The organism is Streptomyces litchfieldiae (genome assembly GCF_031845365.1).
In the GTDB taxonomy this organism is placed as follows: Bacteria; Actinomycetota; Actinomycetes; order Streptomycetales; family Streptomycetaceae; genus Streptomyces; species Streptomyces litchfieldiae.
Genome location: NZ_JAVREL010000020.1, coordinates 1 through 56094, shown reverse-complemented (window position 1 = coordinate 56094; position 56094 = coordinate 1). Strand labels below are relative to the sequence as shown.

Here is a 56094-nt window from a genome sequence, read left to right as displayed (position 1 = left end):
CGGGGAGTGCACCTCGTTGTTGAGCGGGCTGTAGGCGAACCAGCCGAAGCTGGCGGCGCCGGCGGGCGTGAGCAGCGAGCCGACGACCAGCAGCCCGCCGAACAGGAAGAACCAGTACGCCAGCGCGTTCAGCCGGGGGAACGCCACGTCGGGGGCGCCGATCTGCAGCGGCATGATCCAGTTGGCGAACCCGGCGAACAGCGGCGTCGCGAACAGCAGCATCATGATGCTGCCGTGCATCGTGAACGACTGGTTGAACTGCTCGGCCGACACGATCTGGAGCCCGGGCCGGGCGAGTTCGGCCCGCATCACCATCGCCAGCGAGCCGGCGATCAGGAAGAAGAAGAACGAGGTGATGAGGTACAGGGTGCCGATCTGCTTGTGGTCGGTCGTGGTCAGCCAGCCCACCACAACCCGGCCGGGGCTCTTCGGCCGCGGCTCCCGCGGTGCGGCGCGGGTGTCGGTGAGCGTCGCCATGGACACCAGTGGTACCCCCGGCCGGGGCGCCGCCCCCGGCTGGCGCGCCGCTCAGTCGCCGGATGGCGCAGCCGCGCGGGAGGACTCGACGACGTGGGCCAGGCGGCGCAGCATGAGCCGGTGGCGCAGTTGCAGCAGGAAGTCGGAGGCCACGTTGTGCAGCCGGCCGCCGGGGCCCGTGAGCGGGTGCTCGTCGATGGTGACCAGGGAGTATTCGCCCCAGGGGCGGACCTCGATGCCGATGCGGGCGGTGCCCACCAGGCGGCTCCTGGCCTCCAGTTCGAGCCGGCGGCCGGGCTCGTGGTCGCGTACGACGGTGCGTCCGCTCAGCCGCCGGGGGCCGACCTTGACGGTGTAGCGGATGGCGGAGCCCACCTCGGGCCAGTCGGCGTCCAGGGGGACGGACTCGGCGGTGCCCACGACCCACTCCGCGTACCGGCGGCCGTCACGGAGGACCGCCCACACCGCGTCGGGCGGGCGCTTGATCAGGATGGGGCGGATGGCCATGCCGGTCTCCTCTCATGGGACAGCCGCGTGCGGGACAGCCGCGCGGCGCGCAGGGCGGCGCGGGCGGCGTTGGCGCCCGGGGCGCCGTGGACTCCCCCGCCGGGGTGGGCGGAGGCGGAGGCGAGATACAGACCGGCGACGGGGGTGCGCGGGCGGGCCGCGCCCGGCACGGGCCGGAAGGCGAGCTGCTGGTGAACGGCCGCGGTGCCGCCGTTGAGCGCGCCCAGCACGAGGTTCGCGTTGAGCCGCTGGAGGTCGGCCGGGGCCAGGACGCGCCGCCCGACGATGGTGTCCCGGAAGCCGGGCGCGAACCGTTCGACGACCGCCTCCAGCCGTTCGGTCATCGTCTCGCGCAGCCCGTCGTCCGCCATGCCGCGGGGCAGGTGGGTGTAGACCCACGCCGCCTCGGTGCCGGCCGGGGAGCGGCCGGGGTCGGCGGTCGTCATCTGGCCGAGCACGGCGGAGGGGCGCGCGGGCAGGGTGCCGGTGGCCAGGTCGGCGGAGTGCCGGGTCAAGTGGTCGACGCCGTCGGCGAGATGGACGGTGCCGGCGGTGCCGGCGGCCGGGGCGGTCCAGGGGATGGGCCGGGACAGCGCCCAGTCGACCTTGAACGTCGGGTAGTCCCACTCGAAGCGGCGCATGTCGGCGCGCAGCCGCGCGGGCAGGTCCTGCCAGCCGACCAGCCCGCCATACAGCGCGGGCGCGGGGACGTCGGCGAGCACGGCGCGGCGGGCGGGGACCGGTTCGCCGTCGGCGGTGCGGACGCCCACGGCCCGGCCGTGCCGCACGACGACGCGTGCCACGGGCGTGCCGCAGCGCACGTCGCCGCCGCGCGCGGTCAGCCGGCGGACCAGGGCGTCGGTGAGCCGCCCGGCGCCCCCGGCGGGCACCGGCCAGCCGTGGCGCTGGCCGAGCATGACCAGCAGCCAGCCGAACGCCCCGCTGCCCGGCGTCTCGGGGAAGAGGTCGGCGTGCAGGCCGCAGCCGGTGAGCAGCAGCGGGCCGCCGGGGCCGGTGAACTCCTCCTCGCCCAGCCGCCGGGCGGGCAGCGTGAGCATGCGCAGCAGCCGCAGTCCCCCGGCCGACCGGAGCCTGGCGAGCAGCGGCACGCCGTGCCGCAGCGGCGGGAACGGCGTGAGCAGGGCCCCGAGCAGGTCGGGTGCCAGCCGGTCCCAGCGGGCCAGCAGCCGCAGATACGCCTCGCCGTCGCCGGGGGCGAGGGCGTCCAGGCTCGCGGCGGTCCGGTCCTGGTCGCGGTGGAGCACGGCGCAGCGGCCGTCGGGCAGCGGGTGGGCCAGCACGGCCGGCGCGTGGCTCCAGGTCAGGCCGAAGCGTTCCAGGTCCAACGCGCGCAGCACCGGGGAGGCGGCGGCCAGCGGATAGAACGAGCTGAACAGGTCGTTGACATAGTCCGGGTGGACGCCGCGGTCGCTGCGCACGGCGCCGCCCGGGTGGTCGGCGGCCTCCAGCACCAGGACCCGCCAGCCCGCGTCGGCCAGCACGTTGGCGGCGACCAGCCCGTTGGGGCCGGCGCCGATGACGACGGCGTCCGGGGCGGCCCGCTCCGTCATGGCCGGTCCCCCAGGGTTCTGGCCACCTCCCGCAGCCGCCCGCCGCCGGACAGCCGGTGGCGCAGCGGCGGGGTGCCCGCGCCGCCGCCGTGCCGCAGTCCGTCCAGGAAGCCCGCGATGGCGTCGGCCGCAGAGTGGCGTGGCCGCCAGCCCAGTTCACGGCGGGCGCGGCCGGTGTCCATGAGCGGGAACGCCAGCACGTCGTCGAACATGGCGGCGGAGGTGGGCAGCAGCCGCAGATGCCAGGCCGCGTCCACGGCGGCCCGGACCGGGCGGTAGGGCAGCCGGACCAGGTGGGCGTCGTTGAGCTCCGCGAGCAGGCGCACGTCGACGACGGGCTCCGCGGCGACGTTGAACGGGCCGCGCACGGGCCGCAGCGCGGCGCGGCAGAACGCGTCGGCCGCGTCGTCGGTGTGCAGCGCCTGGAAGCGCAGCCGGGGCAGGTCGGGGACGGCGCGCAGCGGGCGGGGCGGGCGCCCTCGGGGGAAGAACGGGCCGCCGAACAGCCGCCGTTGCTGGGCGGCGGTGCGGGCGGCCACCACGACGCCGGGCCGCAGCCGGGCCACGCGCACGTCCGGGTGCCGGTGCTCGAAGGCGTCGAGGAGCCGTTCCGCGTACGCCTTCTCGCGGGGGTAGGGCGCGGTCGGCCAGCCGTCGGTGGGCCAGTTCTCGTCCACCCGGCGGTCCTTGGGGCCGGGGGCGTAGGCGACCACGGAGGAGGCGTGCACCAGCGCGGGCACGCCCGCCCGGGCGGTGGCCTCGAACACCCGCTGGCTGCCGAGGACGTTGGTGCGCCAGGTCACCTCGGGGCGGTGGGCGGGCTGGAACAGGCAGGCCAGATGGATCACGGCGCCGGCACCGGCGAACAGCCGCTCCAGGTCCGGCTCGGTGGCGATGTCGGCGCTCACGAACGTCACGCCGGGCGGGAGCCGGTCCGGTCGGCGGCGGGCCACGGCCACGACCGGGCCGGCCCCCGGGTGGGCGGCCAGCCGCCGCACCACGCCGGTGCCGATGTTCCCCGTCGCGCCCACGACCACCACGCGGGGCGCGGCCGGGGCCGCGGTCAGGCCAGCTCCGAATAGCCGAAGAGCTCGGCATAGCCGGTGGGAAGCTGACTGAGCAGCTTGTTCATCTCGCCACCGGTTACCTGCTCGGAAATAACGGAGAAAACCACACGGGTATCCGTCTCGGCGGTTTCCTCATCTTCGTCGGCACGTTGGGCGACATGCGTGATGAACTCCTCCACGCCCCAGCTTCGGCCGGCACCGTCCGCATTCTCCAGAATTTGCGCGAGCGGGGTGGGGAGTTGATCGGCGAGATGTTCCGCGGAGTGCGACGGCAGGCGCTCCCCCAGGGTGGTCAAGACCGCCTCGACGGCCCGTTCGGCCTCGTCACCGGGGTATTCGCCGCGGTCGCGCACGGTGGAGAGAAAAGAACCGTAGGACACGATGGCACTCTTTTCCGATCGATCGGTTTCGGTATTGGGTATGGGCCCGTCCCGGGTATCCGGCGGGGGCCGGGAGAAACCTGCGGCGGGCGGCGGGCGCCCGCCGAGATGTGCGTCGGGGCGAATGGCGGCAGACTTGTCGGGAACGGCCTCTTCCCGTGGCGAGCAGAGCGGAATCGCACGCCCACCCTCACCTGGGAGAGCAACGAATGAACACACCCGCACATCCCCGTAAGAAGCGTCACCCGCACGACGACGCGCCGGATACCACCAGGCAATTCGAGCGGATCGCCGAGTTGCCGCCGTGCCCGGAACGGGACGAGCTGTGCCGCGACGTGATCTGCGCCTGGATTCCCATGGCGGACCGGCTCGCCCGCACCTTCCGCGACCGCGGCGAGGCGCTGGAGGACCTGGAGCAGGTCGCCGCCCTCGGCCTGGTGAAGGCCGTGCACCGGTACGACCCGAGCCGGGGCCGGCCCTTCGAGAGCTACGCCGTGCCGACGATCGTCGGCGAGGTGAAGCGGCACTTCCGCGACCACATGTGGGGGCTGCACGTGCCCCGGCGCACCCAGGAACTGCGCAACCGGGTCCGGGCCGCCGCCCGCCAGCTCACGTTCCGGCTGGACGAGCGCGGTCCCAGCGTGGAGCAGATCGCCCAGCACAGCGGACTGACCGAGGACGAGGTCAGGACCGGCATGGAGGCGCTGGAGAGCTTCAGCACCCTGTCGTTGAACGCGGAACTTCCGGGCGCGGACGGTGACTACTCACTGCTGGACACCCTGGGCACGCACGAGCCCGGCTTCGACCGGGTGGTGGACCGGGAGGCGGTGAAGAGCCCGTTGCAGGCCCTGCCCGAGCGCGAGCGGGAAATCCTCTACCTGCGGTTCTTCCACGGCATGACGCAGAGCCGCATCGCCCGGCAGCTCGGCATCTCGCAGATGCACGTGTCGCGTCTGCTGAGCCGGGCGTGCGAACGCATCCGCGCCGAGGTGGAGGGCACCGACGGCGGCCGGGAGCACGAGCGGGAGCGCCCGGACCCGGCACCGGCGGCAAGACGGCCGGCGGCCTGAGGGACGCCAGGCCCCGGCACGCTGCCGCGTGCCGGGGCCGTTCCCTGGGGCGGGGTGTGCGCGGGAGAACGTCGTGCCGCTCACCGCGCGCGGCCTCCGCGCGTTTCGCGGCACGGGAATCGGAACACCCGGCAGCACGGACGGCACAGGAACGGACAGCACAGGAGACGGCAGAAGGAGACGGCACACCATGACGATGACGCAGCAGAACGCCGCCAACATCATCGGCGGCCGGCCGGACGCCTCCCGCGAGGCGGCGCAGTTGGTCCTCGACACCTACGGACCGCCGCAGGAGGCCACCGACACCCGGCCGACCTGGCACCGGCCCGGCCCCTGGAAGCGGCTGGTCGCCTCCCGGACGTACTACGAGCACCACTTCCCGGCGCCGCACATCGACTCGGCGGAGTCGTTCATCGACTACCAGGTGCCGCCCGAGAAGTTCACCCCGCTGGCGCGGTTCGACGGCAGCGTCATCGCCGAGCGGACGGCGGTCGAGGTCTCCGCGCGTTGCCACGACGAGCAGGCGAACTTCCTCGCGCTCAACCTGATGCACGACATCGTCACCGGCGAGAAGCCCCCCGAGGAGGCGCGCGACCACTACGCCAAGGAGTTCGCGGACCACCGGCGCGGCCGGTCCACGCCGTACATGGAACGGCTCCGCTTCGCACCCGGCCACGACACGGCCGCCCCCGACCGGCGGCTGCTGTCGGACGAGGATCTGGCGCGGGCCGCCGCGGAAGGCGGCGGTTGAGATGCGGCTGGGACCGCTACGGCGTCCGCTCGTTGCCCTTGGGCTTGCCCGACTGGTGTGGCGTGCCGTGCGGCGGCGCCGAGAAAGGCTGCGGGGACGTGGCCGGATCGACCGGTGAGGTGCCGCGGGTGGGGCCGCCCGGCGCGGGCGGCACCTCGCCGCCCGGTGACGGCGTGCTGCCGGCGTCGAGTTCGGCCTGCCGGGCCGTGATGAGCTGGATCACCCCGGCGCGGTTGGCGTGGCGGCGCTCGTAGTCCAGGAGCGCGGTCAGCTCCGCCGGGCCGAGCGACCGGATGCGGTGTTCGATGTCGCCGGCGGTGAGGCCGTCGTAGCCGGGGACCGGCGCTTCGTCGTGGTGGGTCATGGCGCCCGAGTACCCGCCGGGCCGATGGCCTATCAGGGCAGCGGCGAGCCGCCCGTGGCGTTGACGACCTCCGCGGTGACATAGCCCGCGTCCGCCGAGGCCAGGAAGACGTAGGCGGGCGCCATCTCGGCCGGCTGGGCCGGCCTGCCGAGCGGCGACTTGGCGCCGAAGCCGGTGGTGTCCGGCATGGTCGAGGGGATCAGCGGCGTCCACACCGGGCCGGGCGCGACCGCGTTGACGCGGATGCCGCGCGGGGCGAGGTGCGCGGCCAGGCCCTGGGTGAACGTGACGATGGCGCCCTTGGTCATGGCGTAGTCCAGCAGGTGTGGGCTGGGCTGATATCCCTGTACGGACGTGGTGTTGATGATGCTGCCGCCGGCCGGGATGTGATGCACGCACATCCGGCTCAGCCAGAACATGCCGTACAGGTTGGTCCGCATGACCCGGTCGAACTGCTCGGTGGTGATCTGCTCGATGCCGTCCGGCTGGGCCATCTGGTAGGCAGCGTTGTTGACCAGGATGTCGACGCCGCCGAACTCGTCGACGGCCCGGTCCGTCAGCGCCCGGCACGCGTCCTCCTCGCGGATGTCGCAGGGCACGGCGACCGCGCGGCGGCCGGCATCGGTAATCAGGCGGGTGGTCTCCGCGGCCTCGGCCGCTTCCTCCGGGAGGTGGCTGAAGATCACGTCGGCGCCCTCGCGGGCGAAGGCCAGCGCGACCGCGCGGCCGATGCCGGAGTCGCCGCCGGTGATGATCGCGCGGCGCTCCCGCAGCCGGCCGCAGCCGCGGTAGGAGTCCTCGCCGTGGTCGGGGCGCGGCCTCATCTCGCCGGTGCTGCCCGGGGGTTCCTGGGACTGCGGGGGGAACTCCGGGCGGGGGTGGCGCCGGGTGGGGTCCGGCTGCCGGGGACGGTCGGTCATGGGTCGCCCTTCGGGGGGTCGGGGTCAGTCCTCGTCCTTCTTGTCGCCGCCGGCCAAGTACTCCTGGAGCTTGGCCTTCAGGCCCTTCTTCACCACGCCCCCGCGGTCCACGTCGCCCTTCAGCAGCGCCTTGGCGGTGGACTCGATCTGGTCCCAGGTCGCGGACGGCGGGATCGGCGGCACGTCCGGGTCGGTCAGGAACTCCACCACCGCGGGCCCGGGCGCGGCCAGCGCCTCGCGCCAGGCGTCCTCGACGTCGTCCGGTTTCTCCACCCGCACGCCGGACAGGCCGAGGGAGCGGGCGAACGCGGCGGTGGAGACGTCGGGGAGCTCCTGGGAGGGCAGGAACTGCGGGGAGCCGGACATCGCGCGCATCTCCCAGGTCACCTGGTTGAGGTCGCGGTTGTTCCACACGCCGACCACCAGGTGCGGATTCTCCCAGGCGTGCCGGTACTTGGCGGCGGTGATCAGCTCGTTCATGCCGTTCATCTGCATGGCGCCGTCGCCGACCAGCGCCACCACCGGGCGGTCGGGGTGGGCGAACTTGGCGCCGATCGCGTACGGCACCGCGCAGCCCATGGTGGCCAGCGTGCCGGACAGGGAGCCGCGCATGGTGCCGCGCATCGTGATGTGCCGGGCGTACCAGTTGGTCACCGAGGCGGAGTCGACGGTGAGGATGGCGTCCTCGGGCAGCAGCGGGTCCAGGCAGTGCGCGACGTACTGCGGGTTGATGGGGTCGGCGTCGACCAGTTCCGCCTGGCGGGCCAGCGCGTCGCGCCAGCGTTCGGTGGAGGCGGCGATGCGCTCGTGACGGCCGGCCGCGTCCGCCTTGGCGTGCAGCAGCGGCAGCAGCCGGCGCAGCGTGGCGCGGGCGTCGCCCACGAGGTTGACCTCGTAGGGGTAGCGCATCCCGACCATGCCGGGGTCGATGTCGATCTGCACGCCCCTGGCCTGGCCGAACTCGGGCAGGAACTGGCTGTAGGGGAAGCTGGACCCAATGGCGATCAGCGTGTCGCAGTCCCGCATCAGGTCCCAGGACGGGCGGGTGCCGAGCAGGCCGATGGTGCCGGTGACATAGGGCAGCGTGTCGGGCAGCGCGTCCTTGCCGAGCAGGGCCTTGGCGATGCCGGCGCCCAGCTTCTCGGCCAGCTCCTGGACCTCGGCGCGGGCGCGGACGGCGCCCTGGCCGACGAGGACGGCCACGTTCTCCCCGGCGTTGACGACCTCGGCGGCGCGGGCCAGCGCGTCGTCCGTGGGCACCGTGGTCCAGGCGCTGAAGTCCTGGCTGGAGGGCACCATCTTGAACGCGTGGCCGGGCTCGCTGTACTCCAGCGTCTGCACGTCCGCGGGCAGGATGACGACGGCGGGCGCGCGGCGGGCGTAGGCGGTGCGCAGCGCGCGGTCCAGCACGTTGGGCAGTTGCTCGGGGACGTTGACGGTCTCCAGGAAGGCGGCGACGTCCTTGAACAGGGCGTGCAGGTCCACCTCCTGCTGGTAGGAGCCGCCCATCGCGCTGCGGCTGGTCTGGCCGACGAGGGCGACCACCGGGACATGGTCCAGGGCGGCGTCGTAGAGGCCGTTGAGCAGGTGGATGGCGCCGGGGCCCGAGGTGGCCGCGCACACGCCCGCGCGGCCGCTGAACTTGGCGTAGCCGACGGCCTGGAACGCGGCCATCTCCTCGTGCCGGGCCTGCACGAAGCGGGGCTCGTTGTCGGCCCGTCCCCAGGCGGCGAGCAGACCGTTGATGCCGTCGCCCGGGTAGCCGTAGACGATCTCGACGTGCCAGGCGCGCAGCCGGGCGAGTATGTGATCGGCGACTGTCTGGCTCATCACTGGCCTCTCAACGGGGTAGCTCCGGCAGGACCCTGGTGCGGTAGAAGTCGAAGAAGCCGGCCATGTCGGGCCCGATCTGGCTGACGTAGACGCGGTCGAAGCCGGCCTCGGCGCAGGCGGTGAGGGACTGGATGTGCTCGGCCGGGTCGTCGCCCAGCGGCATCGGGCCGTTCCTGACGTGCTCCTCGGTCACGAGCTGGACGGCCTGCTCGAAGTGGCGCGGCTCGGGCAACTGGGCGGCCAGCTCGCCGGGCAGGAACATGTTGGGCCAGCGCGCCAGGACGGTGCGGGCGGCGCGGTCGCGGTCGGTGTCGTAGCAGACCTTGATCCCGCAGGAGGCGGGCTTGTCCCCGCCGCCGCCCGCACGAAAACGACGGAGCATATCGGCCTGGGGCCCCATGGTGACGAAGCCGTCGCCGATCCGGGCCGCCAGGCCGGTGGCCGCCGGGGCGTAGCCGGAGACGTCGATGGGGACGGGCTCGTCGGGCAGCGTGTGGAGGCGGGCGTTCTCCACGGTGTAGTGCCGGCCGCGGTGGCTGACGCGTTCGCCCGTGATCAGCAGCCGGATGATGTCCACGGCCTCCTCCAGCATCTCCAGCCGGACCTCGGCGCGGGGCCATGTGGTGCCCACGATGTGCTCGTTGAGCGCCTCGCCGCTGCCCACGCCGAGCCGGAACCGGCCCGGAAGCAGCGCCCCGCTGGTGGCGGCGGCCTGGGCGATGACCGCCGGGTGGACGCGGACGGTCGGGCAGGTCACGGCGGTGGCGACGGGCAGCGCGGTGGCCTCCGCGAGCGCGCCGATGGTGGACCAGACGAACGGGCTGTGCCCCTGCGCGTCCAGCCACGGGTGGTAGTGGTCGGAGATCCACAGCCCGGTGAAGCCGGGCCTGTTCGGCCTGCCGCGCCTGGTCGACCAACGCGCGCGGCCCGTGGTCCTCGCTGGCCAGGAAGTAGCCGTACGACGTCATGACTGCCCTCTCGTCTCGCTCGGTTCTCGCCCGGTTCGGCGCGGAAACGGCGTGCCCCGGCGGGTAACCGCCGGCCGCGGGCGGAAACCCCCGGCGGGCGGGTCAGGGCCGGCCGCCGACGCCGGTGGCGAACTCGCCGAGCCGGCCGTGCCGCAGCCTGGGCTCGAGCGGCGGCGTGGTCATGCCGATGCCGTGCCGCAGCCCCTCCACCAGGTCAAGCAGGGCGTCCTCCGCGCTGTACTGCGGTGTCCAGCCCAGCTCCTCGCGGGCCCGGGAGCAGTCCATGATCGGCAGCCGCACCAGCGTGTCGAAGAGCTGCGGCGGGGCGGGCGCCAGGCGGGTGCGCCACGCGGCGGCCATGGCGGTGCGCAGCAGCGGGCGGGGCAGCCGAACGCGGCGGGCGGCGAAGAGCCGGGCCAGCAGGGCGGGGTCGACGACGGGGTCGGCGGCCAGGTTGAACGCGCCGCGCACCGGGCGGGCCACGGCCAGCCGGTACGCCTCGGCGGCGTCGCTGGTGCGCAGCACCTGGAAGCGCAGGCCGGGCACGTCGGGAACGACCGGGCTGAGCTCGGGGCGGACCAGCGGGCCGTACAGCAGCGGGCCGAGGAAGAGGCGGCGCTGCTCGGCGGCGGCCTCGCGCGCGAAGAGGAAGCCGGGCCGCATCCGCACCACGCGGATGCCGGGCTGTTCGTAGGCGAAGGTGTCCAACAGGCGTTCCACGTACGCCTTTTCGCGGCTGTACGCGGCGTTCGGCCAGCCGTGCGTGGGCCAGCTCTCGGTGACCGGCCGGTCCTTGGGCCCCGGGGCGTAGGCCGCCACGGACGAGGCGCAGACCAGGGCGGGCACCCGGGCCGCGGCGGCGGCCTGGAGGACGGCGGTGGTGCCGAGCACGTTGGTGCGCCAGGTCATCAGCGGGTCGCGGGCCGGCTGGAGCATCCACGCCAGGTGCACCACGGCGTCGGCGTGGGTGAAGTGGGCGGTGAGGGCGGTCCGGGCGGTCTCGGCCGCACGCAGGTCCACCGCGTCCCAGGTCGTCTTCTCCACCGGCCAGTCCGGCACCCGGCGGGCGAGGCCCAGGATCGAGGAGACGTCGGGGTCGGCGGCCAGCGCCCGGATTACGGCGCTGCCGACGTTGCCCGTGGCTCCCACGACCACGACACGCTTTCCGTCGGCGCTTGCGTCGGCTGAAGTCATCGGCGGCGCTCCCTTCCTGGATCCCGATGTGGTCGCGTACCCGGCGAACGAGGCGGAACACCCCGTTTGCCCGATTTTCCGGGGGGTACTTGGGAGCGGTCGTTGAAGAAAGGAGATGACATGCACTTTCGACACGCTGTCGTCACCGGCGGGGCCGGCTTCCTCGGCTCGCACCTGTGCACCGCGCTGCTCGACCGGGGAACGGACGTCACCTGCATCGACGACCTGAGCACGGCCGATCCGGGCAACATCGACCACCTGCGGAACCGGCCGGGGTTCACCGTCACCCAGGCCAGCGTGTGCGAGGCGTTCGACGTGGCGCGCCCGACGGACCTCGTGCTGCACTTCGCGTCGCCCGCCTCCCCCGCGGACTATCTGCGGCTGCCGCTGCACACGCTGGAGACCGGCAGTCTCGGCACCCGCAACGCCCTCGCCCTGGCGCGCCGGCACGGCGCGCGCTTCGTTCTGGCCTCCACGTCGGAGGTGTACGGCGACCCGCAGCAGCACCCACAGACCGAGACGTACTGGGGGCATGTCAACCCGGTGGGGCCGCGCAGCGTGTACGACGAGGCCAAGCGGTTCGGGGAGGCGCTGACGACGGCCGAGGCGGAGGTGCACGGCACGGACACGGGCATCGTGCGGCTCTTCAACACGTATGGCCCGCGGATGCGCGGCTACGACGGGCGGGCGGTGCCGACGTTCATCCGGCAGGCGCTGGCCGGGGAGCCGCTGACCGTGACCGGGGACGGGCGGCAGACGCGTTCGCTCAGCTATGTCGAGGACACGGTGAACGGGGTGCTGGCGATGGCCGGTTCCGATCTGCGCGGTCCGGTCAACATCGGGAATCCGGAGGAGGTCTCGATGCTGGACCTGGCGCATCTGATCATCGGGCTGACCGGTTCCGACTCGGCGGTGCGGCTCGTCGAGCGACCGACGGACGACCCGACGGTGCGCTGCCCCGACATCACGCTGGCGCGCGGCAAGCTCCAGTGGGAGCCGCGGGTGCCGGCCGAGGAGGGTCTGGCCCGCACCATCGCCTGGTACCGGGCGCCGGTCGCCGCCTGAGCGGCATCCCCTCCCCCTCATCTCTTCTTCGACGAGCTTCTTCGACGAACCTCCTTTCTTCGACGGACCGTTCGCACCAGCCCGGAGGGCACCCATGCGCGTACTCGGTATCAACGCCCTGTTCCACGATCCGGCGGCGGCCCTCGTCATCGACGGCCGCACGGTCGCCGCCGCGGAGGAGGAGCGGTTCTCCCGCCGCAAGCACGGCAAGCGGCCGGTCCCGTTCTCCGCCTGGGAGCTGCCCGAACAGGCGGCTGCCTGGTGCCTGGGGCAGGCCGGGCTGCGCCCGGAGGATCTGGACGCCGTCACCTATTCGTTCGACCCCGCGCTGGCCCGCCCGACGGACGCGCTGGGGCTGGACGACCCGTGGGACCACCTGCGGCTCACCTACGCCCGGGAGGCGCCGGGCTTCCTGAGCACCGCGCTGCCCGGGCTGGACCCGGAACGGGTGCGGTTCGTGCCGCACCACATGGCGCACGCGGCGTCGTCGGCGTTCGCCGCGCCCGTCGCGGAGAACTCCTCGGTGCTGGTGCTCGACGGCCGCGGCGAGGCCACCTCGCATCTGGCGGCGCGGCGCACCGGGCAGGAGCTCACGCCGCTGCACGGCCAGGCGCTGCCGCACTCGCTGGGCCTGGTCTACGAGGAACTGACCGAGCACCTGGGCTTCCTGCGGTCCAGCGACGAGTACAAGGTGATGGCGCTGGCCGCGTACGGCACGCCGCGGTTCCTGCCGGAGCTGCGGCGTTACGTCCACTCCACGGGCGACGGCGGGTTCCGGGCGGCCGGGGTGCCCTGGGCGGAGCTGGCCCCGGCGCGTCCGAAGGACCGGGCCTGGACGCAGGAGCACGCGGATCTGGCGGCCAGCGCGCAGGCGTGCCTGGAGGAGACGCTGCTGGACTTGGTCCGCTGGCTGCACGGGCGCACCCATGACGACGTGCTGACGATGGCCGGCGGCGTGGCGCTGAACTGCGTGGCGAATTCGCGGATCGCGCGGGAGGGCCCGTTCGCCCGGGTGTGGGTGCAGCCGGCCGCCGGCGACGCGGGAACAGCGCTGGGCGGCGCGCTGCTGCACGCGGCCGGCGCGGACCCGGCGCCCACCGAGCCGCCGGCCGGCGCGGATCTGGGGCGCGGCTGGTCGGACGCGGAGCTGGAGGCATGGCTGAAGACGGCCGCCGTGCCGTTCGAACGGCCGCCGGACGTCGCGGCGACGGTGGCCGAGGCACTGGCGGAGAACGCGGTGGTGGCCTGGTTCCAGGGGCGGTCGGAGTACGGGCCGCGCGCCCTGGGGCACCGCTCGCTGCTGGCCCACCCCGGCAAGTCGGGCAATCTGGAGCGGCTGAACGACATCAAGGGCCGCGAGCAGTTCCGGCCGGTGGCGCCGATGGTGCTCGCCTCCCGGGCCGCGGAGGTCTTCGACGGGCCGCTGCCGAGCCCGTTCATGCTGTTCGTGCACGACGTGCGCCCCGAGTGGCGCGACCGCATTCCGGCCGTGGTGCACGTGGACGGCACCGCGCGGATCCAGACGGTGGACCCGGCCGCCGAGCCGCTGGTGGCGCGCATGCTGTCGCGGTTCGAGGAGCGGACCGGGCTGCCCGTGGTGGTCAACACCAGCCTGAACACCGCCGGCCGGCCGATGGTGGACGACCCCCGGGACGCGCTGGAGTGCTTCGGCTCGGCGCCGGTGGACCTGCTGGCGATCGGCCCGTTCGTGGTGCGCCGGCGCGCGCTGTTCGCCGAGGGCGGGCGGGGCCGTGAGTGACGCGGCGGCGGCCACCGGCCCGCGCCCCCCGTACGCCGTGGTGATCCCGACGCTGGGGCGGCCCAGCCTGGGCCGGGTGCTGACCGCGCTGGCGGCCGGCGACGGGCCACGGCCGGCGCGCGTGGTGCTGGTGGACGACCGGCCGCCGCAGGACCCGACGCCGCTGCCGGTGGCCGTGCCCGCCGCGCTGTGGGACCTGGTCGAGATCGTGCCCGGCCTGGGCGCCGGGCCGGCCGCCGCCCGGAACACCGGCTGGCGGCGAGCGCCCGAGCCGTGGATCGCGTTCCTGGACGACGACGTGGTGCCCGGCGAGGACTGGGCGGCGGCGCTCGCCGCCGACCTGGCGGCGGCCGAGCCCGACATCGCGGGCGTGCAGGCGCGGATCACCGTTCCGCTGCCCGGCGACCGGCCGCCCACCGACTGGGAGCGCAACACAGCCGGGCTGGCGACGGCGCGCTGGATCACCGCCGACATGGTCTACCGGCGCGCCGCGCTGGCCTCGGTGGGCGGCTTCGACGAACGGTTCCCCCGCGCGTTCCGCGAGGACGCCGACCTGGCGCTGCGCATGCTGGCCGCGGGCTGGATCCTCGCGGTGGGCCGACGGCGGACGGTGCACCCGGTCCGCCCGGCCGACGCCTGGGTGTCCGTGCGCACCCAGGCCGGGAACGCGGACGACGTGCTGATGTCGCGGCTGCACGGCCGGGACTGGTGGGCGCGGGCCGAGGCGCCGCGCGGCCGGCTGCGGCGGCACGCGGCCGTCACGGCGGCCGGGTGCGCGGCGCTGGTCGCCGCCGCCGGGCGCCGGCGGCTGGCCGCGGCCGGGTGCGCGGCGCTGTGGCTGGCCGGCACCGCGGAGTTCGCGGTGGCCCGGGTGCTCCCCGGGCCGCGCACCGCGGCGGAGATCCGGCGCATGGCCGCGACAAGCGTGGCCATCCCGCCGGTCGCGGTGGCGCACTGGCTCGCCGGGCACGTGCGGCACCGGAACGCCCGGCCGCTGGCGGTCTCCCCCACCGCGCCCGTTTGCGCTGGTGAGCATGCGGACGAGACACGTCCGTTTGATTCGGTCATATCGGGCAACTCAGTCGCTTATGACTAAGGCCCCGATCTTCACATTTCCGGAGCCTCGGGCGGACCGCCCCTGGCTGCTGCCCTCGGCCGGGCCCGGCGCCCCGGCCGCGCGGCGGGCCGGTCCGGGGCCGGACGCGGTGCTCTTCGACCGCGACGGCACGCTGATCGAGGACGTGCCCTACAACGCCGACCCCGCCCTGGTGCGCCCCCTCCCCCGCGTCGGCGCCGCCCTGGACCTGCTGCGGGAACGCGGCATCCCGCTCGGGGTGGTGAGCAACCAGTCCGGCGCCGCCCGGGGCCGGTTCGGCCCCGACGGGGTGGCGGCCGTGCGGCGGCGGGTGGAGGAACTGCTCGGGCCGTTCGGCGTCTGGGCCATCTGCCCGCACGGCCCCGGCCAGGGCTGCCACTGCCGCAAGCCCGCGCCGGGCCTGATCATCGCGGCGTGCGCCCAACTGGGCGTGGCGCCGGACCGGGTGGCGGTCGTCGGCGACATCGGCGCCGATCTGGCGGCGGCCCGGGCGGCCGGCGCCCGCGGCGTGCTGGTGCCGACGCCGGTCACCCGGCGCGCGGAGATCGTCGCGGCCGAGGAGTGGGCGCCGGATCTGCTGACAGCCGTGCGCCACCTGCTGGGCCCGGCCCGGTCCGGCGGGCGCAGCGGCGAGGAGCGGAGCCCATGAGCGCGGAGCACACGGAGGCGAAGCACGGGAACGAGGGGCCCCGCACGCTGGTCGTGCGGCTGGACAGCGCCGGCGACGTCCTGCTGGCCGGGCCCGCGGTCCGCGCCGTCGCGGCCGGCTCCTCGTCCACCACGCTGCTGTGCGGCCCGGGCGGCGCGGCGGCCGGCCGGCTGCTGCCCGGCGTCGACGACCTCGTCGTCCACGACGCGCCCTGGGTCAGCCTCTCCCCGCCCCCGGCGGACCGCGACAGCGTGCTGGCTCTGGTCGACCGGCTGGCCGCCGGGCGCTTCGACCGGGCCCTGATCTTCACCTCGTTCCACCAGAGTCCGCTGCCCGCCGCCCTGCTGCTGAAGATGGCCGGGGTGCCCTGGATCGGCGCCGACAGCGAGGACTACCCGGGCTCGCTGCTGCAACTGCGCCACCGGCGCGCGCCCTACCGGCACGAGGCCGCCGCCGCGCTGGAGCTGGCCGAGGCGGCGGGGTTCGCCCTGCCCGCCGGCGACTCCGGAGCCCTGCGGATCCGCGACCACCCCGACACGGCGCATCTGACCGGCGAGGGGCCCTATGTGGTGGTGCACCCCGGCGCGGCCGTGCCGGCGCGCGCCTGGTCGCCGCCGCGGGCCGCGCAGGCCGTCGCGGCGCTCGCCGCGGCCGGCCACCGGGTCGTGGTCACCGGCAGCCCGGGCGAGGAGGGCCTGACCCGGCGCGTCGCCAGCCGGCACGCGCTGGACCTGGGCGGCCGGACGGAACTGCCCGAGCTGGCCGGCGTGCTGGCCCGCGCCCGGGTGGTGGTGGCGGGCAACACCGGCCCGGCACATCTGGCGGCGGCCGTGCGGACCCCGATCGTCAGCCTGTTCTCCCCGGTCGTCAGCGCGGACCGCTGGCTGCCCTACCGGGTGCCGCACCTGCGGCTGGGCCGGCAGGACACCCCCTGCGCCAACACCCGGGCCCGGATGTGCCCCGTGGCGGGCCATCCGTGCCTGGACTCCATCACCGACGAGGAGGTCCTCGGCGCGGTGGCGGCCCTGACGGTGAGCGGTCCCCGCCCGGACCGCGTCGGACGGAAGGCGGTGGCATGAACATCCTCATCTGGCATGTGCACGGCTCCTGGACCACGTCGTTCGTCCAGGGGTCCCACACCTATTTCGTTCCGGTGCTGCCCGACCGGGGCCCCGACGGACTGGGCCGCGCCCGCACCTACACCTGGCCGGAATCGGTCATCGAGGTGCCGCCCGAGCAGCTCACCGACGCGCCGGTGGACCTCGTCGTCCTCCAGCGCCCGCACGAGGCCGGACTCGCCGAACGCTGGCTCGGCGGACGCCGCCCCGGGCGCGACGTGCCCGCGGTCTACGTCGAGCACAACGCGCCCGACGGGAACGTGCCGGACACCCGCCACCCGTACGCCGACCGCGAGGACCTGCTGCTGGTCCATGTCACCCACTTCAACCGGCTGTTCTGGGACAGCGGCACCACCGCCACCGCCGTCGTCGAGCACGGCGTGGTGGACCCGGGCCACCGCTGGACGGGCGAGCTGGAACGCGCCGCCGTGGTGGTCAACGAACCGCTGCGCCGGTGGCGCGTCACCGGCACCGACCTGCTGCCGGCGCTGGCCGGGACGGCGCCGCTGGACGTGTTCGGCATGCGCACCGAGGGGCTGGCCGAACGGCTGGGCCTGCCCGACGCCCGCCTCCGCGGCCACGACCTGCCGCAGGCACGGCTGCACGACGAGATGGCCCGGCGCCGGCTCTATCTGCACCCGGTGCGCTGGACCTCGCTGGGCCTGTCCCTGATCGAGGCCATGCACCTGGGCATGCCGGTCGTCGCCCTGGCCACCACCGAGGCCACCGAGGCGGTGCCGCCGGAGGCCGGGGTGCTGTCCACCCGGCCCGAGATGCTCGCCCGGGCGGCGGCCCGCTTCCTCCGGGACCCCGGCGCGGCGGCCGAGGCGGGCCGCGCGGCGCGGCACGCGGCGCTGGAGCGCTACGGCCTGAAGCGGTTCCTGGACGACTGGGACCTGTTGCTGGAGGAGGTGATCCGTTGATGAGGCGACCCACCGAACCGGACGGACTCCGGATAGCCCTCGTCTCCGAGCACGCCAGCCCGCTCGCCGCGCTGGGCGGCGAGGACGCCGGCGGCCAGAACGTGCACGTCGCTCAGCTCGCCGGCGAACTCGCCGACCGCGGCCACACGGTGACCGTCTACACCCGCCGCGACTCCACCGCGCTGCCGGCGGCCGTGCCGCTGCGGCCCGGCGTCCTGGTGCGGCACGTGCCGGCCGGGCCCGCCGACACCGTTCCCAAGGACCGGCTGCTGCCGTTCATGCCGCAGTTCGGAACCGTGCTGGAACGGGAGTGGGCCGCCGCGCCGCCGGACGTGGTGCACTCCCACTTCTGGATGTCCGGGGTCGCCTCGCTCCAGGCCGCCCAGCCGCTCGGCATCCCGTTCGCGCACACGTTCCACGCGCTCGGCTCCGTGAAGCGGCGGCACCAGGGCGCGGCCGACACCAGCCCGGCCGACCGGATCACCTGGGAGCGGTACGTCGGCCTGAGCTGCGACCGCACGGTGGCCACCTGCCGCGACGAGGTCGAGGAGCTGACGGCGCTCGGCCTGTCGTTGGAGCGCGTCAGCGTCGTGCCCTGCGGCGTCGACCCGGAACTCTTCACGCCCGAGGGGCCCGCCGCGCCGCGCGGCCCCCTCCCCCACCGGCTCCTCCAGCTCGGCCGGCTGGTGCCGCGCAAGGGGGCCCAGTTCTCCGTCGCCGCGCTGGCGCGGATCCCCGGCGCCGAGCTGGTCATCGCCGGCGGCCCCCGGGGCGGCCGGCTGGACGCGGACCCCGAGGTGCGCCGGCTGCGGGCGCTGGCCCGGGCCCACGGCGTGGCCGACCGGGTCCGGTTCACCGGCGGCCTCTCCCGCGCCGAGGTACCGACCCTGCTGCGCGGCGCCGATCTGGTGCTCTGCCCGGCCGACTACGAACCGTTCGGCATCGTTCCGCTGGAGGCCATGGCGTGCGGCGTGCCCGTCGTCGCCAGCGCCGTCGGCGGACAGCGCGACACCGTCGCCGACCCCGGCACCGGCCGGCTGGTGCCACCCGGCGACCCGGCCGCGCTGGCCGCCGCCGTCAACGCGCTGCTGGCCGCGCCCGCCGAACGGGCCGCCCGTGGCGCCGCGGGCCGGCGGCGGGTCCTCACCCGCTACCGCTGGGCCGCCGTCGCCGCCGCCACCGAAGAGGTCTACCGAGAGATCAGCAGCCGCCGCCCGGCTCCCGTGAGCGGCGCCTGAACTCGGCCCCAACTCCGCCCGAACCGAGGGAGGAACCCTTCCCATGCACGCATCGCGCACCGCTCACGAGCACTGCCGGTCCCTTCAGGACGCGCTGCGGGACTTCCGCCACCGCGGCCTCGACGAGGCCGTCGCCTGGGGGCGGTACCTGGCCGACGTGCTGCCGTCCGGCGGCCGGCTGCTGTGCGCCGGCAACGGCGGCAGCGCGGCGCAGGCCCAGCATCTGACGGCCGAGCTGGTGGGCCGCTACGCCGGCGACCGGCGCCCCTACTCGGCCATCTCCCTGCACGCGGAGACCTCCAGCGTCACCGCCATCGGCAACGACTACGGCTTCGACGAGATCTACGCCCGCCAGGTCGCCGCGCACGGCCGGCCCGGCGACGTCCTGGTGCTGATGTCCACCTCGGGCCGCAGCGACAACCTGCTCGGCGCGGCCACCGCGGGCCGGGCCGCCGGGCTGCGGGTGTGGGCCATGACCGGCGCCACGCCCAACCCGCTGTCCGGGCAGGCCGACAGCGTGATCGGCATCGAGTGCCCGAACACCGCCACCGTGCAGGAGGCCCACCTCGTCGCGCTGCACGTGCTGTGCGAGGCGTTCGACGAGGCGCTTCAGGCCGCGGAGGCGGCCACGGCCGAGCTGCCCGCCGTGCTCACCCGCCGGGAGGTGTCATGACCGCCCGCCAGCCGGTCGTCGTGGTCGGCGACGCGCTGCTGGACCAGGACGTGACCGGGGAGGCCACCCGGCTGGCGCCGGACGCGCCGGTCCCGGTCGTCGAGGTCGCCGAGGAGCGCTGCCGCCCCGGCGGCGCCGGGCTCGCCGCGGCACTCGCCGCGCGCGACGGCCGCGAGGTGGTCCTCGTCACCGCGCTGGGCGGCGACCCGGCCAGCGAGTCGGTCCGCGCGATGCTGCCCGCCGGGGTGCGCCTGGCCGAACTCCCGCTGGACGGCTCGCTGCCCGTGAAGTCCCGGGTGCTGGCCGGCGGCCGGCCGCTGGTGCGGGTGGACCGCGGCGGTGGCTCGGCCGGGCCGCCGGGTGCCGGCGTGCGCCGGGTGCTGGAGGAGGCGCGCGCCATTCTGGTGGCCGACTACGGGCAGGGCGCGGTGTCCGCCGTGCGCCGGTCGCTGACCGAGGCCGCCCGGCGCGTTCCCGTCGTCTGGGACCCCCATCCGCGCGGCCGGCCCCCGGTGGCGGGCGCCCGGCTGGTCACCCCCAACGCCCGGGAGGCGCGCTGGTTCTGCGGCGAGCGGGACCGGGACGGCGACGATTCGCTGCGCGCCCACAGCCGCCGCGGGGCGCTGCTGGCGGAACGCTGGCAGGTGGGCTCGGTGGCGATCACGCTCGGCTGCCGGGGCGCGGTGCTGGCCCGGGCCAACTGCGACGACCCGCTGTATGTGCCGGTGACGGCGGGCCACGACGGCGACCCCTGCGGCGCCGGCGACTGTTTCGCGGCCAGCGCCACGGGCGTGCTGGCCGACGGCGGACTGCCGCCGGAGGCGGTCGGGCTGGCCACCGAGGCGGCGACATCCTTCATCGCCGGAGGCGGCATGGCCTCGCTCACGTCCTGGCGCGAGGGGCGCGAGCGGCGCGAACCGCCGCCTCCGGCCCCGGTCGGCGCCGGGGACGTGGGCGCCCTGGTGGAGTCGGTCCGGGCGCGCGGCGGCACGGTGGTCGCCGCCGGCGGCTGCTTCGACCTGCTGCACGCGGGGCATGTGCAGTTCCTGGAGAACGCGCGGCGGACCGGGGACTGCCTGATCGTGTGCGTGAACTCCGACGACTCGGTGCGCCGGCTGAAGGGACCGGGCCGGCCGTTCAACCCGGCGGCCGACCGGATCCGGGTGCTGGCGGGGCTGGGCTGCGTGGACGCGGTGGCCGTGTTCGACGAGGACACCCCGGAGCCGCTGCTGCGCCGGCTGCGGCCCGACGTGTGGGTCAAGGGCGGCGACTACAGCGTCCGCGACCTGCCGGAGGCGGCGGCGCTGCGCGAGTGGGGCGGCCAGACCCTGGTGCTGCCGTACCTGGACGGCCGTTCCACCACGGAACTGGCCCGCCGCGCCGCCTACGCCTCGCCATGACGATCGTGGCGCTGCGCGCGCTGGGCCTGGGCGACCTGCTGACGGCGGTGCCCGCCCTGCGAGCGCTGCGCCGCGCGCACCCCGGGCAGCCGCTGCTGCTGGCCGCCCCGCCCTGGCTGACGGAGGCGGCGGCGGCCACCGGCGCGGTGGACCGGCTGGTGCCGGCGGACGCGCCGGGGCGCGCGGTCCCCGCGAGCATCCCGTGGGCCGGGCCGCGCCCCGACCTCGCGGTGGACCTGCACGGCAGCGGGCCCGAGAGCCTGCGCCCGCTGGGCGCGCTGCGGCCGGGGCGGCTGTTCGGCTACGCGCACCCCAGTGGGCCGGCCTGGGACGCGAACGAGCACGAGCGCGACCGCTGGTGCCGCCTGTTGACCTCCTACGGCATCCCCGCCGACCCGGCCGACCTGCGGATCCCGCCGCCCGCGACGCCCTCCCCGGCGCCCGGCGCCGTGGTCCTCCACCCCGGCGCGGACGCCGGCGCGCGCCGCTGGCCCGCCGACCGCTTCGCGGCGCTGGGCCGCGCGCTGGCCCGCGACGGCCACCGGGTGGTGGTGACCGGCGGCCCCGCCGAGGCGCCCCTGGTCCACCGCGTGACCGAGCTGGCGGGCCTGCCCCCGACGGCGGCGCTCATCGCCCTGCCCTTCCCGGCGCTGGCCGCGCTGACGGCCGCCGCCCGGGCGGTGGTGGTCGGCGACACGGGCATCGCCCATCTGGCGACGGCCCTGGCCACCCCCTCGATCACCCTGTTCGGCCCGGTCTCCCCCCGCCTGTGGGGCCCGCCCGACTCCGCCCGGCACCGCGTGCTGTGGCACCCCGGCCTGCCCCACACGGGCACCCCGCACGGCCGTGTTCCGGACGAACGCCTGCTGGCCATCGGCACCGCCGAGGCCCTCTCCGCGGTGCGGTCCCTGCCGGAAGGACCCGCCTGACCGGGCCCGCCCCTGAGCAGCGGCGGGTCAGCCCACGTACTGCCGCGCCTTCGACGTCCGCTGGGCCGTCTCCAGCGTGCGCAGCCGCAGCTCCACCTCGCGCGGCACCGGGCGGCGTTCGCGCACCAGCCAGGGCAGGCCGGCCATGGCGCGCACCAGGGCGGTGGCCGTGGTGCGGTCGTGGGGCACCGTGCGCAGCAGATGGGCCGTGCGGCGCAGGGCGGGGACGGCGGGGCGGCGCAGCCAGGTGGTCCACAGCGTGTTGCGGATGCCGTCCGCCCGGCGGCGGGTGGCGTCGCGCTGGCCGGAGGGGGCGTGGTGGATGGTCAGGCTCTCGTCGAACAGCAGCCACCAGCCGTCCGACAGCAGGTCCGCGGCCAGCAGCTCCTCCTCGCCGCCGAGCCACAGCCGGGGCGAGAAGCCGCCGGCCGCGCGGAAGGCGTCGGTGCGCAGCACGGTCGCGGCGGCCAGGAACGAGCCGAGCGCGGGGCCGGGCAGCCAGCCCGGCCGGGGCAGCGGGGAGGAGCGCAGCTCCTCGACGACCGGGTCCTCGGTGCCGTCCGGCTCGACCAGGATGCGGGCGGTGACGGCCGCCACCCGGGGATGCGCGTCCAGCAGGTCGGCCGCGGCGGCCAGCGAGCCGGGCGCCCACCACGTGTCGTCGTCGCAGAACGCCACATAGGGGCTGGTCACGTCGCGGACCGCGAGGTTGCGGCCGACCGCGCCGAGGTTGGCGCCGGGCGTCAGCAGGCGGGTCCCCGGGTGGTGGCGCGCGACCGCGGCGGCCGTTCCGTCGGTGCTGCCGTTGTCGGTGACCAGGACCGGGGGCCGCTCGGGCAGCGCGGCGAGCCGGTCGAGGGTGCGCAGCAGCTCCGCCCGCCGGTCGCGCGTGATGATCACCACGGAGGCGCGGTCATCTCGCGGCATGGGCCAGCTCCAGACGGCGGACGTCCGCCTCGACCTCGGGCGGCAGCCGGCGGCGGCCGCCCAGCGCGGCGGGCAGCCGCGGCAGCAACTGGCCCAGGGCGCGGCGCGCGGCGGGGTCGCCGGGGGCGTCGCGGGCCAGCCGCCAGGTCTCGCGCAGGGCGACGCCGACCGGGCGTCGCAGCCACGCGGTCAGCACCTCGTTGCGGCGCACCAGCGTGCCGCGGCCGCGGCGGGGATCCGAAGCGGGATGGTGCTCGGCGGTGATCTGCGGCGCGTAGCAGACGTGCCAGCCGGCGGCGGTGAGGTCGTAGGCCAGCAGCGTCTCCTCGGCGCCGAAGAACAGCAGCGGGTGGTAGCCGCCCACGGCCAGGAACGCGGAGCGGCGGACCACGGCGGCGCAGCCGAGGAAGCCCAGCACCGGCGGCCCGGGCAGGCCGGGCGGCGCGCCCAGCGGGGAGGCGGCCAGCACGTCGTTCAGCGGGTCGGGGGTCCGGTCGGGGCCGACGAGCGTGCGGCCGGCGAGCAGGCCGAGCCGGGGGTGGGCCTCCATGAGGTCGACCGCGGCGGCCAGCGAGCCGGGCGTCCACCAGGAGTCGTCGTCGCTGAAGGCGATGTAGCGGGCGGGCAGCGCCCGGACGCCGTCGTTGCGGGCCAGCGCGCCGCGGTTGGCCGGCAGGCCCAGCACGCGCACCTCGGGGAACCGCTCGGCGAGCAGCGCGCGGGTGCCGTCGGCCGAGGCGTTGTCCACGACCATGATCGGCGGGCGCTCCGGCAGGGCGTTGAGCCGGTCCACCGTGGTGAGCAGGCCGGCGGCACGGTTGCGGGTGGCGATGACCACCCCGACGGACGCAGCGGACACGGCGGCCGAGTGCCCAGCCGCCACCTGCCCAAACGCCCCGGACACCGTTTCGGGCAGGTGGCGGCGGGGACTCGCCGGGGATGACAGGTGACGGCGGACGGACCCTGGTGACGGGGTGGTTCAGCTTCGTGGACGGCGAGGCCACGGCCGGCGACGTGCTGGCCCTGGACCGGGTGCGGCAGGTCCTCGACGCGCGCGGGGTGAGTTACGAGGTGGCGTGGAGCCCGCGGTTCCGGCCGGACGGGCTGTCGCTGGAGAAGGCGCGGCCGCAGGACTACACACGGCTGGTGTTCGTGTGCGGCCCGGTGCACGGGCCGGCGATCGCGGAACTGCACGAGAGGTTCGCGCACTGCCGCCGGATCGCCGTGGGCATCTCGGTGATCGACCCGGCGGATCCGGCCGTGACGGGCTTCCACGAGGTGCTGGCGCGCGACGGCGACGGCCGCCCGGAGCCGGCGCGGGACCTGTCGCTGCGGGCGCCGCTCACCGACGAGGTCCCGGTGGTGGGGGTGCTGCTCACCCATGGCCAGCGCGAATACGGCGAACGGCGCCTGCACGCGGTGGTGGCCGAGTCGGTGACGCGCTGGCTGGCGGGCGCGCGGTGCGCGCCGGTGGTGCTGGAGAGCCGGCTGGACCGGGAGAACGGGCTGCTGTGCGGCCGGGCGGACGAGTTCATGTCGGTGCTGGAGCGGCTGGACGCGGTGGTCACGGACCGGCTGCACGGGCTGGTGCTGTCGCTGCGGGTGGGCGTGCCGCCGATCGCGGTCGATCCCGTGGAGGGCGGGGCGAAGATGACGGCGCAGGCCCGGGCGTGCCGCTGGCCGGCGGTGATCCCGGGGGAACGGCTGGACGCCCACCGGCTGGACGTGTGGCTCGCCTGGTGTCTGGGCCGGGGCGCCGCCGCGGCCCGGCGCCGGCGCGAGGAGCTGGGCGCCGCGGCCGATCTCGCGGACGGTCTCGTGGACATGCTGCGCGCATAGCCCCGGCCGGGGTGGGTACTCCGGCGTGCGCCGAAGGCGCAAGGGATCGGAAAGGGCGGTCGCTCATGGCCCGCTTTGTGAAGGAAATCATGTCGCCCGCGGTGGTCGCGCTGCGGCCCGACGCCTCGCTCGTGGAGGCCGCGCAGCTCATGCGTGCCCAGGACGTCGGGGATGTGCTGGTGGCGCAGGACGGTGTGCTGCTCGGTGTCATCACCGACCGCGACATCGCGCTGCGCGCCGTCGCCGAGGGGCTGGACCCGCTCACCGTGAGCTGCCAGTCCGTGTGCACGCCGGATCCGGTGTGCGTGGGGCCGGAGGAGGAGATCACCACCGCGCAGCGGCTGATGCGCGACCACGCGGTGCGGCGGCTGCCGGTGGTCGACGGGCGCGGCACGGTCGGGGTGGTGACCATCGGGGACGTGGTCCAGGACCGGGACCCCGACTCGGCCCTGGCCCACATCAGCCGGGCGACGCCGGATCTGTGAGCCGTTTCGGCTGAGCCGTCGACGCGGCCCTCAGCGGGGAAGGCGTACGCCGAGCATCGCGACGTCGTCCTCGTTGTCGGCGGGGCGGGTGTGGGTGAGGAGCAGGTCGCAGAGGCTGGTCAGGGGGTGGCGGGCGAGGGTGCCGGCGTACTCGCGAAGCCGTGACATGCCCTCGTCGAGGGAGCGGCTCGGCGACTCGATCAGCCCGTCGGTGTAGAGCACCAGGGTGGATCCGGGCGGCAGTTCGGTGACGGCGTCGGGGCGGGTGGCGGCGAAGCCGGTGCCCAGCAGGATGCCGTCCCCGGCCTCCAGGAAGCGGGCCCGCCCGCCGTACTCGATCAGCAGCGGCGGCGGGTGGCCGGCGTTGGTCCAGCGCAGCCGCCACCCGCCGCCCCCGGTGTGCTCCACCCGGGCGAAGACAACGGTGGCCATCGACGCCCCGGTCATGCGCCCCACGACCCGGTCGAGCCGGTCCACGACCGCGCTGGGCGCCTCCGGGTGGGCCCAGGCGTAGGCGCGCAGGACGTTGCACACCTGCGCCATGCCGGCCGCGGCGGCGAGGTCGTGGCCGACGACGTCGCCGATCACCAGTGCGGTCACCCCGCCGGCGAGGACGAACGAGTCGTACCAGTCGCCGCCGACCTGGGAGGCGTCCGGGGCGGGGACGTAGCAGGCGGTCATCTCCAGGCCCGGCACCTGGGGCAGCGGCGGCAGCAGGTGGCGTTGCATGTTCTCGGCCACCCGCCGCTGGCGCTCGTACAGGCGCGCGTTCTCCAGTGCGAGCCCTGCCCCGCGGGCGATGTCCTCCACCAGCAGCAGATCGGTCGGGGTGAACGCCCCGGGCAGCTCGGAACGTCCCAGGGTGAGGGCTCCGAGCACCTCCCGCGGACCCCGGATGGGGGCGATGCCCGCGGAGTGCATGCCGGTCGCCCGGAACAACTTCCGCTGGACGACCGCGACATCCGAGTCGGGCGGCCCCTGGTAGTCCTCGGGACCGGCGACGGTCGCGGTCACGCCGCGCAACGCCCGGGACAGCGGCATGGATGACTTCTCCGGCACCGCCGGCATCGGTCCCTCCAGGTCCTCCCGGTGCACCAGCGCGCCGTCCTCCCGGTGGACCACGGAGGCGCGCCGGACACCTCCCTCCTCGGTGAGCAAATCCACCACCGCCCAGTCCGCCAACTGGGGCACCACCAGCCGCACGAGCTGCCGCAGCGTCTCGCCGACGTCCAGCGTCGCGGTGAGCGTGGTGGTGGTCTCGGCGAGCAGGGCCAGCCGGTCGACCTCCGGCATCGTCGCCGTCGGGCGCTCCGCCTCCCGGCGGGTGGACTCGTGGAAGAACATCACCGCGCCCATCCGGCCGTCGCCGAGCCGGCAGGGGATGACCATCCAGGCCACCGGCATCAGCGAGCCGTCGCCGCGCTCGTACCACTCCTCGTCCCCCTGCGCGGTCCGGCCGGTGAGGAGCACCCGCTTCATCCGGCACCGGGTCGCCGGCATGGGCTCCCCGCGTCTCCCCCGGTGCAGCAGGTCGTGCGCGTCCTGGCCGCAGAGATCCTCGGCGGCCCGGCCGAGCAACTGGGCGGCGCGGGGCGTGACGTCAACGATCCGACCCCGGTCGTCCACCACGTAGCTTCCCGTGTCGAGGAAATCCGGCAGCCGACGGAGCCACTCCGCCCCCACCGGGGGAGACCGTCCGGCATCCCCCTGGCCGCCGTGACCGATCATGACCGCGTTCTCCTCCGTGCCGTCCGTTCCGCACTTCTCCCGCCAGCTTCACCCGTCTTCGCGCAACGGGCCATCCGTCGCCGCCGGACTGGTGCCGGTGGCCGCTCAGCGTTTGCTGGGCTGCCGCTCGGACTCCGCCCCGGCGGCCAGGAGCCGCTTGCGCAGCGCCTCGCCCTCCACGTCGACGTTGGGCAGCGCCCGGTCCAGCGGGCGCGGCAGCCACCAGGCGGCCCTGCCGAGCAGGGCGAGGACGGCGGGCACGATGGCCATGCGGACGACGAAGGCGTCGAAGAGAACGGCGATGGCCAGGCCGAAGCCGATCATCTTCACCATCGCCTCGGAGGAGCCGATGAAGCCCGCGAAGACGCTGATCATGATGACCGCGGCGGCGCTGACGACCCTGGCCCCGTGCCGGAAGCCGGTGACGATCGCCTCGTGCGGCGACTCGCCGTGGACGTACGCCTCCCGCATCCGGGTGACCAGGAAGACCTCGTAGTCCATGGCCAGGCCGAAGACCACGCCGATCATGAAGATCGGCATCAGGCTCATGATGGGCCCGGTCTCCTCGACCCCGAACACACCGGCCGCCCACCCCCACTGGAAGACCGCGACGACCGCGCCGAGGGCGGCGATCACCGACAGCAGGAAGCCGAGGGCCGCCTTGAGCGGCACCAGCAGGGAGCGGAAGACGACCACCAGGAGCAGGAACGCCAGGCCCACCACCAGCGCCAGATAGGGCACGAGCGCGTCGCTCAGCTTCTGCGAGACGTCGATGGCCATCGCGGTCTGGCCGGTGACCAGGACGTTGTCCCCGGTCGCCGCGCGGATGTCCGCGACCAGGTCCTCCGTCGCGGCGCTGCTCGGCTTGGACTCCGGGACGACCGTGATCATCGCGGTGTCGCCGGCCTCGTTGAACGCGGGCTCCCCCACCGCGGCGACGTCGTCCAGGCCGGAGACGGTGCCGGCGACGTCCTCGGCCGTCACCCGGGGGTCGGCGCTGTCCCGGGCGTCGACGGTGACGATCAGCGGCCCGTTGAAGCCGGGGCCGAAGCCCCTGGACAGCAGGTCGTACGCGCGGCGCTGCGTGGTGCTCGTCGGCTGCGAGCCGTCGTCGGGCAGGCCGAGTACCATGCCGGTGGCCGGCAGGGCGATCGCGCCGAGCCCGACGACGCCGGTCAGCGACACGGCCACCGGGCGGCGCAGCACGAAGCGGGCCCAGCGGGTGCCCAGGCCCGGTTTGGTCTCGGCCGCGGGCGCGGCGCCGCGACCCCGGCGGGCGCGGACCCGGTCGCCGGCGAAGCCGAGTACGGCCGGGATGAGGGTGAGGGCGATGAGCACCGCGACGGCGACGGCGCCCGCGGCGGCCAGACCCATCGAGGTCAGCACGGGGATGTTGACCACGGCCAGGCCGACCAGGGCGATCACGACGGTCAGTCCGGCGAAGACGACCGCGGAGCCGGCGGTGCCGGCGGCCCGGCCGACGGCCTCCTGGCGCGGCCGGCCCTCGGCCAGCTCGGCGCGGTAGCGGGAGACGACGAACAGCGCGTAGTCGATGCCGACCGCCAGCCCGATCATCATGGCCAGGGTGGGGGTGGTGTTGTTCAGGTCCAGCGGGGCGGAGAGCGCGGTGATCACGGCCACGCTGATGCCGACCCCGACGATCGCGGTGAGCAGCGGCAGGCCGGCGGCGACCAGCGAGCCGAAGGTCAGGACCAGGACCACCGCGGCGATCCCGACGCCGATGATCTCGGTCGCCCCGGTCGCCGGGATCTCGGACAGCGCGTCGCCGCCGATCTCCACGGTCAGCCCCTCCTCGCGGCCCATCTCGGCGGCCCGCTCCAGCGCGTTCCGGTCGGCGTCGGCCAGCCCGGTGGCCTCGACGTCGTACGACACGAGGGCGTAGGCGATGTCGCCGTCCCGGCTGACGGCCGCGGACTCGGGCTGGAACGGGTCGGCCACGTTCGCCACGTGGTCGGAGCCGACGCGCAGGTCCGCGACGACCCGCTCGACGGCGGCCCGGTCGGTGGCGTCGGTGATGTCGCCGTCCGGCGCCTCGAACACGACGCGCGCGGTGGCCCCTTCGGCGTTCGACGCGGGGAACCGCTCCTCCAGGAGGTCGAACGCGCGCTGCGCCTCGGTGCCCGGAATGGTGATCGTCGACGACGCGGCGGGCGAGGCGGTGGCGGCGCTCACCCCGGCGAGGACGAGCAGCGCCAGCCAGATCAGGGCGACCAGCCGACGACGGCGGAACGAGAACCGGCCCAGCCGGTAGAGGAATGTGGCCATGTGACAGGCACCCCAGAACGGTGGAGGGCGCGGGTGGGCGGTCAGTCCCGTGGTGTGCGGACCAGCTCCGGGGAGGCGGTGTCCAGCGGCACCGAGCCGGCCCGGACCATGCCGAGCTGGACGGCCTGCCTGGGCGTCACCGCGTCCAGCAGCCAGTCGGCGGCGACCCGCACCCGGTTCCCCGGCATCGCCATCAGGTGGTAGCCGCGCGTCACGGCGCCGGCCGGGAGCCCGGACAGCGGCACGTGGAACGGGTTGGCCGCCGCCTTCGTGCCGCCCAGGTCGACGGCGAAGCCGCGGTCGTGGTGCTCGTAGGCGCGGCGTTCGCCCAGGCCGAAGGCCGCCGCGATGTTGTGCGCCACGGTCTTGCCCTGCCGCCAGGCGTGCTGGGCGGTCATCGGCGTGAACTGCCCGGGCCGGGTGAGGTCGGGCACGGCCGCGGCGTCGCCGCAGGCGAAGACCTCGGGGTGGTCGGGGACGTTCAGATAGCGGTCGACGCACAGCCGGCCGCGTTCGGTGGGCAGTCCGACGTCGGCGACGAGCGGGTCGGGCCGCACCCCGACGCACCAGATGAGGCTGCGGGTCGGGACGAACTCGCCGTTGTCCAGCAGAACGCCGTCGTGCCGCGCCTCCTTCACCGACATCCCGGTGCGCACGTCCACGCCGCGTTTGCGCAGCACCCGGTCGGCGGTGCGCGAGAGGCGTTCGTCCAGCTCGGGAAGGACCCGGGGGGCGATGTCGAGCAGCATCCAGCGGGGCGTGACGCCCCGGCCGTCGGTGTGCCGCGTGATGGCGTCGGCGAACATCGTGCCGTGCGCGGCGACCTCCGTGCCGGTGTAGCCGGCGCCGACCACGACGAACGTGGACCGGGCGCGGCGCTCCTCCGCGTCGTCGGTGTGGGCGGCCAGCTCGAGCTGGCGGACGATGTGGTCGCGCAGATAGAGGGCCTCGGGCAGGCCGCGGAAGCCCCGGGCGTGCTCGGCCACGCCCGGGATGGGCAGCAGCCGGCTGACGCTGCCGACGGACAGCACGAGCGTGTCGTAGTCCAGCTCGCCGGCGCGGCCCTCGGGGTCGGTGTAGTGGACGCGCCGCGCGTCGAGGTCGACGCCGCCCGCCTCGCCGAGGACCAGCCGGGTGTGCGGCAGCGTCCCGGTGAGGGAGACGGTGACCCGGCGCGGCTCCAGGATTCCGGCGGCGACCTGGGGCAGCAGCGGCAGATAGAGGAAGTAGTCGGTGGGATTCAGCAGCACGACCTCGGCGTGCTTGCGTACCGTGCGGGACAGGATCCGCGCGGCGCGGTAGCCGGCGAAGCCCGCTCCGGCGATCACGATCCGGGACCGGCTCATGCGCGACCTCCTTGAGAGAAACGAGGTGTCGCGGGTACCCGGCCCGGGCGGAGTGATGCCGCCGCGCGGCCATGTGATGCGCGGACCGCCCGCCGTCAGCGGGCGGCGGGCGGCAGCCGGGTGAGCGCGCCCTCGATGCCGTGGCCCCGGGTGCGCACAACGGTCTCGGCGAGGTCGGCGAGCTTGCTGTTGGTGCGCTGGGACTGCTTGCGCAGCAGCCGGAAGGCCGTTTGGGAGTCGCACTCCAGCACATGCATGAGGATGCCGCACGCCTGGTCGATGACGGGGCGGGAGCGCAGCGCGGTATCGAGCTGGTCCACCTCGGTGAGGGCGCGTTCATAGGCGTGGTCGTGGGCGAGCGTGCGGGTGGCGAGGTCCCCGATGAGGCCGGCCAGGGTGCGCGTCCTGGCGTCCATCAGCCCGGGCCGGAAGCCGCACACGGTGACCGTCACGGTCAGCTCGTCGTGCCGGAACGGCAGCGTGGCGCTGGAGCGGACGCCCGCGTCGAGCGCGACGGCGCGGAAGTCGGGCCAGCGCCGGTCGGCCAGCAGGTCGTCGGCCCCGGCCGGCTCGCCGGTGCGCACCGCGGCCGGGATCGGGCCCTCGCCGGCCTCCCACTGCACGGCGACGAGCGGGGCCAGGTCGGGGTGCGTGACGGCGGCCGGGATCTCCGGCGGACAGCCGTCGACGTTCGCGGTCGCGGCGGCGCCGCAGGCCCCCGGTGCGCACAGAGCGGCCTCCTCGGCGAGCCGGGCCAGCGCGCGGGCCGAAACGTCCGTCGGTTGTTCGGTCGTGGAGGCGGACATGGGCGTCGCCTGCCCAGCGACGGGCCCGGAAAACGGCGCGAGTACGACTGTCCTCACGTCGTCCGCCGCTACTGTGTCCCCATGGCCGATGCGGAGGAGTTTGGCGCCGAGCTCACCGACTTCCGCGAGCGCGTCGCGGAGTTGCGTGCCAACCGCGCCCTGCCGGGCGGCGGGGGGCCGGCCAATCTGGACGCCGCCCTCTTCGAACTTCAATACGTGTCCGATGTGCTGTGGCCGCGTTATGAGCAACTCGTCGCCGCCCAGCGCCAGAACGCGCGGCCAGCCGATCCCAGGGAGCAGCAATTGCTTCGCGCGGTCTTCCAGGGGCTGCCCGTTCCGGTCGTGCTGCTCGACCGGGACAGTGTGGTCAGCCGACTCAACTTCGCCGCCAGTCAACTCTTCGGCCTGCGCGCCGGTTACGCCGCCGGCCGGTCCATCACCGCCTCGTTCGCCCATGAGGGGCGGGCGGCGTTCCGCGGCCAAGTGGCGGCGGTCGCCCGCCACGAGGGCAGCCGCAGCCTGGCCGTGGAGCTGATGCACGGCCTCGGCAACGGCGCGGGCGGCGACGAGAGACCCACCCGGCTGTGGGTGACGCTCACGGCGGTGCGCCCGCCCGGCCACCGGCGCACGGCCGTCCTCGCGGTGTGCCAGCCGATGACGAAGGGCGCGGGACGGCGGCCGGCCGCGCCGGGCGTCGCGGCGACGGAGCCCGCCGGCCGGCCGGACCCGGCCGAGGTGAGCAGCCACGTCGAACTCATGGATCTCCTCGACGACATGGTGGTGGCGCTCCTCGACGACACCGGCCCCCGGGCCGAGTCGCCGCTGGCCCGCGCCTGCCGGGTGCTGCACGGCCGGTTCGCCGACTGGGTGATCGCCGATGTCGCGGCGCGGGACGGGGCGCCGGAGGACGGGTGGCTGCGCCGGGTGACCGTGCTGGGCCCGGGGAACGGGCCGGGCGCCGACCGGGCCGAGGCCGTCGCCGCGCAGGACCCGGCCGCCGCGCCCCTGATCGGCGAGGCGGCCCGGGCCGGCGCCTCGGCGCTCCAGGTGCGGCCGGAGGACCCGTTCGCGCTGGGCAAGGCGGCGGACGGCCTGCCCGTGCTGGCGCTCACCGAGGCGTCGTCGCTGCTGTGCGTGCCGCTGCGACCGCCGTCGGGCGCGGTGCTCGGCGTCCTCACGCTCCTGCGCGTGGGCCCCCGTCACGCCTTCGAGCTGGCCGAGGCGAGCGCGATGGAGCGGATGTCACGGCATATCGCGCTGGCCCTGCGCGCCGCCTGAGCACCAGCGGCAGCACGGCCCACAGCGCGGCGCACAGCGTGAACGCGCCCACGGCCGTGGCGATCCCGGCGGCCCGGCCCAGCACGACGTCCACCACGAGGAGCAGCGCGCCGGTGAGCGCGAGGGCCAGCACCGCCAGCCCGGCCGTCGCCAGCCGCGCGGACACCTCGACGACCTGCCGCTTGGCGCCGCGCCGGAAGAGCTGCCGGTGCAGCGCGGCCGGGGCGGTGAACAGGACCGTGGCCCCCATGGCCAGCACCAGCGTGGTGACATAGGTGCCGCGCTGCACGTCGTCGAGGTCCGGGAAGCGCTCGGTGAACGCGAGCGTCAGCAGGAACGCGAAGAGGATCTGCACCCCGGTCTGGGTGACGCGCAGCTCCTGGAGGAGCTCGGCGAAGTTCCGGTCGTCACGTTCCGGCGGAGTCTCGTTCCGCGCCCGCACCCTCGGCATGGCGTCATCCTGCACCGCCGGCCTCCACCTCTTCACGCAGGCGCGAGCAGGTCCGGGTGAGCAGCCGGGACACATGCATCTGCGAGATACCGACCTGCTCGGCGATGCCGCTCTGCGTCATGCCGCGGAAGAACCGCAGGTAGAGGATCTGCCGTTCGCGTTCGGGAAGGGCGCGCAGCCGGCTGCGCAGCGACTCGCGCTCGACGACGCGTTCGAAGCCGGGCTCGGCGCGGCCCAGGGTGTCCAGCAGCGAGTAGCCGCCCTCGGGCGCGCCCGACAGCTCGGCGTCCAGCGACAGGACGGTGAAGCTGTGCAGCGCCTCCAGGCCGGCCCGGGCCTCCTGCTGGGTCATGTTGGCGTACTCGGCGATCTCGGCGGCGTCGGGGCGGCGGCCGTCCAGGGTGTGGGACAGCTCGTTGCTGGCGACGCGCACCCGGTTGCGCAGCTCCTGGACGCGGCGCGGCACGTGCATGCCCCACAGGTGGTCGCGGAAGTGGCGCTTGATCTCGCCGGTGATGGTGGGCACGGCATAGCTCTCGAACGCGGTGCCGAGCTCGGGGTCGTAGCGCAGGACGGCCTTGACCAGGCCCAGTCGCGCGACCTGTTCCAGGTCCTCCAGGCTCTCGCCCCGGTTGCGGTACTGGCGGGCGAGCCGGGCCGCCATCGGCATCCAGGCGCGGACGATCTCCTCGCGCAGCTTGTCGCGCTCGGGTCCCGGCCTCATGTGGGAGAGCCGCCGGAACGCCTCCCGGGTGTCCGGGGCGTCGTGGTGCGGATGCCGCCGGCGGGACCTGCTGACATAGGTGGCGGGCATGGTTCGCTCCCTTCTCGGTGGACTCGGTGGTCCCCACGGGAGCGGACGGGCCTCGGACCGCGCACGGGGAGCCATACCGCTCCCGCGGGCGTGCCTTCTGTCCGAAGCACGTATAAGCACGTGCCCGCCCCACGGGGACGCAAACGGGGATGCGGCGGGCGAATCGCGCCGGGCGGGCGTGTGCGAAGCGGAACACCGGTCCCTTGCACAACTCTTTTTCGCCGCGCCCCTGTACGCGCGGCCCACGGGGGGACAGGTTCTTAGGTGCGTCCGCGACGCGGCGGGCGCGGGACTCGGAGGTGGTTCCGTGACATCCAGGACCGATGTGGAAAAGGCGCTCCTCGGCCATGCGACCTATCGCAGCCTGGGCGAGCAGAGACTCTCGCCCGCCGAGGAGCGGTTCGAACGGGCCCGCAGAACGTCCGGGCTGTGGCTGGCCCCGCTGATCGCGGCGGTCTTCCTGGCGCTGCCGCTGGACATGGCGCCCAGTCAGCAGACCCTGGCCGGCATCCTGCTGGGCGTCGTGGTGCTGTGGGTGACCGAGCCGGTGCCGATTCCCGTCGGCGGGCTGATCGGGGTCGGGGCCATCGTGCTGTTCGGCGTGGTGCCCTCCGACGAGGCGCTGGCGCCGTTCGGGTCGACGACGATCTTCACCTTCATCGGGGCGTTCATCCTGGCGCAGGCGATGCTCAAGCACGGCCTGGCCAGGCGGTTCGCGTTCCGCATCCTGGCGCTGCCGGGGGTCGGGCGTTCGACGTTCGGCGTGGTCGTGGCGTTCGGCGGGATCACCTGTGTGCTGTCGGCCTTCGTCTCCAACACCGCGACCGTGGCGATGCTGCTGCCGACGGCGCTGGGCATCCTGACGGTCATCGCCAAGCTGCTCCAGGACCGGGGCCTGGTCGCCGAGGACTTCGACCCGACCCGGCTGCGGGTGGGCGCGGCGCTGGTGCTGATGCTGGCGTACGGGGCGTCGGTGGGCGGGCTGCTGACGCCGGTGGGGTCGCCGCCGAACCTGATCGGCCGGGGCCTGATCGAGGAGGCGACCGGCGAGAAGATCTCGTTCGCGCAGTGGATGGGCACGGCGGTGCCGATCTGCGCGCTGATGTTCGTGGCGCTCGCGGTGGTGCTGCTCCTGCTGAACCGGCCGGAGATCCGCCGCATCGACGGCGTGGAGGAGTATGTCGCGGCGCAGCGGGCGGAGTTGGGGCCGCTGTCGCGGGCGGAGTGGAACACGCTGATCGCGTTCGGCATCACCGTGGTGCTGTGGATCACGCCGGGTGTGATCGCGCTGGTGGCCGGCACCGACTCGTCGGTGTACGACACGGTCAGCGGGCGGCTCAACGAGGGCGTCGTCGCCGTGCTGGGCGCGTCGCTGCTGTTCCTGCTGCCCACCAACTGGGCGCGCCGGGAGACCACGCTGAACTGGAGTGACGCGGCGCGCATCGACTGGGGCACGATCCTGCTGTTCGGCACGGGCATCATCTTCGGCTCGCTGCTGGAGTCCACCGGCCTGGCGGAGACGATCGGCACGGAGGCGAACGACTGGCTCGGGCTGTCCAGCACGTTCGCGATCACGGCGTTCGCCGTGGTGCTGGCGATCCTGGTGTCGGAGACGACCAGCAACACGGCGTCGGCCGCGGTGGTGGTGCCGATCATCCTGCCCATCGCGATGGCGGCGGAGGTCGATCCGTTCGTGCCGGCGCTGGCGGCCACGTTCGCGGCGTCGTTCGGCTTCATGCTGCCGGTGTCGACGCCGCAGAACGCGATCGCCTACGGCTCGGGCGTGGTGCCGATCACCACGATGATCCGGTCCGGGTTCACCTTCGACATCCTCGGCGCGATCCTGATCATTCTGGGTCTGCCGCTGATGGTGGAGGTGACCGGCATCGGCTAGTGTCCCGTGGCTAGCCGCCGGGCGCGGTCGGCTGGCCGCCGCAGGACTCCCTGACCACCAGCGTCGGCCACAACTGGACGCGGTGGACAGGGCGTTCCGTGGTGTCCGCGAAGCGGGCCAGGGCGAGTTCGGCGGCGAGGGCGCCCAGGCGGTGCTTCTGCGGGCGCACGGCGGTCAGCGGCGGGTCGGAGGCGGCGGCGACCTCGTCGTCGTAGGAGACGACGGCGAGTTCGTCGGGGACGGCGATGCCCAGGTCGTGGGCGCGTTCCACCATGCCGATGGCCTCCCGGTCGGAGTGCACCAGCAGCGCCCCGACGCCGCGTTCGCGGCAGCGGCGCAGCACCTCGTCATAGGCGGCGACCCAGCCGGGCGTGCCATAGGTGGGGACGTCGATGTCGAGCTGGAGGGAGGGGAGTTCGAGGGAGGTGACGGTCTCCTGCCAGCCGGCGCGCAGGGCCCGGCTGGTGGGACTGGACCGGGAGGTGATCAGCCCTATCTGGCGATGGCCGAGGGTGACCAGGTGCCGGACGGCCAGCCCGGCGCCCAGGGAGTGCGCGGTGGTGGCCGCGTCGAGGGCGAGGGTGGGCAGTTCGGGCGGCGGCAGGCGTTCCACCAGGACCACGGGAACGGGCAGCCCGCCGAGCCAGCGCAGCAGGTCCAGGCCGGCCGAGCCGCCGACGGCGGGGGCGACCAGCAGCGTCTGCACGCCGCGTTCCAGCAGGGTGGCGACCTGGCGGCGGTCCTCCCCGGGGTGGTAGCTGGAGGCGCGCATCACCAGCCGGCCGCCGGCGGCGGTGACGGCGGCCTGGGCGCCCTGGACGACGTGCGGCCAGTAGTAGTCCACGGACGGCACGACCATTCCCACCAGGGTGCGGGTCGCCGTCTGGCCGAACGCCGAGCGGTGCGGGGCGGCGTCCGGCTCGCCGGCGCCGCCCCGGTAGGGCAGGGTGATGCCGCCGTGGACGCGCCGCACCAGGCCGCGGTCGGCGAGGGCGGTGACGTCGCGGCGCACGGTGACGGCGGACACACCCAGCCGCTGCACGAGGTCGGCCAGCCGGACGGTGCCGTGGCGGCGGACGGCGGCGAGGATGTGTTCCTGGCGCTCCCAGGCGAGGGTCATCGGGCACGCTCCATGCGGACGCGGACCGGGGCGCCGGTCACCGCGGTCAGGGTGAGGCGGGTCAGCGCGTCGCCCCAGGAGCGGCGCAGCAGCGGGTCGGTGAGTTCGCGCCGGGTCAGCTCGGCGGTGACGGCGGCCGGGTCCCAGCCGATGCGCAGGACGCGGCCGGGTGCGGCGGTGACCAGCGCGTGGTCCGGGCCGAGGCGAACGTCGCCGGCGAGCACGTGCCGCAGCCGCACCGGGCCGGGGTCGGGCGTCCAGGCGTCCTCGATCAGCACGTGGGCGGGCCGGCCGGCGGCGGCCCGGACCAGGCGGAGGGTGCGCGGCCAGGAGGTGAGCAGCCCCTCGGGGTAGGCGGCGGCGAGGTCGGCGCGGAGTTCGGTGGCGCCGGGCGCGAGGTCGGCGGTGACGGCCCGGGCGGCGTGGCCGGCGCCGGGGGCCTGGTCGGCGTCCCCGGGCGTGGGGACGTTGTGCCAGGCGGAGCGCAGCGGCCAGGCGGTGTAGCGGTCGGGGCCGAAGCTGGCGGCGGTGTAGGTGGGCTGGCCCACGTCCACGACGACCGGCCTGCCGTCGAGCGCCACCCAGTAGGTGCCGACGTCCAGGTGGTTGTGGCGCTCGGCGTTGTGACCTGCCTTGGCCGCCAGCGTCAACCCGTCGGTGGTGCCGGCCCGTTCGCGGGCGACCAGCACCTGGACGCGGGGCAGCCAGACGTCGGCCGCCAGCCAGTCGGCGGCGTCCGGCGCGGGCGCGGCGCGGGCGGCGCGCCAGTCGGCGTCGGCGAGCCCGGCCAGGGCGCTGCCCAGCCCCTCCCCCGGGCTCACGGCCAGCGGCCGGGCCGCGCCGCGCGCCACCGCGTGGGCGGTCACCCGGGCGTCGCCGAGCCGCCGGCCCCAGCGGTGCAGCAGGTGCCAGGGCCGGTCGTCGGCGAGCCGGGCGGGTGCGTCGCCGGCGTTCACGTACCAGGGGCCGCCCAGGTGCATGCGGTGCGGGAAGCGGCTGAGTTCGGCCAGCACGGGCAGGTCGCGGGCGTCGAGGACGCCGGGGCCGGCCGCGGCGAGCAGGTCCAGCGTCTCCAGCAGCCGGCCCGCGCCGAGCCACCAGTAGGCGACGCCCTCGTCGATGCCGCCGTCGTCGGGCAGGGTGGCGACGAAGCGGTCGAGCCCCTCGACGACCAGGCGCACCAGGCCGGCGCGTTCGGCGGCGTCCTCGACGAGGAGCAGCGCGGCGGCGAGGACGGCGGAGTGGATCCAGGCGTTCCAGTTGTCGGCGGGCCGGGTCAGGCCGAGCCAGGGCCAGTCGCGGGTGTCGCGGAACGGGTCGAGCACGCGGGCGGTGACCTCCCGGCGCAGCCGTCGGCGCAGGCCGGGGACGCGTTCGTCCAGGTGCGGGCCGAGCGCGTGGTCGGCCCAGGCCAGCAGGGCGGCCACCTCGGCGGCGCCCAGGTCCAGATACGGCCGGTCGGGGTCGGGCAGCACCTCGCCGCGGGCCGCGGTGTACGCGTCGTGCGGCGCCCAGCACCAGGTGCTCGCCTCGGCCAGGGCGACCATGCCGTCCGCGGCGGCGTCGAGGTGGGGCGCGGCGCCGGGCGGGTCGCCGGCATCGGCCCGTTCGCCGGTGAGCACGGCGGCCAGGGTGAGCAGGGCGACGCGTTCGCGCAGCTCCCGGGCGGGGTCCTCCCAGGCGGTGCGGACCCCGTCCCGGAAGGCCCGGGCCCAGTCGGAGGCGCGCGGCGCGGGGGCCGGGCGGGCGAGCTCGGCGGCGGCCAGCCGCAGCAGGCCGTCGCGGGTGGCGGAGTCCACGGCGTCCCAGACCGCGCGGTCGGTGACCGGCGGGACGGGCAGCCCGCGCCGGGCGCCGGCGAGCGGATCGGGCTCGTGCGCGGGGACCGGGGCGACCCGGAGCCGGGTGGCGAGCGCCCCCGCGGCGGGGGGCCGTTTACCGACCGTCACTTTCACTCCTGATCGATTCTGATCACTTTGATCCATGCTGATTGACCACGAACTATCGCACGGGCTGAATAGCCCGCACACCCCGTTCAGGAGGGAAATCTGAAGTAATGGCGCTTCACCACGGCTGGTCCCGTCGCGCGTTCCTGCGCGCCTCGGCCGGCACCGCAGCCCTGGCGGCGGGCGGGTCCGCACTCGCCGGCTGTTCCTCGGACACCACCGCGTCCGGCGCGACCAAGGTCCGGATCTGGTCCTGGCTGACCGGGATGGATCAGTACGTCGCGGCCTTCAACGAGGCGCAGCGCGAGGTCCATGTGGAGCTGAGCGTGATCGCTGCCGGTCTCTCCGGCGGCTACGCCCAGCAGACGAACGCGATCCGCGCGCACAACGCCCCCGACATCCTGCACGTCGAGTACCAGGGCCTGAGCCAGATCCTGGCCACCGGCGGCCTGCGGGAGATGACCGACGACGTGGCCGACCTGGCCGAGGGCTACTCCCCCGCCGCCTGGCAGGGCGTGAACCCCGGCGGGCGCACCTACGCGGTGCCCATGGACCTGGCCCCGATGGCGTTCTACTACCGCAAGGACCTGTTCGACGAGCACGGCATCGCGGTGCCCACCACCTGGGAGGAGTTCCGCGACGCCGCCGAGGCGGTGCGCGAGGCCGACCCGGACGCGCGGATCACCACGTTCCCGCTCAACGACGGGTCGTTCTTCGCCGGCATGTCCTGGCAGGCCGGCGACCCCTGGTGGCGCATCGAGGGCGACACCTGGGTGGTGAACGTCGACGGCCCGGGCACGATCCGCACCGCCGAGTACTGGCAGGACATGATCTCCGCCGGCCTGGTCCGGGGCGGCCCCACCGGCACCCAGGAGTGGATCGCGGCCGTGCACACCGGCAAGCTGTGGGGACTGCTGGGCGCGGCGTGGAGCGTCGGCACGCTCAAGAAGTCGATCCCCGACGACACCGGCCGCTGGGCGGTGACGACCATGCCCACCTGGAACGGGGAACCGTCCAACGGCGTGCAGGGCGGCACCGCGTTCGGCATCTCGAAGGAGAGCGACGTGGCCGACGCCGCGCTCACCTTCCTGCGCTGGATCAGCACCGACCCCCAAGTCCCGCGCATCGGCGCCACGTTCACCTCCCCGTTCCCCGCGTATCTGCCGAACCGGGACATCGCCCGCGAGGTCGTCTCCAATGACTACTTCATCGGCGACCCGGTCTACGGCGTGCTCGACGAGGCGGCCGAGCGCGTCCCCGAGTGGACCTGGGGACCCAACGCGCTGGGGCTGTTCTCCACGATCACCGACGCCTTCGGCGGCGTGTCCACCGGCGCCACCACGATCCCGGACGCGATCCGCCGTGTGCAGTCCTCGGCCGTGGCCGACATGCGCGACCGCGGGCTGTCCGTGCGAGAAGGGAACCCGGCATGACGGTCGTCGCCCCCGGCACCAAGACCCCCACCCGCCCCGGCGGCCGCCGCTCCCGGCTGGCCTCGCTGGCGCTGGTCGCCCCCTTCGCGCTGCTGCTCACCGGCACCGTGCTGGTGCCCATCGGCTACGCGCTCTATCTGAGTCTGTTCACCGAACGCCTCTCCGGCCTCGGCTTCGACGGCCCGCACGACGCGTTCGTCTGGCTGGAGAACTACGCCGACGTCCTCTCCGACGCCGCGTTCCGCGACAGCGTGGGCAACGTCGCGCTCTACGCCCTGATCCACGTCCCCCTGATGCTCGGCGGCGCCCTCGCGCTGGCCCTGTTGCTGGACGGCGCGACCAGCCGGCTGCGCCAGGTGTGGTCGCTGGCGGTCTTCCTCCCCTACGCCGTCCCGGGCGTGATCGGCGGCCTGATCTGGGCCTACCTCTACAGCCCCGACATCGGGCCGATCAACGACCTGCTGCCCTGGGACCCGCTGGGCAGCAACGGCATCCTTCCCTCCATCGTCACCATCGCCACCTGGCAGTGGCTGGGCTACAACATGATCATCTTCTACACCGCGCTGCGCACCGTGCCCAAGGAGACCCTGGAGGCCGCCCGCGTGGACGGCGCCGGCCCGCTGCGCACCGCCCTGTCCATCAAGGTCCCGGCCATCCGGCCCACGTTGTTCGTGGCCCTGGTCTTCACGGTCATCGGCTCGCTCCAGCTCTTCACCGAGCCGCTGGTGCTGCGGACCTTCACCGGCTCGGTGACCAGCACCTGGACGCCCAGCCTCTACGTCTACGAGTCCGCGTTCATCAGCAACGACTACGGCCGCGCCGCCGCCGCGTCGATGCTCCTGGCCATCGCCTGCGCCCTGCTCTCCGCGCTCGTCATGCGCATCTCCACCCGGAGGACCCGATGACCGCCTCACCCACGCCGGGCGCCTCCCGCTGGATGTCGCGCGGCGCCGTGCACGCCGTGCTGGCCATCGCCGCCCTCTACAGCGTGCTGCCGCTGATCTGGCTGCTGACCTCCGCCACCAAGTCGGTCGGCGACTTCTCCACCACCAGCGCCTTCGAGTTCGCCGACTGGAACCTGTGGACCAACCTGAGCGACCTCTTCTCCGAAGAGGACGGCATCTTCCTGTCCTGGGTGCGCAACTCCCTGCTCTACGCCGGTCTCGGCGCCGTCCTGGGCGCGCTGATCTGCGCCGCCTGCGGCTACGCCATCGCCAAGCTCGACTTCCCCGGCCGCAAGCTGCTGTTCGCCGTCACCCTGGCGGGGGTGCTGGTGCCCACCACCGCGCTCGCCCTCCCGCTCTACCTGCTCGCCTCCGAGCTGCACATAGTGAACACCTTCTGGGCCGTGTTCCTGCCGCTGCTCACCAACCCCTTCGGCGTCTACCTCGCCCGCGCCTACGCCGAGGCCGCGGTGCCCGACGAGGTGCTGGAGGCCGCCCGCGTGGACGGCGCCAGCGAGCTGCGCATCTTCTTCACCGTCGCCCTGCCGATGATGCGCCCGGGCGTGGTGACCATCCTGCTGTTCCAGTTCGTCGGCATCTGGAACAACTTCTTCCTGCCGCTGGTCATGCTCACCGACCCCGAGCTCTTCCCGATGACCCTCGGCCTCTACCAGTGGAGCACGCGCGTGTCCCAGTTCCCCCAGTACAACCCCCTCGTGATCGCCGGCTCGCTGCTCGCCGTCGTTCCGCTCGTGCTCGCGTTCATCGTGCTCCAGCGGCAGTGGCGCTCCGGCCTGGCCGCGGGGAGCGTGAAGTGACCGCACCGCACCGCCCCGAAACTCTGCTGGTGATGAGCCCGCACTGGTTCGGCACCCAGTTCGGCGACGCGGAGCTGGCCCGGCTCTCCGCACTCGCGACCCTCGGCGAGCCGCTCGTCGCCGACGAGCTGACCTCCCCGGCCGTCCGCCGGCGGCTCGCCGAGACCGAGGTGCTGCTCACCTCCTGGGGCTGCCCGGAGCTGGACGAGGACGTGCTGCGCGCCGCGCCGCGGCTGCGCGCCGTGCTGCACGCCGCCGGCACCGTGCGCTTCCACGTGCCCCGGGCGGTGTTCGACCGCGGCGTCCTGGTCACCACCGCGGCCGACGCCAACGCCGAGCCCGTGGCGCAGTACACGCTGGCCGCCGTGCTCTGGGCGTTCAAGAAGGTGCCGTTCCTGGCCGCCGACGCCCGCCGCTTCCGCGCCGACTGGAGCTACCGGGAGACGCGCGGCGAGCTGACCGGCCGGGACCGCACCGTCGTCCTGGTCGGCTTCTCCCGCGTCGGGCGCCGCGTCACCGAGCTGCTGGTCCGGCTCGGCGTGGCCCGCGTCCTGGTCGTCGACCCGGTCGCCGACCCCGCCGCCATCGCTGCGGCCGGGGCCGAACCGGTCGCGCTGGCCGAGGCGTTGCCACAGGCCGACGTGCTCAGCCTGCACGCGCCCGCGCTGCCCGAGACCCGGCACATGATCGGCGCCGCCGAGCTGGCGGCGCTGCCGCCGCACGCGGTCCTCATCAACACCGCCCGGGGCGCGCTGGTGGACACCGCCGCGCTCGAACGCGCCTGCGCGGACGACGGGTTGCACGCCGTGCTCGATGTCACCGAGCCCGAGCCGCTGCCCGCAGACTCGGTCCTGTACGAGCTGCCGAACGTCGTGCTCACCCCCCACATCGCCGGCTCGCTGGGCTCCGAGACGCGCCGCATGACCGCCGCCGCGCTGACCGAACTGGAGCGCTACGCCGCCGGGTTGCCACCGCTCGACCCCGTCACCCCCGGCACGCTGGCGGTGCAGGCATGACGAACCCGACCGCCCCGCCCCCCGAGGACCGGACCCTCTCCCCGCACACGGGCTGGACCCGGGACCACTGGACGGCGTACGGCGACCGCCTGCTGGCCGCCCTGCTCCCGCACCGCTCCCCCGGGGGCGCCCGTTACGCCCTCCCCGGGCCGGCCAGCCGCAACGGCCGCGACTGCGACGAACTGGAGGGCTTCGCCCGGTCGTTCCTGCTCGCCGGCTTCCGCGTCGCGGGCGAACGCGGCGCCGGGGAGCCGGCCGCCGCGCTGCTCCAGCGCTACGCCGACGGCATCGCCGCGGGCACCGACCCCGCCTCGCCCGAGTACTGGCCGCGCCCCGACGTGGCCGGCCAGGCGAAGGTCGAGGCGGCCTCGATCGCGCTGATCCTCCAGCTCACCCGGCCCTGGCTGTGGGACCACCTGGACGACGCCGTGCGGCAGCGGACCGTGGACTGGCTGGCCACCGTCATCGGCCAGCGCTACCCGCCGATCAACTGGGTGTGGTTCCGCGTCGTCGTCGAGTCGTTCCTCCGGGAGGCAGGCGGCCCCTGGTCCCCCGCCGACATCGAGGAGGACCTGGCGGTGCACGCCTCGCTGCGCCGCCCCGGCGGCTGGCTGTCCGACGGCGCGGACGAGCGGGCCTTCGACCACTACACCGGCTGGGCGCTGCACCTCTACCCGCTGCTGTGGACGCACCTGTTCGACGTCACCGGCACGCTGTGCCCGCCCGCGCTGCGCGAGCGGTGGGCCGGCGACCTGGCGCGTTACCTCGACGACGCGGTGCGGCTGGTCGGCGCGGACGGCTCGCCGCTGCTCCAGGGCCGCAGCCTGGTCTACCGCTTCGCCGCCGCCGCGCCGTTCTGGACCGGGGCCCTGACCGGCACCGGCGGCCTGGACCCGGGCCTGACGCGCCGCGCCGTCAGCGGCATCGCGCGCCACTTCGCCGACCACGGCGTGCCCGGCGACGACGGGCTGCTCACGCTCGGCTGGCACCACGCCTGGCCGGGGATGCGGCAGGCGTACTCCGGCCCGTCCTCCCCGTACTGGGCGGCCAAGGGCATGCTGGGCCTGGCCCTGCCCGCCGACCACCCGGTGTGGACCGCGCCGGAGCGCGCGCTGCCGAACGAGACGGGCGGCGTCGCGCGCGTGGCCGCGGCGCCCGGCTGGCTGATCTCCGCCCGGCCGGCCGACGGGATCACCCTGGTCCTCAACCACGGCACCGACCACGCCCGCCCGGGCGCGGACTGCGCCGACTCCCCCCTCTACGCGCGGCTGGGCTACTCCACCGCGACCGTTCCGCCGCTGACCGGCGGCACGGTGGCCGATCCGCTGGACAACTCCGTGGTGGTGCTGGACGCGGACGGCCACGCCACGCACCGGTCCGGCTTCACCACCCTCTACGCGGAACGGCGCCCGGACGGCGTGCTGGTCGCGGCCTCGCGCGGCACCGCGCACTGGGTGGACAGCGCCGGGGACGACTCGCCCGACCACGGCTCGGGCCGCACCGGGAAGGTCACCCCGGGCCCCTCGGTCACCGTCGCCTCCGTGGTGCGCGACGGTGTCGAGGTGCGGCTGGCGCGGGTGGATGCCCCGGCCGCGCGCCCGGAGTGGCGCGCGGTGCGGCTGGGCGGCTGGCCGGTCACCGGCGAGGCGCCGCCGGAGCGCGGCCCCGGCGCGCGCGCCGAGAGCCCGGCGCTGTGCTCCGCGCTGCGCCCGCTGCGCGGCCTGCCGGTCGCGGGTGTCGCGCTGGAACGCGACACGAGCCCGCTCGGCACCTGGACCGCGATCCCGTGGCTGGCCACCGCCGGGCCGCCGCCGCTTGGCGAGGTGCTGGCGGCGGTCGTCACCCTGGGCCGGTCGCCGGAACCGGCGGACGCCGAACCGGAGCTGACCGTCGGGCCGGAGGCGGTCACGGTGCGCTGGCCGGACGGCACGGCCACCGAGGTGGCGCTGCCCGCGGTCGACTCGGAGGCGTGACGGGCCGGGCGGCCGGTCAGCCGGCCAGGGCTGCCTCGACCAGGGCGAAGGCGAAGGGCGGGGGCAGCGGGGTCACGACCGGGGTGGCCAGGCCCGCGGCGTGGCAGAGGCCGGTGAAGTCCTCGCGGGTCCGCTCCCGGCCGCCGATGGTCACCAGCATGTTCAGGTCGCTCAGGTGGAGGTCGCTCAGTTCGAGCGGCCCGGCGCCCGCCGCGTCCGCCCGCTCCGGCAGCAGTTCGTCGACGATCAGCACCCGGCCGTGCGCGGGCAGCGCCTCGGCGCAGCGCCGCAGGATGCCGGTGCTCTGCTCGTCGTTCCAGTCGTGGATCACGCTCTTGAGCAGGTACAGATCGCCGCCGGACGGCACCGAGGCGAAGAAGTCGCCGATCACGGTCTCGGCCCGGTCGGCGACCCCGGCCCGCTCGAAGGTGTCCTTGGCCTGGGCCAGGCCCTCGGCCGTGTCGTAGACGATCCCGCGCAGGTGGGGGTGGGCCCGCAGCACGGCGGTGAGCAGCGTGCCGTCGCCGCCGCCGACGTCCACCACGGTGGAGAACGGACCGAAGTCGTAGGCGGTGGGCAGGACGCGCGCCACCGCCCAGGCGCCCTGGCTCATGGCGGTGTTGAACTCGGCGGACAGCTCCGGCCGTTGCCTGAGGTAGTCGAAGAAGTCCGTGCCGAACACGGCGTCGAAGGACCTCTCACCGGTCCGGACGCTGTCCGCGAGCCGTTCCCAGCCGCGGGTCATGACCGGGTTGGTGAGCACCCGGACGAACGCGGCGACGGAGTCGGGCCGCCGCCCGTCCAGCAGCCCGCCGGCCGAGGTCACCGCAAAGGTGTCGGGCCCGGTCTGGGCGAGCAGCCCCAGACTGGCCAGCGCGCGCAGCAGCCGGAGCGTCGCCACCGGCTGGGTGCCGCAGCCCCGCGCCACGTCCCCGGCCGTGCGCTCGCCGTCGCCGATCAGCTCGACGATGCCCAACTCCACCGCCGCGCGCAGGGTCTGTGCGGCCATGGTGCCGAACGCGAGCTGGATGACCCGGCCCCGGTGATCGGGATGTGTCGTCTCGTCGCCTGCCATGCGTCTCTCCGTTCCTGGACGGCCCGCCGCGGGACCTCCCGGTTGGCTGAGTGAGAGTCAAACCGATCGACCGGTGGCTGTCGTACCCAACTCACGTGATCCTGGGGGGGTTGCGCGTTGGTCTTGGGGTCCAGGCCAACGGCGGCGGCCCGGGCCCCGATTCGACCGGAAACGGTCACGTGGCGCGGAATGGGAACGCCCCGGCCGGGGTACCCCGCGCGCCGGACGGTGAGGACCGGCCGTTTCGGCTCCCGCCCGGCCCGCGCCGCCGCCTCCCCGGAGCGGCACGGGTCACGGGCTGCGCGCCGGGGCCCGGCTACCCTGGGCCGTCAACGCCCGGGCGGCCCACGGCACTCGGCGCCCGCGCCGGGGCGGCGGAGAGCGGGGCGCGCGCATGGACGACACGAAACAGGCCGAGGGCGCGGGGCGGCGGCGGATCACCCAGGCCGATGTCGCCCAGCACGCGGGGGTGTCCACCGGAATCGTGTCCTCGGTGATCAACGGCCGGGACTACGGCACAATCGGCTTCGGCGAGCGCACCCGGGACCCGGTGTGGCGGTCGGTGCGGGAGCTGGGCTATGTGCCGAACATCGCGGCCCGCAGCCTGGCCCGGGGCGGCAACCGGCTGATCGGCGTCTTCACGCCCGGGCCCCTCCTGCGCCCCGGGGCGAACGACGGCGGCGGCGCGTTCCTCACCGGCATCGAGGAGGAGGCCGGGCGCGCCGGCTACCACCTGCTGCTGTTCACGGGTCCGGCCCCCGCCGCCGGCCGCCGGTCGGTGTACTCCGGCGGCGTCAACACGCTTCAACTGGCGGACGGTTCGGTGCTGATCGGCGCCGACACGTTCCCCGGGGACATGGCGCGGCTGGCCGCCGAGTCGTATCCGTTCTTGCTCGTCGGCGAGCGCGACGCTCCCGGCGCCCGGGGTCCGCCGCCATCGCCGACCTGGTGACCGGCACGGCGGCCGTCGTCGCCGCGCTGACGGCACGGGGCCACCGCCGCCTCGCGATGATCGCCGGCGCGGCGGAGGCGGAGGACCCGCCCGGCCGGCGCGCGGGCTTCCTGCGCGCCTTCAAAAACGCCGTCATCGAGCACGCCGCCAGCCTCGGCATCGACGTCGAAGTCGTCAAGGAAACCCGGGAGTTCGCGGCTTCCATGTTGTCAAAAGGTGCTGGGTCGTCGAACGAAGTATTGGTTGGATCATGCTGCACCGGCGCTTCGCCCGAGACTACGAAACCCTGCCCGCCAGCTCGGAGGCCGCCACCATCCGCCGCGCCCTCCAACGCACCCCAACCCGCCCATCGCCGCCGCCGGCCCCTGACACTGCCGTCAGCGTTGCCGTCAACCGCCACAGAAGCCCGTCAGGGCAAATCTGACGGGCTTCTGTTTTGCTCCTGCCACCCACCCACCACCCACAGATGCAATGATCGAACAGGGATAACACCCGGTCGACGGTCAAGATACGCTCAGTCCCGCTTACCGTGAATCGACTGCAGATGCGATGTCACGTACGAGCGCGTTTGCTAGCGACACTGCCTGCTCTTTGAAGAAGCCAATCCTTGTGAAAAATTCCTGCTCGGATGGAATCACTACGGCGGCGGCAGTTAGCGCAGAGAAAAGGACATGCACCTCCCCGATCGAAAGACCAATATCGCCGCCAGCCAGCTTCTCCTCTATCCGCCCCAAACTCGCTCGATCGACCCCGGCACGCACCACGGAGGCAGTATCCCCATCCCCGCGATCCCTCAAGAACAACAGCACCTCTCGAATCAAGTCGCGCTGCGGCTCTCCGAGGCCCAGCAAGTAGAGATTCCCTTCTAGCGTGACACGCAGGGTTGCTCTCACGACGTCGTATACCTCCCACTATTCACGAAGGTGTCGTAGTTGTAGCTATAGCCGTGAATCATATAGGAATTCTCGACTATCAGGACTCCTCTTGTCTGGTCGTACGCGACACGCGAACCGGTTCGAGTATCCACGTGTGTCATTCGACCACGCCATGAAGCAAAGTAATCGCCCAGGGCATCCGCATCGTGACCAATACCAGGGATCACGTGATCTGCCGCCGTACTCGAACCATCGTGCATACGCCGTACCTGATAATCCACACCTTCGGCGACGTTTGAACCGTGAGCACTCTCGATCCGATCATAGACCGCGTCGCGAAGACCTCCAGTACTGGAATCCCATCCATTGCAGTTGTGAACCAAGACCGGAGTCTGTCCCGCCAGCACATAGTACGTGTGGACGCCCTCGATGGTGAGGTTGTGTACGGCGGCCATGCGGCTGGTGTGCCGAGTAGCGGCGACACGGACCAGGTCCCACGTGCTGGTCTCAAGGTTCATGCCGGGTTGGAGGTCTTCGGCGTCGATCCAGGCGTTCAGTTCGGGGACCCAGAAGGGGTGGCCGTCTGTTGCCGTGATCGTCGTCGCGGGGCCGTCTTCGGGACGCAGTGTCAGGGTGACAAGCTGCTTTGAGCCCGTGCCCTGGATCTCGGCAGTGACGGCCCGGGGAGTTGTCTCCCCGGTTTCCGGGTCGGTGGCCAGGACCTCGTCGCCGATTTCGACGTCCTCGATCTGCTTGGTGCTGCCGTCCGCCACGAGAACCTGGACGCCCGGCACGAAGCTGTTGCAGCCCTTGTCGCTTCTCTTGAGGAGGTTTCGAATGGTTTTCAGTACATCGAGGGCCTCCTCCGCTGCTTCTTTCACACGGCGGCCTCTGCCTCCTGTGCCGAGTTCGAGAGCGCCAGGGCCCACACATTCCCAGCGGAGAGGGTCTGTAGTGCAGACGTCGCTCAGTCCTTGGAATCCCTCAACCGTCTCGCGGAGCGTCTCCAGAAGGGATCTAGTGTCACGTAATTGAAGTTTGTTTACTTTGAGTTGTTGGCGACCAGTTTCTTGAAGTCTCGTTGAAGGACGCGGACCTTGGCGATGATCTCTTTGGATGTGGCGACCCAGGTGAAAGGTCGAGCATCTTTGTTCCAGTTGGTGATGTAGGAGTTGATGGTATCGATGAGGATGCGAAGTGATCCGAAGGTGCCTCGTCGGATGGCCTGTCGCGTGATGATGCCGAACCAGATCTCGATCTGATTTAGCCAGGAGCTGCCGACGGGGGTGAAATGAAAGTGGATATTGGGGTGTGCGGCGAGCCAGGCATTGACGTCAGCGCCAGAGTGTCGCGTAACTGAAGTGGCTTTACTTTTGAGTCTACCCTGTGGGACAATAAGGGCTGTGGATTTGTCGAATGACCAGCGCTCCGCCCTTCGGTCCTTGATCGGTGATCAGGGCTATGATCGATCGGTTTCTGCGCGTGCGCGTATCGTGTTGCTGCGCGCCGATGGACACTCCGTCGCGGACATCACACGGATGTTGGGGACGACGAAACCGACGGTTTACAAGTGGCTTGATCGGTATGAGAGTTCCGGCCTCGGTGGGCTGGTGGACCGGGACCGGCCTGGCAGGCCACAAGGGATTCCCGAGCATGTGCGTTCGCGGATCGTGGCGCTGACCCGCCAGTCGCCACCCGAGTCGACGGGCTTGAGTCACTGAGGTCTTCTCGGCAACGTGACGGTTGCGGTGCGTGACGGGGTGCGGCGCCCGGAGCGGGGTTGATGACCTGGCGTCAGATACGGGTGAAGCCCTTGGTAGGAACGGGTCTGCGAAGATCAAGTTCCGTAAGACCAAAGGCTTCACGTGCCCTCCAGTATCACCTACACGGCCGTCCTCGATGTCAGCAGGGCGACCGCCGAGCACCTCGCCCGGCTCCTGCACGAGCACCGCGAGCGGGTCGGCACCCGCAAGAACACCCGGGCGCTGGGCGTCTTCAAGCAGGCGGTGCTGGTCCTTCGGTGGTTCATCGACGGCGCCCGGCTGTCCCAACTCGCCCGCGACAACGGCATATCGCTGCCCACTTCCTACCGCTACCTGCACGAGGGCCTGACCGTGCTCGCCGACCACGCACCGGACCTGTCCACCGCTCTGGAGCGGGTGGCGGCAGCCGGATACACCCACCTCAACCTGGACGGCACCGTCATCCGCACCGACCGCGTCGCCGCCCCCGGCCCCAACGGAGCGGATCTTTGGTGGTCCGGGAAGCACAAGCACCATGGGGGCAACGTGCAGGTCATCTCCGCCCCGGACGGCTGGCCGATCTGGGTCTCCCCGGTCCGCCCGGGCCGGGAGCACGACACCACCTGCGCCCGCAGCCACGGCCTGGTCGACGCCCGCAACCGCCTCGCCGCCATCCTGGACGTCCCGACCCTGACCGACCTGGGCTACGAGAACGCCGGCCCCGGTTTCCGCCACCCGGTCAAGAAACCCCAGGGCGGCGAACTCGCCGAGCACCAGCAGGCGTTCAACAAGGTCGTCCGGGGCGTCCACGGCATCGCCGAACGCGCCAACGCCTTGCTCAAGGTCACCTTCAAGGCCCTGCGCAGGGTCAGCCTCGACCCCGCGGCCATCACCCGGATCGCCCGAGCCGCCCTCGTCCTGCTCCAGCTGGAACACGGACGCACCACCTGAACGAAGATCACAGAACGTCACATGGCGTTACCGAGAAGGATTCAGTGAAGCTCTCCTACCTGAACTCCCCTCTGCGTTCGTGACACACGTGGTTTGAAACCTCTCCCCGAAGAGCGGTTCCGAAGGGCCTTCCTTCATCTTCCACGCAGCATTGCATCCAAAGAGGTTCCTGCCTACATTCCGCACCTCTCTTTTCGCATTCGTGGCACACGGACATCACCAGGCTCGCCGGGCCTCAGAAGGGGATCTAGTACCACGCGTATGTGATCATCGACATCTTCAGCCGGTACATCGTCGGATGGACGGTGGAGCGGGCCGAATCGGCCGAGCGGGCTGAGGAGTTGATCCGCGAGACCATCGAGCGCAACGGCATCGTCCCGGAGACGGTGCACGCGGACCGCGGCACGTCGATGACGTCCAGGAAGGTATCGCAGCTGCTGATCGACCTCGGCGTCACCCGCAGTCACTCCCGCCCCAGGGTGAGCAACGACAACCCCTACAGCGAGGCCCACTTCAAAACCACCAAGTACGCCCCGGATTATCCGGAAAGGTTTGACTCGCTGGCGCATGCGCGGGAGTGGACGGAGGGGTTCATCGGCTACTGCAACCACACCCACCGCCACTCCGGGATCGGCTACCACACCCCCGCCTCCGTACACTTCGGGACCGCAGAACTGGTCCGCGAGCAGCGCGCCGCCACCCTGGCCGCCGCCTACGCGCGACACCCCGAACGGTTCAACCGATGGCCAAAGCCGCCACGCATCCCCCGCCAGGCATGGATCAACGACCCGGCCAAGCGCAGCCAACTCGAACAACACAGTTCATAGCAGCACAAGCGTTTCATTTGACTTGACAGGTTGCGCACAACTCGTCCGCGAGCTGTGCGACGTCACCGTCGTCGACCTGGGCACCGAGGCGGTCACCGCCGTCCGCCGCTACCTGGCAGCGGAGAACGCCGCTGGTGCGGCACGGCTTGACGATGCGGAGATGGCAGCGACCCAATTCCTCGGGATGATCTCCAACTACGTGTTCTGGCCGCGGATGCTGCTCGCACGCTGGGAGCCCGACGACTCCGCCATCACCAACGCGGTCGACCAAGCGGTGCTGACCATGCTCGCCCGATACGGCACGCCGGGGACCCACGGCGCCTGAGACACCAGGCGCCCCACCGCTCTGCGTAACCACCCGATACCTCCCGCACAGGCAGGCCCTCGACCCGCCGAGTACACAGTCACCCACAGTGCCGAAGCTCCTTAGAACTGCCGCCTTCGCGATGGAAGCGCACCCGACAGCCCACGGCCCTGCAGCCGATCGAAGCCATAGGCGATAGCGGGACAGCCCTTACTTGCTCATGTCGGAGATTGCGGCAATCAGGGTATCCGAGATGAATTCCAGGAATCCCCAGAGGGTGCGAGACAGGAGTTCGACCCCCCCGTCACTGACGTCATATGTCGCACCGGCGAGCATGCCGCCTCTGAGTCTATAGATGCAATCGCTTGAGGTGAAGTAGACAAAAAGGCCACCCCCTCCATCTGAGCCAAATACCGTGATTTCCCCATTGATGGCGCCGGTCACCCTTGTGGGATAGCCCGCCCTCTCGCCAGCGACGGCGACCCTTATCGGGTGGACGAATAGCCCATTCTCGACGTCAGGCATGGAGATCTCGTCGATTTTGGAGTAAAAGACCTCCAGACCTTGCGGAAGCTTCCTTTGTGATTCCGATGTAAGCGTCTGCTCGTTTTTTGAGACAAAATTCTCACCCGAAGGATAACCGAACGCACGCTCGAATTTCTGCTCAAATCCTTCGAGCCTGCGTTCGATTTCCGCGATCCAGTCATCTAGTTTCTCGCCAGTAATAATCGCCGTATCTCCTGTCGATGCTCGTTGCGAAGTCCTCGATTTGCGCCCTCGAGGGATCCGAATGAGAGCGTTATTCAGGCGGCGTAATCGGGTCAACGTAAGACAACGGCCCCGACCGAGTAAGATCGTTTTCCTTCCACAGAACACGACTTACAGGCGGAGCCGTTGCGTTACGAGTCTACTACAGGGCTTGCTGCTGACCAGGTCGATGAATTGGCGGCGCGGATCTGGCAGATCACACGGTGTCGCCGGGAACGTTTGTGGCCGTCGACGGTTGGGCTGTATCGCGCGGTCGTGATCACGTTGGTATATGTCCGGCAGAATCTGAATCAGGCGGCGGTGGGCGATCTGTTCGGTGTCAGTCAGTCGACGGTATCGCGGGTGTACCGGGGCGTCCTGCCGCTGATCGGGGAGGCGTTGTGTCTGCATGTGCCGGACCTGGCCGAGGCTGTACGCGGTCGGCTGGTCCTGGTGGACGGAACCGATACACCAACCGGCAACCGTACTGGTCACAGGGACAACTACTCGGGCAAGCGGCGCCGTGCCGGGTTGAACGTCCAGGTCGCGGCCACCACCGACGGCGAACTCGTGGGCGTGTCCACGCCGTTTCGCGGTTCCATCCACGATCGCAGGGCGTTCGCCGAGTCCGGCTGGGAGGCTCTGACGGCTGACACGGCGGTCATCGCGGATCCCGCGTACCAGGGCACACACGCCATCACACCTCGCAGGAAACCGAAAGGCGGTGAACTCTCGATCGGCGACAAGGAGAACAACAAGGCCATATCATCGATACGGTCGGCGGTCGAGCGGTGCATCGCCCACCTCAAGAACTGGAAAATACTTGCCACCGGCTATCGAGGACGCCTCGCCGAACTCCCTACGGTCATCCGCATCATCACGTCACTTGAATCCTACCGACTCGGCTGGTGACGCCCGTGAATAACGCTCACCGGCGGTCGTAACTGTCCGCTGACGTTGCCGTCAGCGTTGCCGTCACACACTCCAAGGAGTGCCCGCAGGAATCTATTCCGGCGGGCACTCCTGCGTTCCATCGACCATCACCAGGGAACTTTGCGGGTCTTATGACTCCCCGTCTTTCCCTCCGGTTTTCCCAACCGAAACCAAGGCACTCTCAATCGCATTGCGAAGATGTAGCCGCGCGCCGCCTAGATCGGCCTTTTCAAGCAGGATCGCAATGAAGTCAGAGTCCGGGTACCCCTTCACCGCTCCATCTTTCATCGCCCACACCTGAGACCAGATGGCGATCATCATCTCATTGCAGGCTTGAGCCTGCCGACTCCCATGCTGAGCGTCTCCGGCGAAGACATCACGTGCCGAGATTCCGAGACGATGCCCCATAGCCAGCAAGAACGTCTCCTTGGCCTCCGAGTTCATGATCGCGAGAACCTGACCTCGAATGCTCATTGATCCATATCCCAGAAATCCTCATCCGTCATAGGTTGGCTGCCACCGTACGTCTCGCGCGGCAGTGAGTCGATATCGTATCCCCGAGACCGCAAGACCGAGATCCTCGTATTTCCGTTCACGATCGTTCCATCCGGTTTCACTATCAGCGGTTCATGCGCTCCTGGCCTCAACGAAAAGACGATGTCCTCGGTATCCTGCCTATGCCAGAAATCCAACGAACTTCTATCGAGGGAGCTGTCAGGGTGCAATGACCTCAACGGCGGATCGCATTCGTTGGAATTATGTACAAGTACCGGCGTCTGCCCTGCCTGCACATGGTACGTGTGGACGCCTTCGATGGTGAGGTTGTACACCGATGCCCACGCGGCCTGGGTCTCGACGGTGGTGATCCGGGTGTGGGCGCCTGCGCTGGTGAGGAGCTGGGTGCCGGGCTGGAGGTCTTCGGCGTCGACCCATTCGCCGGTTTCGGGTGCCCAGTAGGGGTGTTCGGCGGTGGAGGTGAGGGGGTCGCTGTTGCCGTGGTCGTCGGTGACGGTGAGGGTGACGAGGTTTTTGTGGCCGGTGTTGGTGAGTTCTGCGGTGACTGTCCTGGGGCCGGTTTCTCCGGTTTCGGGGTCGGTGGCCAGGATCTCGTCGCCGATCTCGACGTCTTCGATTGCTTTGGTGGTGCCGTCGGCCATGAGGACGTAAGTGCCGGGGAGGAAGCTGTTGGGCGTTCTGCAGGGGGGTGCGCCGTCGGCCCGTCGGAGGGCGTCGGCGATTTCTGGGGCGAGTCTCGACAGCCGGCCCCAGGGAGCGAGCTCGACCGCGGTCATCGCGCAGCCCCAATGAGGGTCTCCGAAAATGCATTCCAGATCAGGGTCCGGGACCAATAGGTCCCGCAGCCCTTCCACCCAACTCATTGGGCTGAAGCTTGCTTTTACCTCGTCAATAATATCTTCAAATGGGTCCGGTATCGGTAGCCCTATTGAAGGCATTCCGGATGGTGCTGCGACTGTGGATACGGGGTTGTTGTTCCCTCGCCCCGTGCCGCTTCCTGTGGAGCCTCCACCGCCACCAGCATGGGGAGGTTCCTTCTTCTTGTTGGGCTTGCCTTTCCTGCCGTCGCCGCAGTCGATTCCGAGTTTGGCGCAGGTGCCGAGCAGAAGGCCGGTGGGGTCGGAGTAGGTGAGGGGGTTGTTGTTGGCGTAGGTGTAGCCATGGATCTGCTGGGGGTCGGCCAGGTCCATGACCGGGTCGAGGGAGATGAAGCGGCCCAGGGCGGGGTCGTATTCGCGGGCGCCGAGGTGGGTCAGGCCGGTGGTGGTGTCGGTGGTGCCGCCGACGAAGCCGCGGGTGCCGGGCCAGACGGCCGGGATCTCGCCGCGGAGGTCACCGAAGGGTAGGGTGCGACGTTTGGTTATCTCCGCGGTGTCGGCGTCGACGGCGATCTGGCCGGTGCCGTGGTGGTCGGCAATCGTGAAGGTGACGGATCCGTCATTGGCCATCACAGCGGTGTGGCCGCCGCCGAGGTCGATGTAGCGGGTGGCTTCCGGTGTGTCGGCGTCGGCTGCGAGGGTGACTTCGGTGTGATTGCCGAGGTAGAGGGTGGTCTCGGTCGGGGTGCGGCCGATCAGTCGCTGGCCATCGGCGTCGTAGAGGTACTCGGTGACATCGCCGTTGGCTTCCTCGACGCTGGCGAGGTGGCCTTCGGCGTCCCAGGTCAGTTCCTGGGTGTCGCCGCCGACCTGGCGGGTGGCGGTGTTGCCGGTGGCGTCGTAGGTGTATTCCTCCAGCGAGCGGACGCCGGGCGCGTCTTCGACCACCGAGGTGAGGGTGTGCGGCTGCGCCGTGCCCGGCTCGGGGTAGTCGTAGGTGCGCTCGGTGTCCTGCTCGTGCAGGCTCTCCGTGAGGCGGTTGCCGACGGCGTCGTAGGTGTAGGAGTGCCAGTAGGGGGCCGGACCGCCCATGGCGCCGGCCGAGGGGGTGCTTGGACAGGTGTCGGCGGTCTGGGCCCAGGCTTCGGTCAGACGGCGCAGGTAGTCGTACCGGTGCCTGTCAAGTCAAATGAAACGAATGTGATGCTATGAACTCTGTTGTTCGATTTGGTGTCGCTTGGCGGGGTTGTTGATCCATGTCTGGTGGGGGATCGATGGCGGGACGGGGCGGCGGTTGA

53 protein-coding genes and 2 pseudogenes (1 of these 55 only partly in view) are annotated in these 56094 nt (G+C 73.0%); 28 read left to right on the top strand and 27 right to left on the bottom strand.

Going from position 1 to position 56094, the window contains the following annotated elements:
* The 5 genes in view from ctaD to RM590_RS27855 are tightly spaced (at most 51 nt apart) and all read right to left on the bottom strand, a layout consistent with a single transcriptional unit that may run on beyond the window.
* Positions 1-477, bottom strand: the 5' portion of a protein-coding gene (gene ctaD, locus RM590_RS27875) for an aa3-type cytochrome oxidase subunit I (protein ID WP_311707501.1). The gene continues 1245 nt to the left of window position 1, outside the view; the window shows 477 of its 1722 coding nt (coding positions 1-477); it begins with the start codon at positions 475-477; its stop codon lies beyond the left edge, outside the window.
* Between the two features lie 51 nt (positions 478-528).
* A complete protein-coding gene (locus RM590_RS27870) occupies positions 529-984 on the bottom strand; it encodes an SRPBCC family protein (RefSeq protein ID WP_311707500.1) in 456 nt (151 codons plus the stop codon).
* Positions 963-2555 carry a phytoene desaturase family protein gene (locus RM590_RS27865; RefSeq protein WP_311707499.1) on the bottom strand — a complete coding sequence of 531 codons (1593 nt, stop codon included), beginning with the start codon at positions 2553-2555 and terminating at the stop codon, positions 963-965. Before RM590_RS27865 ends, RM590_RS27870 begins: the two co-directional genes overlap by 22 nt.
* Positions 2552-3586: an NAD-dependent epimerase/dehydratase family protein gene (locus tag RM590_RS27860; RefSeq protein WP_311707498.1), complete on the bottom strand. Its 1035-nt coding sequence runs from the start codon at positions 3584-3586 to the stop codon at positions 2552-2554. Before RM590_RS27860 ends, RM590_RS27865 begins: the two co-directional genes overlap by 4 nt.
* Positions 3587-3618: 32 nt before the next feature.
* Entirely contained in the window at positions 3619-4002 is a 384-nt protein-coding gene (locus tag RM590_RS27855; RefSeq protein WP_311707497.1) for a DUF2267 domain-containing protein, read from the bottom strand.
* 209 nt (positions 4003-4211) lie between these two features.
* Between RM590_RS27855 and RM590_RS27850 the strand changes: the two genes are divergently transcribed.
* Together RM590_RS27850 and RM590_RS27845 are read left to right on the top strand one after the other, a co-directional pair.
* Entirely contained in the window at positions 4212-5072 is an 861-nt protein-coding gene (locus tag RM590_RS27850) for a SigB/SigF/SigG family RNA polymerase sigma factor (protein ID WP_311707496.1), read from the top strand.
* Between the two features lie 190 nt (positions 5073-5262).
* Entirely contained in the window at positions 5263-5823 is a 561-nt protein-coding gene (locus RM590_RS27845; protein WP_311707495.1) for a hypothetical protein, read from the top strand.
* Between the two features lie 16 nt (positions 5824-5839).
* Here the strand turns inward: RM590_RS27845 and RM590_RS27840 are convergent, their stop codons facing one another.
* The 5 genes and pseudogenes from RM590_RS27840 to RM590_RS27820 all read right to left on the bottom strand — a co-directional run bounded on the left by RM590_RS27840 (position 5840) and on the right by RM590_RS27820 (position 11102).
* On the bottom strand, positions 5840-6187 hold the full coding sequence (locus RM590_RS27840) for a hypothetical protein (protein ID WP_311707494.1): 348 nt from the start codon (positions 6185-6187) through the stop codon (positions 5840-5842).
* Positions 6188-6219: 32 nt separating this feature from the next.
* A complete protein-coding gene (locus tag RM590_RS27835; protein WP_311707493.1) occupies positions 6220-7107 on the bottom strand; it encodes an SDR family oxidoreductase in 888 nt (295 codons plus the stop codon).
* A gap of 24 nt (positions 7108-7131) precedes the next feature.
* On the bottom strand, positions 7132-8937 hold the full coding sequence (locus RM590_RS27830; RefSeq protein ID WP_311707492.1) for a thiamine pyrophosphate-requiring protein: 1806 nt from the start codon (positions 8935-8937) through the stop codon (positions 7132-7134).
* Between the two features lie 10 nt (positions 8938-8947).
* Positions 8948-9908, bottom strand: a pseudogene (locus RM590_RS27825) (TIGR03557 family F420-dependent LLM class oxidoreductase).
* Between the two features lie 102 nt (positions 9909-10010).
* Positions 10011-11102 (bottom strand): NAD-dependent epimerase/dehydratase family protein, encoded by a 1092-nt coding sequence (locus RM590_RS27820; protein WP_311707491.1) that lies wholly within the window; start codon positions 11100-11102, stop codon positions 10011-10013.
* 120 nt (positions 11103-11222) lie between these two features.
* Here RM590_RS27820 and RM590_RS27815 point away from each other — a divergent pair, with 120 nt between their 5' ends.
* The 10 genes from RM590_RS27815 (at position 11223) to RM590_RS27770 (ending at position 21952) form a co-directional block, all read left to right on the top strand.
* Complete coding sequence (locus tag RM590_RS27815) at positions 11223-12167, top strand: NAD-dependent epimerase/dehydratase family protein (RefSeq protein WP_311707490.1); 945 nt, start codon at positions 11223-11225, stop codon at positions 12165-12167.
* Positions 12168-12261: 94 nt separating this feature from the next.
* Positions 12262-13926 (top strand): carbamoyltransferase family protein, encoded by a 1665-nt coding sequence (locus RM590_RS27810; protein WP_311707489.1) that lies wholly within the window; start codon positions 12262-12264, stop codon positions 13924-13926.
* On the top strand, positions 13919-15022 hold the full coding sequence (locus tag RM590_RS27805; protein WP_311707488.1) for a glycosyltransferase family 2 protein: 1104 nt from the start codon (positions 13919-13921) through the stop codon (positions 15020-15022). Before RM590_RS27810 ends, RM590_RS27805 begins: the two co-directional genes overlap by 8 nt.
* On the top strand, positions 15015-15671 hold the full coding sequence (locus RM590_RS27800; RefSeq protein WP_311707487.1) for a D-glycero-alpha-D-manno-heptose-1,7-bisphosphate 7-phosphatase: 657 nt from the start codon (positions 15015-15017) through the stop codon (positions 15669-15671). The genes RM590_RS27805 and RM590_RS27800 overlap by 8 nt, the downstream gene beginning before the upstream one ends.
* Positions 15668-16750: a glycosyltransferase family 9 protein gene (locus RM590_RS27795; RefSeq protein WP_311707486.1), complete on the top strand. Its 1083-nt coding sequence runs from the start codon at positions 15668-15670 to the stop codon at positions 16748-16750. The genes RM590_RS27800 and RM590_RS27795 overlap by 4 nt, the downstream gene beginning before the upstream one ends.
* The gene (locus RM590_RS27790) at positions 16747-17712 is read left to right on the top strand and encodes a glycosyltransferase (protein ID WP_311707485.1); all 966 of its coding nucleotides are present in this window, start codon (positions 16747-16749) and stop codon (positions 17710-17712) included. Before RM590_RS27795 ends, RM590_RS27790 begins: the two co-directional genes overlap by 4 nt.
* Positions 17712-18950, top strand: a complete 1239-nt coding sequence (locus RM590_RS27785) for a glycosyltransferase (protein ID WP_311707484.1) — start codon at positions 17712-17714, stop codon at positions 18948-18950. Before RM590_RS27790 ends, RM590_RS27785 begins: the two co-directional genes overlap by 1 nt.
* Before the next feature lie 43 nt (positions 18951-18993).
* On the top strand, positions 18994-19623 hold the full coding sequence (locus tag RM590_RS27780; protein WP_311707483.1) for a D-sedoheptulose-7-phosphate isomerase: 630 nt from the start codon (positions 18994-18996) through the stop codon (positions 19621-19623).
* A complete protein-coding gene (gene rfaE2 / locus RM590_RS27775; protein WP_311707482.1) occupies positions 19620-21023 on the top strand; it encodes a D-glycero-beta-D-manno-heptose 1-phosphate adenylyltransferase in 1404 nt (467 codons plus the stop codon). The genes RM590_RS27780 and rfaE2 overlap by 4 nt, the downstream gene beginning before the upstream one ends.
* The gene (locus tag RM590_RS27770; protein WP_311707481.1) at positions 21020-21952 is read left to right on the top strand and encodes a glycosyltransferase family 9 protein; all 933 of its coding nucleotides are present in this window, start codon (positions 21020-21022) and stop codon (positions 21950-21952) included. The genes rfaE2 and RM590_RS27770 overlap by 4 nt, the downstream gene beginning before the upstream one ends.
* 27 nt (positions 21953-21979) lie before the next feature.
* On the opposite strand, the gene RM590_RS27765 is transcribed toward RM590_RS27770, so the two are convergent.
* Complete coding sequence (locus RM590_RS27765) at positions 21980-22879, bottom strand: glycosyltransferase family 2 protein (protein WP_311707480.1); 900 nt, start codon at positions 22877-22879, stop codon at positions 21980-21982.
* Positions 22866-23738: a glycosyltransferase family 2 protein gene (locus RM590_RS27760; protein WP_311707479.1), complete on the bottom strand. Its 873-nt coding sequence runs from the start codon at positions 23736-23738 to the stop codon at positions 22866-22868. Before RM590_RS27760 ends, RM590_RS27765 begins: the two co-directional genes overlap by 14 nt.
* 80 nt (positions 23739-23818) lie before the next feature.
* Between RM590_RS27760 and RM590_RS27755 the strand changes: the two genes are divergently transcribed.
* On the top strand, positions 23819-24718 hold the full coding sequence (locus tag RM590_RS27755) for a polysaccharide pyruvyl transferase family protein (protein WP_311707478.1): 900 nt from the start codon (positions 23819-23821) through the stop codon (positions 24716-24718).
* A gap of 65 nt (positions 24719-24783) precedes the next feature.
* Positions 24784-25203 carry a CBS domain-containing protein gene (locus RM590_RS27750; protein ID WP_311707477.1) on the top strand — a complete coding sequence of 140 codons (420 nt, stop codon included), beginning with the start codon at positions 24784-24786 and terminating at the stop codon, positions 25201-25203.
* Between the two features lie 30 nt (positions 25204-25233).
* On the opposite strand, the gene RM590_RS27745 is transcribed toward RM590_RS27750, so the two are convergent.
* The 4 genes from RM590_RS27745 to RM590_RS27730 form a co-directional block, all read right to left on the bottom strand.
* Positions 25234-26931, bottom strand: a complete 1698-nt coding sequence (locus RM590_RS27745) for a SpoIIE family protein phosphatase (RefSeq protein WP_311707476.1) — start codon at positions 26929-26931, stop codon at positions 25234-25236.
* Between the two features lie 105 nt (positions 26932-27036).
* Positions 27037-29217, bottom strand: a complete 2181-nt coding sequence (locus RM590_RS27740) for an MMPL family transporter (protein ID WP_311707475.1) — start codon at positions 29215-29217, stop codon at positions 27037-27039.
* 41 nt (positions 29218-29258) lie between these two features.
* Positions 29259-30563: an NAD(P)/FAD-dependent oxidoreductase gene (locus RM590_RS27735; protein ID WP_311707474.1), complete on the bottom strand. Its 1305-nt coding sequence runs from the start codon at positions 30561-30563 to the stop codon at positions 29259-29261.
* A gap of 95 nt (positions 30564-30658) precedes the next feature.
* The gene (locus RM590_RS27730; RefSeq protein ID WP_311707473.1) at positions 30659-31369 is read right to left on the bottom strand and encodes an ANTAR domain-containing response regulator; all 711 of its coding nucleotides are present in this window, start codon (positions 31367-31369) and stop codon (positions 30659-30661) included.
* A gap of 81 nt (positions 31370-31450) precedes the next feature.
* On the opposite strand from RM590_RS27730, the gene RM590_RS27725 reads away from it, so the two are divergent.
* Positions 31451-32647 (top strand): PAS domain-containing protein, encoded by a 1197-nt coding sequence (locus RM590_RS27725; RefSeq protein ID WP_311707472.1) that lies wholly within the window; start codon positions 31451-31453, stop codon positions 32645-32647.
* Here RM590_RS27725 and RM590_RS27720 read toward each other — a convergent pair.
* Positions 32544-33098 carry a DUF6328 family protein gene (locus RM590_RS27720; protein WP_311707471.1) on the bottom strand — a complete coding sequence of 185 codons (555 nt, stop codon included), beginning with the start codon at positions 33096-33098 and terminating at the stop codon, positions 32544-32546. The two genes, RM590_RS27725 and RM590_RS27720, sit on opposite strands and share 104 nt — an antisense overlap.
* A 4-nt stretch (positions 33099-33102) precedes the next feature.
* A complete protein-coding gene (locus RM590_RS27715; RefSeq protein ID WP_311707470.1) occupies positions 33103-33912 on the bottom strand; it encodes a SigB/SigF/SigG family RNA polymerase sigma factor in 810 nt (269 codons plus the stop codon).
* Positions 33913-34219: 307 nt separating this feature from the next.
* Here RM590_RS27715 and RM590_RS27710 point away from each other — a divergent pair, with 307 nt between their 5' ends.
* A complete protein-coding gene (locus tag RM590_RS27710; RefSeq protein ID WP_311707469.1) occupies positions 34220-35806 on the top strand; it encodes an SLC13 family permease in 1587 nt (528 codons plus the stop codon).
* Positions 35807-35816: 10 nt separating this feature from the next.
* Here RM590_RS27710 and RM590_RS27705 read toward each other — a convergent pair whose 3' ends face one another.
* Both RM590_RS27705 and RM590_RS27700 read right to left on the bottom strand, forming a co-directional pair.
* Positions 35817-36926, bottom strand: coding sequence for a substrate-binding domain-containing protein (locus tag RM590_RS27705; RefSeq protein ID WP_311707468.1), 1110 nt, complete (start codon positions 36924-36926; stop codon positions 35817-35819).
* The gene (locus RM590_RS27700) at positions 36923-38875 is read right to left on the bottom strand and encodes a heparinase II/III domain-containing protein (RefSeq protein ID WP_311707467.1); all 1953 of its coding nucleotides are present in this window, start codon (positions 38873-38875) and stop codon (positions 36923-36925) included. The genes RM590_RS27705 and RM590_RS27700 overlap by 4 nt, the downstream gene beginning before the upstream one ends.
* 107 nt (positions 38876-38982) lie before the next feature.
* Here RM590_RS27700 and RM590_RS27695 point away from each other — a divergent pair, with 107 nt between their 5' ends.
* Genes RM590_RS27695 through RM590_RS27675 form a run of 5 tightly spaced genes read left to right on the top strand, consistent with a single transcriptional unit; the run spans position 38983 to position 45056 of the window.
* Positions 38983-40305 carry an ABC transporter substrate-binding protein gene (locus RM590_RS27695; RefSeq protein WP_311707466.1) on the top strand — a complete coding sequence of 441 codons (1323 nt, stop codon included), beginning with the start codon at positions 38983-38985 and terminating at the stop codon, positions 40303-40305.
* Entirely contained in the window at positions 40302-41210 is a 909-nt protein-coding gene (locus tag RM590_RS27690) for a carbohydrate ABC transporter permease (protein WP_311707465.1), read from the top strand. The genes RM590_RS27695 and RM590_RS27690 overlap by 4 nt, the downstream gene beginning before the upstream one ends.
* Positions 41207-42067 carry a carbohydrate ABC transporter permease gene (locus RM590_RS27685; protein ID WP_311707464.1) on the top strand — a complete coding sequence of 287 codons (861 nt, stop codon included), beginning with the start codon at positions 41207-41209 and terminating at the stop codon, positions 42065-42067. The genes RM590_RS27690 and RM590_RS27685 overlap by 4 nt, the downstream gene beginning before the upstream one ends.
* 32 nt (positions 42068-42099) lie before the next feature.
* The gene (locus tag RM590_RS27680) at positions 42100-43083 is read left to right on the top strand and encodes a hydroxyacid dehydrogenase (protein WP_394813991.1); all 984 of its coding nucleotides are present in this window, start codon (positions 42100-42102) and stop codon (positions 43081-43083) included.
* Positions 43080-45056: a DUF2264 domain-containing protein gene (locus tag RM590_RS27675; protein WP_311707462.1), complete on the top strand. Its 1977-nt coding sequence runs from the start codon at positions 43080-43082 to the stop codon at positions 45054-45056. Before RM590_RS27680 ends, RM590_RS27675 begins: the two co-directional genes overlap by 4 nt.
* 16 nt (positions 45057-45072) lie before the next feature.
* On the opposite strand, the gene RM590_RS27670 is transcribed toward RM590_RS27675, so the two are convergent.
* Positions 45073-46131, bottom strand: a complete 1059-nt coding sequence (locus RM590_RS27670; protein ID WP_311707461.1) for a methyltransferase — start codon at positions 46129-46131, stop codon at positions 45073-45075.
* 394 nt (positions 46132-46525) lie between these two features.
* On the opposite strand from RM590_RS27670, the gene RM590_RS27665 reads away from it, so the two are divergent.
* Together RM590_RS27665 and RM590_RS36090 are read left to right on the top strand one after the other, a co-directional pair.
* Positions 46526-47083 (top strand): LacI family DNA-binding transcriptional regulator, encoded by a 558-nt coding sequence (locus tag RM590_RS27665; RefSeq protein ID WP_311707460.1) that lies wholly within the window; start codon positions 46526-46528, stop codon positions 47081-47083.
* Between the two features lie 119 nt (positions 47084-47202).
* Positions 47203-47390 (top strand): annotated as a pseudogene (locus tag RM590_RS36090) (IS5/IS1182 family transposase); the annotation flags it as partial.
* A 217-nt stretch (positions 47391-47607) separates the two neighbouring features.
* On the opposite strand, the gene RM590_RS27655 reads toward RM590_RS36090, so the two are convergent.
* The 3 genes from RM590_RS27655 to RM590_RS36085 form a co-directional block, all read right to left on the bottom strand.
* Positions 47608-47976 carry a hypothetical protein gene (locus tag RM590_RS27655; protein WP_311707459.1) on the bottom strand — a complete coding sequence of 123 codons (369 nt, stop codon included), beginning with the start codon at positions 47974-47976 and terminating at the stop codon, positions 47608-47610.
* A complete protein-coding gene (locus RM590_RS27650) occupies positions 47973-48839 on the bottom strand; it encodes a polymorphic toxin-type HINT domain-containing protein (RefSeq protein ID WP_311707458.1) in 867 nt (288 codons plus the stop codon). The genes RM590_RS27655 and RM590_RS27650 overlap by 4 nt, the downstream gene beginning before the upstream one ends.
* Positions 48840-49000: 161 nt before the next feature.
* The gene (locus tag RM590_RS36085; RefSeq protein ID WP_394813990.1) at positions 49001-49354 is read right to left on the bottom strand and encodes a transposase; all 354 of its coding nucleotides are present in this window, start codon (positions 49352-49354) and stop codon (positions 49001-49003) included.
* Between RM590_RS36085 and RM590_RS36080 the strand changes: the two genes are divergently transcribed.
* The 4 genes from RM590_RS36080 (at position 49320) to RM590_RS27635 (ending at position 51803) form a co-directional block, all read left to right on the top strand.
* Positions 49320-49679, top strand: coding sequence for a helix-turn-helix domain-containing protein (locus RM590_RS36080; RefSeq protein WP_394813986.1), 360 nt, complete (start codon positions 49320-49322; stop codon positions 49677-49679). The two genes, RM590_RS36085 and RM590_RS36080, sit on opposite strands and share 35 nt — an antisense overlap.
* Positions 49680-49823: 144 nt before the next feature.
* Positions 49824-50651 (top strand): HARBI1 family protein, encoded by an 828-nt coding sequence (locus RM590_RS27645; RefSeq protein ID WP_311707457.1) that lies wholly within the window; start codon positions 49824-49826, stop codon positions 50649-50651.
* Between the two features lie 263 nt (positions 50652-50914).
* Positions 50915-51478 carry a DDE-type integrase/transposase/recombinase gene (locus tag RM590_RS27640; protein ID WP_311707456.1) on the top strand — a complete coding sequence of 188 codons (564 nt, stop codon included), beginning with the start codon at positions 50915-50917 and terminating at the stop codon, positions 51476-51478.
* Between the two features lie 22 nt (positions 51479-51500).
* Positions 51501-51803, top strand: coding sequence for a TetR/AcrR family transcriptional regulator C-terminal domain-containing protein (locus RM590_RS27635; RefSeq protein WP_311707455.1), 303 nt, complete (start codon positions 51501-51503; stop codon positions 51801-51803).
* A 189-nt stretch (positions 51804-51992) separates the two neighbouring features.
* On the opposite strand, the gene RM590_RS27630 is transcribed toward RM590_RS27635, so the two are convergent.
* Positions 51993-52607: a hypothetical protein gene (locus tag RM590_RS27630; protein WP_311707454.1), complete on the bottom strand. Its 615-nt coding sequence runs from the start codon at positions 52605-52607 to the stop codon at positions 51993-51995.
* A 198-nt stretch (positions 52608-52805) separates the two neighbouring features.
* Between RM590_RS27630 and RM590_RS27625 the strand changes: the two genes are divergently transcribed.
* Complete coding sequence (locus tag RM590_RS27625) at positions 52806-53441, top strand: transposase family protein (RefSeq protein WP_311707453.1); 636 nt, start codon at positions 52806-52808, stop codon at positions 53439-53441.
* Between the two features lie 150 nt (positions 53442-53591).
* On the opposite strand, the gene RM590_RS27620 is transcribed toward RM590_RS27625, so the two are convergent.
* On the bottom strand, positions 53592-53936 hold the full coding sequence (locus RM590_RS27620) for a hypothetical protein (RefSeq protein WP_311707452.1): 345 nt from the start codon (positions 53934-53936) through the stop codon (positions 53592-53594).
* Entirely contained in the window at positions 53933-55888 is a 1956-nt protein-coding gene (locus RM590_RS27615) for a polymorphic toxin-type HINT domain-containing protein (protein ID WP_311707451.1), read from the bottom strand. Before RM590_RS27615 ends, RM590_RS27620 begins: the two co-directional genes overlap by 4 nt.
* Positions 55889-56094 lie beyond the last annotated feature (206 nt).

Coding starts and splice junctions, on each gene's coding strand:
- RM590_RS27870 (WP_311707500.1), bottom strand. CDS start 984: ATGGCCATCCGCCCCATCCTGATCAAGCGCCCGCCCGACGCGGTGTGG.
- RM590_RS27865 (WP_311707499.1), bottom strand. CDS start 2,555: ATGACGGAGCGGGCCGCCCCGGACGCCGTCGTCATCGGCGCCGGCCCC.
- RM590_RS27850 (WP_311707496.1), top strand. CDS start 4,212: ATGAACACACCCGCACATCCCCGTAAGAAGCGTCACCCGCACGACGAC.
- RM590_RS27845 (WP_311707495.1), top strand. CDS start 5,263: ATGACGATGACGCAGCAGAACGCCGCCAACATCATCGGCGGCCGGCCG.
- RM590_RS27840 (WP_311707494.1), bottom strand. CDS start 6,187: ATGACCCACCACGACGAAGCGCCGGTCCCCGGCTACGACGGCCTCACC.
- RM590_RS27835 (WP_311707493.1), bottom strand. CDS start 7,107: ATGACCGACCGTCCCCGGCAGCCGGACCCCACCCGGCGCCACCCCCGC.
- RM590_RS27830 (WP_311707492.1), bottom strand. CDS start 8,937: ATGAGCCAGACAGTCGCCGATCACATACTCGCCCGGCTGCGCGCCTGG.
- RM590_RS27820 (WP_311707491.1), bottom strand. CDS start 11,102: ATGACTTCAGCCGACGCAAGCGCCGACGGAAAGCGTGTCGTGGTCGTG.
- RM590_RS27815 (WP_311707490.1), top strand. CDS start 11,223: ATGCACTTTCGACACGCTGTCGTCACCGGCGGGGCCGGCTTCCTCGGC.
- RM590_RS27810 (WP_311707489.1), top strand. CDS start 12,262: ATGCGCGTACTCGGTATCAACGCCCTGTTCCACGATCCGGCGGCGGCC.
- RM590_RS27800 (WP_311707487.1), top strand. CDS start 15,015: ATGACTAAGGCCCCGATCTTCACATTTCCGGAGCCTCGGGCGGACCGC.
- RM590_RS27795 (WP_311707486.1), top strand. CDS start 15,668: ATGAGCGCGGAGCACACGGAGGCGAAGCACGGGAACGAGGGGCCCCGC.
- RM590_RS27790 (WP_311707485.1), top strand. CDS start 16,747: ATGAACATCCTCATCTGGCATGTGCACGGCTCCTGGACCACGTCGTTC.
- RM590_RS27785 (WP_311707484.1), top strand. CDS start 17,712: ATGAGGCGACCCACCGAACCGGACGGACTCCGGATAGCCCTCGTCTCC.
- RM590_RS27780 (WP_311707483.1), top strand. CDS start 18,994: ATGCACGCATCGCGCACCGCTCACGAGCACTGCCGGTCCCTTCAGGAC.
- rfaE2 (WP_311707482.1), top strand. CDS start 19,620: ATGACCGCCCGCCAGCCGGTCGTCGTGGTCGGCGACGCGCTGCTGGAC.
- RM590_RS27770 (WP_311707481.1), top strand. CDS start 21,020: ATGACGATCGTGGCGCTGCGCGCGCTGGGCCTGGGCGACCTGCTGACG.
- RM590_RS27765 (WP_311707480.1), bottom strand. CDS start 22,879: ATGCCGCGAGATGACCGCGCCTCCGTGGTGATCATCACGCGCGACCGG.
- RM590_RS27755 (WP_311707478.1), top strand. CDS start 23,819: ATGACAGGTGACGGCGGACGGACCCTGGTGACGGGGTGGTTCAGCTTC.
- RM590_RS27750 (WP_311707477.1), top strand. CDS start 24,784: ATGGCCCGCTTTGTGAAGGAAATCATGTCGCCCGCGGTGGTCGCGCTG.
- RM590_RS27745 (WP_311707476.1), bottom strand. CDS start 26,931: ATGATCGGTCACGGCGGCCAGGGGGATGCCGGACGGTCTCCCCCGGTG.
- RM590_RS27740 (WP_311707475.1), bottom strand. CDS start 29,217: ATGGCCACATTCCTCTACCGGCTGGGCCGGTTCTCGTTCCGCCGTCGT.
- RM590_RS27735 (WP_311707474.1), bottom strand. CDS start 30,563: ATGAGCCGGTCCCGGATCGTGATCGCCGGAGCGGGCTTCGCCGGCTAC.
- RM590_RS27730 (WP_311707473.1), bottom strand. CDS start 31,369: ATGTCCGCCTCCACGACCGAACAACCGACGGACGTTTCGGCCCGCGCG.
- RM590_RS27725 (WP_311707472.1), top strand. CDS start 31,451: ATGGCCGATGCGGAGGAGTTTGGCGCCGAGCTCACCGACTTCCGCGAG.
- RM590_RS27720 (WP_311707471.1), bottom strand. CDS start 33,098: ATGCCGAGGGTGCGGGCGCGGAACGAGACTCCGCCGGAACGTGACGAC.
- RM590_RS27715 (WP_311707470.1), bottom strand. CDS start 33,912: ATGCCCGCCACCTATGTCAGCAGGTCCCGCCGGCGGCATCCGCACCAC.
- RM590_RS27705 (WP_311707468.1), bottom strand. CDS start 36,926: ATGACCCTCGCCTGGGAGCGCCAGGAACACATCCTCGCCGCCGTCCGC.
- RM590_RS27695 (WP_311707466.1), top strand. CDS start 38,983: ATGGCGCTTCACCACGGCTGGTCCCGTCGCGCGTTCCTGCGCGCCTCG.
- RM590_RS27690 (WP_311707465.1), top strand. CDS start 40,302: ATGACGGTCGTCGCCCCCGGCACCAAGACCCCCACCCGCCCCGGCGGC.
- RM590_RS27685 (WP_311707464.1), top strand. CDS start 41,207: ATGACCGCCTCACCCACGCCGGGCGCCTCCCGCTGGATGTCGCGCGGC.
- RM590_RS27680 (WP_394813991.1), top strand. CDS start 42,100: ATGAGCCCGCACTGGTTCGGCACCCAGTTCGGCGACGCGGAGCTGGCC.
- RM590_RS27675 (WP_311707462.1), top strand. CDS start 43,080: ATGACGAACCCGACCGCCCCGCCCCCCGAGGACCGGACCCTCTCCCCG.
- RM590_RS27670 (WP_311707461.1), bottom strand. CDS start 46,131: ATGGCAGGCGACGAGACGACACATCCCGATCACCGGGGCCGGGTCATC.
- RM590_RS27665 (WP_311707460.1), top strand. CDS start 46,526: ATGGACGACACGAAACAGGCCGAGGGCGCGGGGCGGCGGCGGATCACC.
- RM590_RS27620 (WP_311707452.1), bottom strand. CDS start 53,936: ATGAGCATTCGAGGTCAGGTTCTCGCGATCATGAACTCGGAGGCCAAG.
- RM590_RS27615 (WP_311707451.1), bottom strand. CDS start 55,888: ATGGGCGGTCCGGCCCCCTACTGGCACTCCTACACCTACGACGCCGTC.